This is a genomic window from Hydrogenophaga palleronii NBRC 102513 (assembly GCF_001571225.1).
Lineage (GTDB): Bacteria > Pseudomonadota > Gammaproteobacteria > Burkholderiales > Burkholderiaceae_C > Hydrogenophaga > Hydrogenophaga palleronii.
This window is the reverse complement of record NZ_BCTJ01000026.1, coordinates 1-57386: the sequence shown is the minus strand read 5'-3', so window position 1 is coordinate 57386 and position 57386 is coordinate 1. Positions and strand designations below refer to the sequence as shown.

50 protein-coding genes, 1 pseudogene and 1 riboswitch are annotated in these 57386 nt (G+C 68.8%); of the genes and pseudogenes, 32 read left to right on the top strand and 19 right to left on the bottom strand.

Annotation, left to right across the window (positions count from 1 at the left end; all coding sequences use genetic code 11):
• Positions 1–49 precede the first annotated feature (49 nt).
• The 4 genes from HPA01S_RS16735 to HPA01S_RS16720 all read right to left on the bottom strand — a co-directional run bounded on the left by HPA01S_RS16735 (position 50) and on the right by HPA01S_RS16720 (position 4690).
• On the bottom strand, positions 50–970 hold the full coding sequence (locus tag HPA01S_RS16735; RefSeq protein ID WP_066271904.1) for an ABC transporter permease: 921 nt from the start codon (positions 968–970) through the stop codon (positions 50–52).
• A gap of 147 nt (positions 971–1117) precedes the next feature.
• The gene (locus HPA01S_RS16730) at positions 1118–2173 is read right to left on the bottom strand and encodes an ABC transporter permease (protein ID WP_066271903.1); all 1056 of its coding nucleotides are present in this window, start codon (positions 2171–2173) and stop codon (positions 1118–1120) included.
• Entirely contained in the window at positions 2160–3710 is a 1551-nt protein-coding gene (locus HPA01S_RS16725) for an ABC transporter ATP-binding protein (protein ID WP_066271902.1), read from the bottom strand. The genes HPA01S_RS16730 and HPA01S_RS16725 overlap by 14 nt, the downstream gene beginning before the upstream one ends.
• Positions 3711–3754: 44 nt before the next feature.
• Positions 3755–4690, bottom strand: a complete 936-nt coding sequence (locus tag HPA01S_RS16720; protein ID WP_370670998.1) for a LysR family transcriptional regulator — start codon at positions 4688–4690, stop codon at positions 3755–3757.
• Positions 4691–4793: 103 nt separating this feature from the next.
• Here HPA01S_RS16720 and xdhA point away from each other — a divergent pair, with 103 nt between their 5' ends.
• The 9 genes from xdhA (at position 4794) to HPA01S_RS16675 (ending at position 15955) form a co-directional block, all read left to right on the top strand.
• Positions 4794–6290: a xanthine dehydrogenase small subunit gene (xdhA, locus tag HPA01S_RS16715; protein ID WP_066271915.1), complete on the top strand. Its 1497-nt coding sequence runs from the start codon at positions 4794–4796 to the stop codon at positions 6288–6290.
• Positions 6287–8680 carry a xanthine dehydrogenase molybdopterin binding subunit gene (gene xdhB, locus HPA01S_RS16710; RefSeq protein WP_066271900.1) on the top strand — a complete coding sequence of 798 codons (2394 nt, stop codon included), beginning with the start codon at positions 6287–6289 and terminating at the stop codon, positions 8678–8680. Before xdhA ends, xdhB begins: the two co-directional genes overlap by 4 nt.
• A 161-nt stretch (positions 8681–8841) precedes the next feature.
• Positions 8842–9387 carry a sigma-70 family RNA polymerase sigma factor gene (locus tag HPA01S_RS16705; protein ID WP_066271899.1) on the top strand — a complete coding sequence of 182 codons (546 nt, stop codon included), beginning with the start codon at positions 8842–8844 and terminating at the stop codon, positions 9385–9387.
• Positions 9388–9481: 94 nt separating this feature from the next.
• Positions 9482–10543 (top strand): FecR family protein, encoded by a 1062-nt coding sequence (locus tag HPA01S_RS16700; RefSeq protein WP_169801547.1) that lies wholly within the window; start codon positions 9482–9484, stop codon positions 10541–10543.
• 117 nt (positions 10544–10660) lie between these two features.
• Positions 10661–13174: a TonB-dependent siderophore receptor gene (locus HPA01S_RS16695; RefSeq protein WP_066271897.1), complete on the top strand. Its 2514-nt coding sequence runs from the start codon at positions 10661–10663 to the stop codon at positions 13172–13174.
• Between the two features lie 44 nt (positions 13175–13218).
• Positions 13219–14850: a PepSY-associated TM helix domain-containing protein gene (locus HPA01S_RS16690; protein WP_066271896.1), complete on the top strand. Its 1632-nt coding sequence runs from the start codon at positions 13219–13221 to the stop codon at positions 14848–14850.
• A 50-nt stretch (positions 14851–14900) separates the two neighbouring features.
• Complete coding sequence (locus HPA01S_RS16685) at positions 14901–15260, top strand: DUF3649 domain-containing protein (protein ID WP_245638679.1); 360 nt, start codon at positions 14901–14903, stop codon at positions 15258–15260.
• Positions 15257–15601, top strand: coding sequence for a DUF3325 domain-containing protein (locus HPA01S_RS16680; RefSeq protein ID WP_066271895.1), 345 nt, complete (start codon positions 15257–15259; stop codon positions 15599–15601). The genes HPA01S_RS16685 and HPA01S_RS16680 overlap by 4 nt, the downstream gene beginning before the upstream one ends.
• 150 nt (positions 15602–15751) lie before the next feature.
• Positions 15752–15955: a hypothetical protein gene (locus HPA01S_RS16675; RefSeq protein ID WP_066271894.1), complete on the top strand. Its 204-nt coding sequence runs from the start codon at positions 15752–15754 to the stop codon at positions 15953–15955.
• A gap of 22 nt (positions 15956–15977) precedes the next feature.
• Here the strand turns inward: HPA01S_RS16675 and HPA01S_RS16670 are convergent, their stop codons facing one another.
• Positions 15978–17063, bottom strand: coding sequence for a substrate-binding domain-containing protein (locus HPA01S_RS16670; RefSeq protein WP_066271893.1), 1086 nt, complete (start codon positions 17061–17063; stop codon positions 15978–15980).
• 201 nt (positions 17064–17264) lie between these two features.
• On the opposite strand from HPA01S_RS16670, the gene HPA01S_RS16665 reads away from it, so the two are divergent.
• From HPA01S_RS16665 to HPA01S_RS16620, 10 genes are all read left to right on the top strand, one after another.
• Positions 17265–19712 (top strand): FdhF/YdeP family oxidoreductase, encoded by a 2448-nt coding sequence (locus HPA01S_RS16665; RefSeq protein WP_066271913.1) that lies wholly within the window; start codon positions 17265–17267, stop codon positions 19710–19712.
• A 4-nt stretch (positions 19713–19716) separates the two neighbouring features.
• Positions 19717–20010: a hypothetical protein gene (locus HPA01S_RS16660; protein ID WP_066271892.1), complete on the top strand. Its 294-nt coding sequence runs from the start codon at positions 19717–19719 to the stop codon at positions 20008–20010.
• Positions 20007–20864, top strand: a complete 858-nt coding sequence (fdhD, locus tag HPA01S_RS16655; protein ID WP_066271891.1) for a formate dehydrogenase accessory sulfurtransferase FdhD — start codon at positions 20007–20009, stop codon at positions 20862–20864. The genes HPA01S_RS16660 and fdhD overlap by 4 nt, the downstream gene beginning before the upstream one ends.
• 84 nt (positions 20865–20948) lie before the next feature.
• Complete coding sequence (locus tag HPA01S_RS16650) at positions 20949–21674, top strand: sulfite exporter TauE/SafE family protein (protein ID WP_066271890.1); 726 nt, start codon at positions 20949–20951, stop codon at positions 21672–21674.
• 128 nt (positions 21675–21802) lie between these two features.
• Positions 21803–22999: an ROK family protein gene (locus HPA01S_RS16645; RefSeq protein WP_084360756.1), complete on the top strand. Its 1197-nt coding sequence runs from the start codon at positions 21803–21805 to the stop codon at positions 22997–22999.
• A gap of 44 nt (positions 23000–23043) precedes the next feature.
• Positions 23044–24516: a sugar ABC transporter ATP-binding protein gene (locus HPA01S_RS16640; protein WP_066271910.1), complete on the top strand. Its 1473-nt coding sequence runs from the start codon at positions 23044–23046 to the stop codon at positions 24514–24516.
• Positions 24497–25495, top strand: coding sequence for an ABC transporter permease (locus HPA01S_RS16635; RefSeq protein ID WP_084360755.1), 999 nt, complete (start codon positions 24497–24499; stop codon positions 25493–25495). The genes HPA01S_RS16640 and HPA01S_RS16635 overlap by 20 nt, the downstream gene beginning before the upstream one ends.
• Before the next feature lie 67 nt (positions 25496–25562).
• Complete coding sequence (locus HPA01S_RS16630) at positions 25563–26528, top strand: substrate-binding domain-containing protein (RefSeq protein ID WP_066271889.1); 966 nt, start codon at positions 25563–25565, stop codon at positions 26526–26528.
• Positions 26529–26671: 143 nt separating this feature from the next.
• Positions 26672–27739, top strand: coding sequence for a sugar phosphate isomerase/epimerase family protein (locus HPA01S_RS16625; protein WP_066271888.1), 1068 nt, complete (start codon positions 26672–26674; stop codon positions 27737–27739).
• Positions 27736–28884 carry a Gfo/Idh/MocA family protein gene (locus HPA01S_RS16620; protein ID WP_066271887.1) on the top strand — a complete coding sequence of 383 codons (1149 nt, stop codon included), beginning with the start codon at positions 27736–27738 and terminating at the stop codon, positions 28882–28884. The genes HPA01S_RS16625 and HPA01S_RS16620 overlap by 4 nt, the downstream gene beginning before the upstream one ends.
• A gap of 17 nt (positions 28885–28901) precedes the next feature.
• Here the strand turns inward: HPA01S_RS16620 and HPA01S_RS16615 are convergent, their stop codons facing one another.
• Positions 28902–29732, bottom strand: coding sequence for a DUF72 domain-containing protein (locus HPA01S_RS16615; protein WP_066271886.1), 831 nt, complete (start codon positions 29730–29732; stop codon positions 28902–28904).
• Positions 29733–29864: 132 nt separating this feature from the next.
• Here HPA01S_RS16615 and HPA01S_RS16610 point away from each other — a divergent pair, with 132 nt between their 5' ends.
• The gene (locus HPA01S_RS16610; protein ID WP_066271885.1) at positions 29865–30440 is read left to right on the top strand and encodes a mechanosensitive ion channel family protein; all 576 of its coding nucleotides are present in this window, start codon (positions 29865–29867) and stop codon (positions 30438–30440) included.
• An 87-nt stretch (positions 30441–30527) separates the two neighbouring features.
• Positions 30528–30827: a hypothetical protein gene (locus HPA01S_RS16605; protein ID WP_066271884.1), complete on the top strand. Its 300-nt coding sequence runs from the start codon at positions 30528–30530 to the stop codon at positions 30825–30827.
• 39 nt (positions 30828–30866) lie between these two features.
• Here the strand turns inward: HPA01S_RS16605 and HPA01S_RS16600 are convergent, their stop codons facing one another.
• From HPA01S_RS16600 to HPA01S_RS16590, 4 genes are all read right to left on the bottom strand, one after another.
• Positions 30867–31715 carry a methyltransferase domain-containing protein gene (locus HPA01S_RS16600; RefSeq protein WP_066271883.1) on the bottom strand — a complete coding sequence of 283 codons (849 nt, stop codon included), beginning with the start codon at positions 31713–31715 and terminating at the stop codon, positions 30867–30869.
• On the bottom strand, positions 31712–33127 hold the full coding sequence (locus HPA01S_RS16595) for an APC family permease (RefSeq protein WP_084360754.1): 1416 nt from the start codon (positions 33125–33127) through the stop codon (positions 31712–31714). Before HPA01S_RS16595 ends, HPA01S_RS16600 begins: the two co-directional genes overlap by 4 nt.
• Before the next feature lie 120 nt (positions 33128–33247).
• Complete coding sequence (locus tag HPA01S_RS23195) at positions 33248–33394, bottom strand: hypothetical protein (protein WP_157085072.1); 147 nt, start codon at positions 33392–33394, stop codon at positions 33248–33250.
• Between the two features lie 18 nt (positions 33395–33412).
• Positions 33413–33964 carry a glycine zipper 2TM domain-containing protein gene (locus tag HPA01S_RS16590; RefSeq protein WP_066271882.1) on the bottom strand — a complete coding sequence of 184 codons (552 nt, stop codon included), beginning with the start codon at positions 33962–33964 and terminating at the stop codon, positions 33413–33415.
• Between the two features lie 91 nt (positions 33965–34055).
• Positions 34056–34164: riboswitch (TPP riboswitch) on the top strand.
• Positions 34165–34257: 93 nt separating this feature from the next.
• On the opposite strand from HPA01S_RS16590, the gene thiC reads away from it, so the two are divergent.
• The 3 genes and pseudogenes from thiC to HPA01S_RS23190 all read left to right on the top strand — a co-directional run bounded on the left by thiC (position 34258) and on the right by HPA01S_RS23190 (position 36685).
• The gene (gene thiC / locus HPA01S_RS16585; RefSeq protein WP_066271881.1) at positions 34258–36180 is read left to right on the top strand and encodes a phosphomethylpyrimidine synthase ThiC; all 1923 of its coding nucleotides are present in this window, start codon (positions 34258–34260) and stop codon (positions 36178–36180) included.
• 10 nt (positions 36181–36190) lie between these two features.
• Positions 36191–36418 (top strand): annotated as a pseudogene (locus HPA01S_RS23595) (DUF1653 domain-containing protein); the annotation flags it as partial.
• A 51-nt stretch (positions 36419–36469) separates the two neighbouring features.
• Positions 36470–36685, top strand: a complete 216-nt coding sequence (locus tag HPA01S_RS23190; protein WP_306307128.1) for an oxidoreductase-like domain-containing protein — start codon at positions 36470–36472, stop codon at positions 36683–36685.
• On the opposite strand, the gene HPA01S_RS16575 is transcribed toward HPA01S_RS23190, so the two are convergent.
• Both HPA01S_RS16575 and HPA01S_RS16570 read right to left on the bottom strand, forming a co-directional pair.
• Positions 36672–38021 carry a dicarboxylate/amino acid:cation symporter gene (locus HPA01S_RS16575; RefSeq protein WP_066271880.1) on the bottom strand — a complete coding sequence of 450 codons (1350 nt, stop codon included), beginning with the start codon at positions 38019–38021 and terminating at the stop codon, positions 36672–36674. The two genes, HPA01S_RS23190 and HPA01S_RS16575, sit on opposite strands and share 14 nt — an antisense overlap.
• A 189-nt stretch (positions 38022–38210) precedes the next feature.
• Positions 38211–39251: a DctP family TRAP transporter solute-binding subunit gene (locus HPA01S_RS16570; RefSeq protein ID WP_066271879.1), complete on the bottom strand. Its 1041-nt coding sequence runs from the start codon at positions 39249–39251 to the stop codon at positions 38211–38213.
• 26 nt (positions 39252–39277) lie between these two features.
• Between HPA01S_RS16570 and HPA01S_RS16565 the strand changes: the two genes are divergently transcribed.
• On the top strand, positions 39278–41263 hold the full coding sequence (locus HPA01S_RS16565; RefSeq protein ID WP_066271878.1) for a two-component system sensor histidine kinase NtrB: 1986 nt from the start codon (positions 39278–39280) through the stop codon (positions 41261–41263).
• Entirely contained in the window at positions 41242–41886 is a 645-nt protein-coding gene (locus HPA01S_RS23920; RefSeq protein ID WP_245638678.1) for a response regulator transcription factor, read from the top strand. Before HPA01S_RS16565 ends, HPA01S_RS23920 begins: the two co-directional genes overlap by 22 nt.
• 41 nt (positions 41887–41927) lie before the next feature.
• Here the strand turns inward: HPA01S_RS23920 and HPA01S_RS16555 are convergent, their stop codons facing one another.
• The gene (locus HPA01S_RS16555; protein WP_066271877.1) at positions 41928–43022 is read right to left on the bottom strand and encodes a PA0069 family radical SAM protein; all 1095 of its coding nucleotides are present in this window, start codon (positions 43020–43022) and stop codon (positions 41928–41930) included.
• Positions 43023–43076: 54 nt separating this feature from the next.
• On the opposite strand from HPA01S_RS16555, the gene HPA01S_RS16550 reads away from it, so the two are divergent.
• From HPA01S_RS16550 to HPA01S_RS16525, 6 genes are all read left to right on the top strand, one after another.
• Positions 43077–44045, top strand: coding sequence for an ABC transporter ATP-binding protein (locus tag HPA01S_RS16550; RefSeq protein ID WP_066271876.1), 969 nt, complete (start codon positions 43077–43079; stop codon positions 44043–44045).
• Between the two features lie 2 nt (positions 44046–44047).
• A complete protein-coding gene (locus HPA01S_RS16545) occupies positions 44048–44809 on the top strand; it encodes an ABC transporter permease (protein ID WP_066271908.1) in 762 nt (253 codons plus the stop codon).
• A gap of 74 nt (positions 44810–44883) precedes the next feature.
• Positions 44884–45384, top strand: coding sequence for a sigma-70 family RNA polymerase sigma factor (locus tag HPA01S_RS16540; RefSeq protein ID WP_066271875.1), 501 nt, complete (start codon positions 44884–44886; stop codon positions 45382–45384).
• Complete coding sequence (locus HPA01S_RS16535) at positions 45381–46355, top strand: FecR domain-containing protein (RefSeq protein WP_066271874.1); 975 nt, start codon at positions 45381–45383, stop codon at positions 46353–46355. The genes HPA01S_RS16540 and HPA01S_RS16535 overlap by 4 nt, the downstream gene beginning before the upstream one ends.
• A 115-nt stretch (positions 46356–46470) precedes the next feature.
• Positions 46471–48966, top strand: a complete 2496-nt coding sequence (locus HPA01S_RS16530; protein WP_066271873.1) for a TonB-dependent siderophore receptor — start codon at positions 46471–46473, stop codon at positions 48964–48966.
• 41 nt (positions 48967–49007) lie between these two features.
• Positions 49008–50150, top strand: a complete 1143-nt coding sequence (locus HPA01S_RS16525; RefSeq protein WP_066271872.1) for a YncE family protein — start codon at positions 49008–49010, stop codon at positions 50148–50150.
• A gap of 226 nt (positions 50151–50376) precedes the next feature.
• Here the strand turns inward: HPA01S_RS16525 and rbp are convergent, their stop codons facing one another.
• From rbp to HPA01S_RS16495, 6 genes are all read right to left on the bottom strand, one after another.
• Positions 50377–50733, bottom strand: a complete 357-nt coding sequence (gene rbp, locus HPA01S_RS16520; protein ID WP_066271871.1) for an RNA-binding regulator — start codon at positions 50731–50733, stop codon at positions 50377–50379.
• A gap of 282 nt (positions 50734–51015) precedes the next feature.
• The gene (locus HPA01S_RS16515; RefSeq protein WP_066271870.1) at positions 51016–51561 is read right to left on the bottom strand and encodes a DUF2894 domain-containing protein; all 546 of its coding nucleotides are present in this window, start codon (positions 51559–51561) and stop codon (positions 51016–51018) included.
• Entirely contained in the window at positions 51554–52219 is a 666-nt protein-coding gene (locus tag HPA01S_RS16510; RefSeq protein ID WP_066271869.1) for an OmpA family protein, read from the bottom strand. Before HPA01S_RS16510 ends, HPA01S_RS16515 begins: the two co-directional genes overlap by 8 nt.
• Positions 52216–54996: a DUF802 domain-containing protein gene (locus HPA01S_RS16505; RefSeq protein ID WP_157085071.1), complete on the bottom strand. Its 2781-nt coding sequence runs from the start codon at positions 54994–54996 to the stop codon at positions 52216–52218. The genes HPA01S_RS16510 and HPA01S_RS16505 overlap by 4 nt, the downstream gene beginning before the upstream one ends.
• Before the next feature lie 4 nt (positions 54997–55000).
• Positions 55001–55678 (bottom strand): DUF3348 family protein, encoded by a 678-nt coding sequence (locus HPA01S_RS16500; RefSeq protein WP_066271867.1) that lies wholly within the window; start codon positions 55676–55678, stop codon positions 55001–55003.
• 75 nt (positions 55679–55753) lie between these two features.
• The gene (locus tag HPA01S_RS16495; RefSeq protein ID WP_066271866.1) at positions 55754–57085 is read right to left on the bottom strand and encodes a glycerate kinase type-2 family protein; all 1332 of its coding nucleotides are present in this window, start codon (positions 57083–57085) and stop codon (positions 55754–55756) included.
• Positions 57086–57386: the final 301 nt, after the last annotated feature.

Below are 57386 nucleotides of genomic sequence, written 5' to 3'. Positions count from 1 at the left end.
TTGTTGGAAAAGTGGTGATACGGAAACGGAGATCAAAACGGAAAAAAGATTATGCGCCCGGGTAGAAGGGTTTTCCGATGGAGGAAGGCATGTTGATGCGGATCCAGGTCGGGTTGCGCGAGATCAGCACCAGCACGACGATGGTGGCGAGGTAGGGCATCATCGTCAGGAACTGGCTCGGCACGTTGACCCCCATGCCCTGCAGGTGGAACTGCAGCATGGTCACGCCGCCGAACAGGTAAGCCCCAAGCAACACGCGTGCCGGGCGCCAGGTGGCGAAGGTGGTGAGGGCCAGCGCGATCCAGCCCTTGCCGGCGATCATGCCCTCGACCCACAGCGGCGTGTACACGGTGGACACGTAAGCACCGGCCAGGCCGCAGAGCGCGCCGCCGGCCATCACCGCCAGCAGGCGGATGCGGCGCACCGGATAACCCAGCGCGTGCGAAGACTCGGGGCTCTCGCCCACGCTGCGCAGCACCAGGCCGGCGCGCGTGCGGTAGAGGAACCAGATCAGGAACAGCACCAGCCCCACGCAGACGTAGACCATCGGGTGGTGGCGGAACAGCGCGGGCCCGATCAGCGGAATGTCGCCCAGCAGCGGGATCGCGTGGCTCGTCTGCTCGGGCAGTTTCTCCTGCACGTAGCCGGCGCCGGCGAACGCGGAGAAACCGCCGCCAAACAGGCTGAGCGCCAGGCCGGTGGCGTACTGGTTGGTGTTGAGCCAGATCACCAGGCCACCGAAGATGGCGGCCAGCAGCGCGCCGGCGGCCATGCCGGCGGCAAAGCCCAACGTGGTGCTGCCGGTGTGCACCACGGTGGCGAAGCCGGCCAGCGCGGCGCACAGCATCATGCCCTCGGCACCGAGGTTGACGATGCCGGCTTTCTCGTTGATGAGCAGGCCCAGCGAGGCGATGGCGAGCAACGTGCCGGCGTTGAGCGAGGCGGCGATCAGGAGTGCGATGGATTCCATGTCAAAAACTCCATTCAGCAGAGAAAGCGCAACGAACACGGCACCGCGATCCGGAAACGCCGTGGAACCGGCTCTGCCGGGCCACTGGCGTTGCCCCCTTGAGGGGGGATGCGGCGACGCGCAGCGCGCAAGCGACGGGGGTGGTCATCATTTTTTCCAGACGAGGCGGTAGGCGATCAGCGTGTCGCAGGCCAGCAGCGCAAACAGCAGCAGGCCCTGGAACACGCCGGTGATCGATTTGGGCAGGCCCAGGCGCGACTGCGCCAGTTCACCACCGATGTAGAACATGCTCATCAGCAGGGCCGAGAACACGATGCCCACCGGGTGCAGGCGCCCGACGAAGGCGACGATGATGGCCGCGAAGCCGTAACCCGCCGGCACATGGGGCGTGAGCTGGCCGATCGGGCCCGCCACCTCCAATGCACCGGCCAGGCCGGCCGCACCGCCCGAAGTGAGCAGCGCCACCCACAGCGCCTTGCGCGAGGAGAAGCCGGCATAACGCGCCGCCGCCGGCGCCAGCCCGCCCACCTGCTGCGCATAACCGCCGTAGGTGCGGAACAGATAGACCCACACCGCGCCCACGCCGGCCAGCGCAATCAGCAGGCCGATGTTGACGCGCGAACCCTGCATCAGCCGCGGCATCTGCGTGACGGCCTCGAAGGTCTTGGTCTGCGGGAAGTTGTAGCCCTGCGGGTCTTTCCACGGTCCGTAGACCAGGAAGTTCAACACCTGGATCGCCACATACACCAGCATCAGGCTGACCAGGATTTCGTTGGCGTTGAAGCGGTCGCGCAGCAGCGCAGTGATACCGCCCCACAACATGCCGCCGAGCACCCCGGCGGCGAGCACGGCCGGCACGATCCAGACGCCGGTGTTCTTGTCGGCCATCAGCGCCACGCCGCCCGCGAAGATCGCGCCGATGATGTACTGGCCCTCGGCGCCGATGTTCCACACGTTGGAGCGGAAACACACCGCGAGGCCGAGCGCGATGATGAGCAGCGGCGTGGCCTTCACCATCAGCTCCGACAGCGCATAACTGCTCTTGATCGGCTCCCAGAAAAACACTTGCAGGCCACGCACCGGGTCTTTGCCGAGCACGGCGAACAGGATGACGCCGATCACCACGGTGATCAGCAGCGCCAGCAGCGGCGAGGCCAGGCCCCAGCGCGCCGACGGTTGGGGACGGACTTCAAGCCGCAACATGGGCGGTCTCCTTGTGCTGGTGGTGTTGGCGTTGCGCGGCGTCGTCCCAGAGGCCCGACATCCATTCGCCGATGCGTTCGATGCTGGCCTCGGCGCGGTCCAGGCTGGGCGACAGGCGCCCCTTGGCGATCACGTGCAGGCGGTCGCTGATTTCGAAGAGCTCGTCGAGCTCTTCGCTGACCACCAGCACCGCGCAACCCGCGTCGCGCAGTTTCAATATCTCGCCGCGGATCTGGGCCGCCGCGCCCACGTCCACTCCCCAGGTGGGCTGGCTCACGATCAGCAGCTTGGGCTTGGCCTCGATCTCGCGGCCGACGATGAACTTCTGCAGGTTGCCGCCCGAGAGCGATTTGGCCGCCGCGTCCGGCCCGTTGGCCTTGACCTTGTAGCGCGCAATGATGTCGGCCGCCTGCGCCTTGAGCGCGCCGACGCGGATCCAGCCGCCCGCGCCCAGCGCGTCCTGGCGCGACAGCAACAGGTTGTGCGCCAGCGACAGCGTGGGCACGGCGCCACGGCCCAGGCGTTCTTCGGGCACGAAATGCTGGCCCTGCGCGCGCCGCCGGCCCGGGCCGGCGTGCGACACGTCCTGGCCGCCCAGGTGGATGCTGTTGGCCGGTGCGCGGCGGTCTTCGCCCGAGAGCGCGTAGAGCAGTTCGCTCTGGCCGTTGCCCGACACGCCGGCAATGCCCACCACCTCACCGGCGCGCACGGTGAGCGCCACGTTGTGCAGGTGGGTGCCGAAGGGGTCGTCGCTCTGCAGCGTGAGGCCGTTCACCTCCAGCACCGGCGCGCCGGCGTGCAGTTCACGCACCTCCAGCGCGGGCGGCTCGGCACCGATCATCAGGCGCGAGAGCGAGGCATTGCTTTCCTGGCGCGGGTCGCACACGCCCGTCACCTGGCCGCCGCGCAGCACCGTGCAGGCGGTGCAGAGCTCGCGGATCTCGTGCAGCTTGTGGCTGATGTAGAGGATGCTGCAGCCTTCGGACGCCAGCTTGCGCAGCACCACGAAAAGCTTTTCCACCGCCTGCGGCGTCAGCACCGAGGTGGGCTCGTCGAGGATCAGCAGCTGCGGGTTGGTGAGCAGCGCACGGATGATCTCCACCCGCTGCATCTCGCCCACCGAGAGCGTGTGCACCGGACGCGAGGGGTCGATGTCGAGCCCGTACTCGGTGGCCTTGGCGGTGATGCTCGCGCTCACCTCGGACAGCGTGAGCGACTTGTCCAGCCCGAGCCAGACGTTTTCGCCCACGGTCAGCGTGTCGAACAGGCTGAAATGCTGGAACACCATGCTGATGCCCAGCGCCCGCGCTTCCTGCGGGTTGCGGATGTGCACCGGCTGGCCGTTGAACGTCACCGTGCCTTCGTCGGGCTTGACCGAGCCGTAGATGATTTTCATCAGCGTCGATTTGCCGGCGCCGTTCTCGCCCAGCACGGCATGCACCTCGCCGGGCTGCACGGTGAGCGAGACGCCGCTGTTGGCCACCACCCCCGGATAGCGCTTGGTGATGCCACTGAGTTGCAGTCGTGTCGTGGTCATGGGTCTCCTTGTGGTCCCTGTGGGCCTGGTGGTCGTGTGGGCGCTCAATTTTCGGCGTCGGGCCGCTTCAGCGACGCGGCCACGCTTTTGATCTGCTCGCGCAACCAACGCCCCGCGTTGGACGCGTGGGAACGCTCGTGCCAGAGCTGGTAGTACATCATGCGGGGGAACACCACCGGGGTCGGCAGCACCTTCACCGGCAACACGCCGGTGAAGCGGTCGCAGTACTGGCGCCCGGTGGTCAGCACCAGCAGGCTGCCGGCGACCATGGCCGGAATCAGCCCGAAGTGCGGGCAGCGCGCGGTGATGTTGCGCGTCAGGCCCAGGGAGGCCAGGTGTTCGTCGATGAAGCCGCGCGCGCCGGGGTGGGTGGGTGTCGGCGCGATGTGTTCGGCGCCGAGCCAGGCCTCCGCATCCCAGCCGCGCCGCGCGGCCGGGTGCTGCTCGGAAACCAGGCACACCACCTCGTCGCCAAACAGGCGCCCGAGGTGCAGGTCTTCCGGCGGCTGCAGCCAGTTGCCGATGACCACGTCCACGTCGCCCTGGGCCAGGTGGTTGCGGTAGTCGGAATCGCGCGAGAGCGGGTGGATGTCGATCAGGCAACTGGGCGCCTGGCTCTTGATCTGCGACACCAGCTGCGGCAGGAACAGCGGGTCGAGGTAGTCGCTGGCGGCCAGGCTGAAGCGGTGGGTGGCGGTGGCCGGGTCGAAGGCGCGGGCGTCGGAGAACAGCACCTCGGCGCTGCGCAGGATGTCCGCCGCCGGCTCGATCATGCGCAGGCCCGCCACCGTCGGCACCATACCGGCGCCCGAACGCACCAGCAGCGGGTCGCCGGCCAGATCGCGCAAGCGTTTGAGCGCCGCACTGACCGCCGGCTGGTACATGCCCAGGCGCAGCGCCGCACGCGAAACACTGCGCTCGGTGAGCACGGTGTGAAGCACGCGGATCAGGTGCAGGTCAATCTTGTCGAACATGGACATGTATTTCAAACCCTTGTCATATGCGGGTGAATGGTGTTTTGGGCATTTTGGACATATCGCTGAGCATATGTTGTGCCAGGAGGCTGGCGCTATGCTGGCACGCATGAGCACTGAAATATCCGCAAAAACCCTGACATTCCTGCGCCGCGGCCAGGCCGTGACGCTGCACGACGTCGCCCCCGACCGCACCCTGCTGGAGGTGCTGCGCGAAGACCTGCACTGCACCGGCACCAAGGAAGGCTGCGGCGAAGGCGACTGCGGCGCCTGCACCGTGGTGCTGGGCGAGGCCGTCAACGGCCAGCTGGAGTACAAGGCCATCAACAGCTGCATCCGCCTCGCCCACTCGGTCGACGGGCTGGCGGTCTGGACGGTGGAAGACCTGGCGAACGACAACGGCGAGCTGCACCCCGCACAGGAAGCCATGGTGCAGTGCCACGGCAGCCAGTGCGGCTTCTGCACGCCGGGCTTCGTGATGAGCCTGTTCGGCATGTACCAGAACACGGGTGGCGGCCAGGGCATTGACCGCGCCCAGGCCCAGGCCGACCTCTCCGGCAACCTGTGCCGCTGCACCGGTTACCGCCCCATCCTCGACGCGGCGCAGCAGATGGGCGCTCTGCCCCTGCCCGCCGGCTGCGGCGTGAACGAAGCCGCCACGGTGGCGGCGCTGCAGGCGCTGCCACAGCACCCGGCCGACAGCGCCTACATGCGCCCCACCGCCCTGGCCGAGCTGCTGCAGCAGCGCGCCGCCCACCCGCAGGCCCAGGTGGTGGCCGGCTGCACCGACGTCGGCCTGTGGGTCACCAAGATGCACAAGCGCTTTGACCGCGTGCTGGACGTGACCGCCGTGCACGAGCTGCGCCAGGTCGAGCAGTACCCGCACCACATCGCCATCGGCGCGGCCGTGACGCTGACCGACGCCTACGCCGCCCTGGTGGAAGAGCGCCCCCAGCTCCAGACCTTCGCCCAGCGTTTTGCCGGCCTGCCGGTGCGCAACTCGGGCACGCTGGGTGGCAACGTGGCCAACGGCTCGCCCATTGGCGACTCGATGCCGATGCTGATCGCGCTCGGCGCCAGCGTGGTGCTGATGCGCTGGGACGCGAAGCGCCGCAGCATCGCGCACCGCGAGCTGCGCCTGGAAGACCTCTATACCGGCTACCGCACCAACGTGATGCGGCCCGACGAACTGCTGGCCTGGATCAAGGTGCCGCGCCCCACGGCCGGCGAGAGCTTCAAGGCCTACAAGATCAGCAAACGCTTCGACGACGACATCTCCGCCGTCTGCTTGGCCATCCGCACGACGGTGAAGGACGACGTGGTGCAGGACGTGTCCATCGGAGCCGGCGGCGTGGCCGCCACGCCGGCGCGCGCGCGCCAGACCGAAGCCGCGCTGCGCGGTCAGACCTGGTCAACCGCCACGGTGAAGGCCGGCATCGCCGCGCTGCGCGCCGAATTCCAGCCGATCTCCGACATGCGCGCCAGCGCCGCCTACCGCCAGACCGTGCTGGGCAACCTGCTGCAACGCTACTGGCTGGAGAGCCAGGGCCTGCAGCACATCAACCTGGAAAACCTCAACGCGGCCACGCTGGAGGCATTGGCATGAACGCACGCGATCAGAACCCGACCGACACCCCTGTGGTGATCTCCTCCCGGGCGGACGCCGTGGCCGAACCCGAGGCCAAGGCCAAGGCCCGCGCAGCCACCGCCGCACCCGCGGAAGCCCCTCGCGCCGCCGGCGTCTCGCGCTTCCACGAAAGTGCGCGCGCCCAGGTGGCCGGCGCCGCCACCTACATCGACGACATCCCCGAGGTGCGCGGCACGCTGCAGGCCGCCCCGGTGTGCTCCAACGTGCCGCACGGCAAGCTGCGCGGCATCGACGCGTCCGCTGCACTGGCGGTGCCGGGCGTGCGCGGCGTGTTCGGCGCCAGCGACATCCCGGGCGACCCGACCCTGGCCGCCTTCGCGCACGACGAACCCGTGTTCGCCAGCGAAACCGTGCAGTTCACCGGCCAGGTGATCGCCATCGTGGTGGCCGACGACGTGATGACCGCGCGCCGCGCCGCGCGTCTCGTCAAGCTCGACATCGAGCCCCTGCCCGCCGTGCTCTCGGTGCAGGAAGCCCATGCACAGGCCAGCTACGTGCTGCCGCCGGTGCACGTGAAACGCGGCGACGCGGTCGCGGCACTGGCGCGTGCGCCGCACCAGCTCGAAGGCGGCTTTGAGGTCGGCGGCCAGGAACACTTCTACCTCGAAGGCCAGATCGCCTACGTGCTGCCGCTGGAACAGAACCAGTGGTGGGTCTACTCCAGCACCCAGCACCCGGGCGAGGTGCAGCACTGGGTGTCGCACGCCCTGGGCATTGCCAACCACGCGGTCACGGTGGAATGCCGGCGCATGGGCGGCGGCTTCGGCGGCAAGGAAACGCAAGCCGGCCACCTCGCGGTGTGGGCCGCGGTGGCGGCACGCCGCCTGGGCTGCCCGGTCAAGCTGCGGCTCGACCGCGACGACGACTTCATGATCACCGGCAAGCGCCACCCCTTCGCCTACCGCTACCGCGCCGGCTTCGACGACAGCGGCCTGCTCTGCGGGCTTGATCTGGAAATGCTGGCCAACTGCGGCTTCAGCGCCGACCTCTCCGGCCCGGTGGCCGACCGCGCGATCTTCCACGCCGACAACGCCTACTTCCTGGAAGACGTGACGATCTCCAGCTACCGCTGCAAGACCAACACGCAAAGCCACACCGCCTTCCGCGGCTTCGGTGGCCCGCAGGGCGTGATCGTGATCGAGCGCATCCTGAGCGACATCGCCCAGCAGCTCGGCCTCGACCCGCTCGACGTGCGCCTGCGCAACCTCTACGGCATCGAGAGCCGCAACGTCACGCACTACCAGATGAAGGTGGAGGACAACATCCTCGAACCGCTCATGACCACGCTGGCCGACACCAGCCACTACCGCGAGCGGCGCGAGCAGATCGCGGCCTGGAACGCGCAGAGCCCGGTCATCAAGAAAGGCATTTCGCTCACGCCGGTGAAGTTCGGCATCAGCTTCACCGCCACGCTGTTCAACCAGGCGGGCGCGCTGGTGCACGTGTACACCGACGGCAGCGTGCAGGTGAACCACGGCGGCACCGAGATGGGCCAGGGCCTCAACACCAAGGTGGCCGCCATCGTCGCCGACGAACTCGGCGTGCCGTTCGAGCGCGTGCTCTCCACCGCCTCCGACACCAGCAAGGTGCCCAACGCCAGCGCCACCGCCGCCTCCAGCGGCACCGACCTGAACGGCCGCGCGGCCCAGTTCGCGGCGCGCAACGTGCGCGACAACCTGGCCGCGTTCGTGGCCGGGCTCGACGGTTGCGGCGCGGGCGCGGTGCGCTTCGAAGGTGGCCAGGTGATCACGCCCAAGACCACGCGCAGCTTCGAGGACGTGGTGCACGCGGCCTACGCCAACCGCATCCAGCTCTGGAGCGACGGTTTCTACCGCACGCCCAAGATCCACTACGACAAGACCACCCTCACCGGCCGGCCGTTCTATTACTTCGCGTATGGCGCGGCGGTCACCGAGGTCGCCATCGACACGCTCACCGGCGAGAGCCGCGTGCTCAAGGTGGACGTGTTGCACGACGTCGGCCGCAGCATCAACCCGGCCATCGACATCGGCCAGATCGAAGGCGGCTTCGTGCAGGGCATGGGCTGGCTCACCACCGAGCAGCTGGTGTGGAACGGCAAGGGCACGCTCGCCACGCACGCACCCAGCACCTACAAGATCCCGGCCACCGGCGACATCCCGGCGCACTTCAAGGTGGAACTCTGGCCCGAGGCCAACCGCGAAGACAACGTGCACGGCAGCAAGGCCGTGGGCGAGCCGCCGTTCATGCTGGCCATCAGCGTGTTCGAGGCGCTGCGCGACGCGGTGCGCCAGGCCGGCGGCGAGCCGCTGGTGATGAACGCGCCGGCGACCGCCGAAGAAGTGTTGCGCGCGCTGACCAGCGCCTGATCGCACGCTGACCGGCGCGCCCGCGCCGGCAGCGCGCGGGCCGCGGGCATGGGGCGTCGGGGATAATGGCCCCCTCTCCATGCGCCGCAACCAGGTCAGCCACGTCCGTTGAAGCCAGCCTGTGCATGGGCTCGTCATCGACTACTGGACGTGGTTTACCTTTGTTTGAACGCTACTACCGCGAACTGCTGAATTTCCTCGCGCGCAAGCTGGGCGACCGCGAACTCGCCGCCGACCTGGCACAGGAAAGTTATGCCCGCGTGTACACGGCGCACCGCCCGGGTGAGGTCGCCGAACCGCGGGCTCTGCTCTACACCACCGCACGCAACCTGGTGACCGACCACCACCGCCGCATGGCCGTGCGCGACCAGGTGCTGGTGCCCGAAGCCGACGACACCGGCACCCAAGACAACCGCATCGGCCCCGCCTCGCGCGAGCCCGATGCCCTGCTCGACGGCCGCCAGCGCCTGGCCGCCATCGAGCAGGTGCTGGGCACGCTGCCACCGCGCCCGCGCGAGGCGTTCGTGCTCTACAAGCTCGACGGCCTGAGCCGCGCCGAGGTCGCCGCCGCCATGGGCGTGAGCGTCAAGACGGTCGAGACCCACCTCCAGATCGCCATGCAGGCCTGCCTGCGCCGTCTGCAGGAACTCGACGGCGCGCCACCGGTGGCGCCCGCGCGGGCAGCCAGAAAGCCAAGGTCCGGGTGATGGCTCCGGTCTTTTTTGCACGGCATCGCCCCGCCGCATCCGGCAATCGCAGCGCCGGTGCGTCTACACCTTCGAGCACACCCACCACGCGATGATGTCCACCGCCCCCATTGACGACGGCTCGCGCCAGCGCCAGGAACTGGTCGGCTGGTTCCTGCGCCGCCAGGACAGCCACTGGGACGCACAGGACGAGCAGGCCTTCCAGCACTGGCTGAACCAGCCCGGGCACCGGCAGGCCTACAGCGCGTGGGAGGCCGACTGGCAGCTGATGGACCACCTGCCACCGGCCTCTGCCACGCGCCTGCGCGCGCAGGTTGCCGCCGAACGCGCCCGCCCGACGGTGCACACCCCCGCCCTGTCCCGCCCAGCGCCCGCACGCCGGCGCCTGCTGGCCGGTGGTTTGGCCCTCGCCGGCGCCGCCGCCATGGCCACCACCGGCGGCTGGCTGGCCTGGCAACAACACCTGGCCCAACCGGTCTACGAGCAGGCCTTCAGCACCCACCGGGGGCAACAAATCCAATTGCAGTTGCCCGACGGCTCCACGCTGCGGCTGGACACCGCCACCCGTCTGACGGCGCGCTTCTTCCCGCGCCGTCGCGAGCTGCTGCTGGAGGAAGGACAGGCGATGTTCGCCGTGGCCGCCGATGTGCAACGGCCGTTCGTGGTGACGGCGGGCGGCGTGCGGATCACGGTGGTCGGCACCCGTTTCGCGGTGCGCCTGACACCGGGCATTCCGGGCCGCGAAGGCCCGGAAGTGGCGGTGGAAGAAGGCCGCGTGCGGGTGAGCATGGCGGCTGGCACGCCGGCCGGCACCGTGCAGGCGGCCGACGACATCCTGCTGAGCGGCGGCCAGCGCCTGGTGTTCGGCGCCGACGGCCAGCGGCCGGTGCGGGTGGAGCTGGAGCCCGAGGGCGTGGCCGCCTGGCGCCACATGCCGCTGAGCTTCAGCGACGTGCCCTTGCGCCAGGCCCTGGCCGAAATGGCGCGCTATGGCGACCTGGGCATTTCCCGCATCGACCCCGCGGCGGCCGAGCTGCGCCTGAGCGGCACCATCGACCCGCGCAAGGCCGCGGCGGCGCGCCGGCTGTTGGCTCACGCCCTGCCCATCACCATCGAGCCCGGCCGCGACGGGCTGGAAGTGCACATCGCGCATTGATCGCGCGGCGGGTCTGGCGACCCTGCGCAAAAAAAGTTGCGCAACACATCCGGCAAAGTCCGGGCTGGTGCGTTTACACAAATGAGAACCATTCCCATCTTGTTTGTGAAGCCCTGTATGACCCGTCTGCTGCTGCGGCAAGCGCCGCTCGCCCTTCTCGTCTCCCTCGCCTTCGGTACCAGCCCCATCGGCGCTCAGACCACCCCGCCCAACGACGTTCCCGCTGCCGCTGCCGCGCGCGACATCCGCATTGCCTCGCAGGCCCTGGGGGATGCGCTCAACGCCTGGGCGCGCCAGACCGGCACACAGCTCGCCGTGCAACAAGCCTGGGTGGCCGGCAAAACCGCACCCGCGGTGTCCGGCCTGCTCACGCCTCGCCAGGCGCTCGACCGCCTGCTCGCGGGCAGCGGCCTGGTGGCCGAGGTGCATCAGGGCGAGGTCACCATCCGCCGCCTGCCTGCTGCGGGCGAGAGCGAGTCTTCCCTGGCCGCCGTCACCGTGACCGCCCAGGCCGAACGCAGCGAAGCGACCGAGGGCACAGGCTCCTATACCTCGTCGCAGGTCTCGCTGGGCAAAGGCCAGTCGATCCGCGAAGTGCCGCAGTCGATCAGTGTGGTCACGCGCCAGCGCATCGAAGACCAGAACATGGGCTCGATTGCGTCGGTCATGCAGCACACCACCGGCGTCACCGTGGCCAACGGTGGCAGCGGTGGTGACGCGTCGGGCTTTTACGCGCGCGGCTTTGAAATCAGCAGCATGCAGGTCGACGGCGCGGCGGTTGACTCGTTCAGCCAGAACTTCTTCAACCCCAACCTGGCCAAGTACGACAGTGTGCAGGTGGTGCGTGGCGCCGACGGCCTGTTCGCCGGCACCGGCGAACCCGGCGGCTCGGTCAACCTGGTGCGCAAACGCCCACAAGCCACACCGCAGGTGCAGACCACGTTGGCCGCCGGAAACTGGAACCAGCGCCGCGCCGAACTCGACGCCACCGGCCCGATCGCCTGGGACGGCAAGCTGCGCGGCCGTGCCGTGATCTCGCACCAGGAGCGCGACTTCCACTACGACGCCGCCGACGCGCGCAACAGCCTTGTGTACGGCATTCTGGAAACCGACCTGGGTCCGGACACCCAGCTGAGTTTCGGTGGCAGCTACGAGCGCGTCACCGACCACCCCTGGGCCGGTGGCCTGCCGCGCGCGGCGAACGGGGCCGACCTCGGCCTGCCCCGCAACACCTCGCTGATGGCGGCCTGGAACCGCTACGACATGAGCAGCCGCGAAGTCTTCGCACAACTCGACCAGAAGCTCGCGGGCGACTGGCAACTCAAGGTCCAGGCCAACTACAACCGCCTGAACAGCTACCGCCTCGCCGGCAACGCAGCGGGCGCCATCGACCCGGCAACGGGCAACGGCCTGGTGCTCGACTCGTATGGTTTCACCCATGCGTCGACCAAGAAGGGCCTGGACGTCAACGCCAACGGTTCCTTCGATCTGCTGGGCCGCCAGCACCACCTGCTGGTGGGCGGCGACTGGCAGGACGTGCACCACCAGGAAGCCTTCTCCAACGTCGAGTTTGCGCAGGCCGTGCCGCGTTACAACATCTGGAGTTTTGTGCCGGGCAACGTGCCGGCGCCGATCAACAGCTGGATGTACACCAACTGGCCGGCGTTTGGCTCGACACAGAAAGGCCTGTACTCGCGCGCCAAGCTCAGCCTCACCGACCAGCTCACCGCCGTGGCCGGTGCGCGCTACAGCAGCTTCAAGTACCAGTCGCCCAGCATCCGCTACGACAACACCGGTGCGGTCACCAGCACTGGCATGAGCGGTTACTCGGAGTCAGGCATCCTGATTCCCTACGGCGGTCTGGTCTACGACCTGAACGACCAATGGACCACCTACGCCAGCGTGGCCGAAATCCACAAGTCGCAGGCGAACCGCCTGAAGGCGCCGCTGCCGGGCCAGCCGCTGGACGCGATCACCGGGCGCAACTACGAGATCGGTGCCAAGGGTGAGTTCAACGAAGGCCGGCTCACCACCGCTTTCTCGCTCTACCGTATCGAGCGCAACGGCCAGGCCGTGCGCGACCCGAGCTACCCCAGCACCGCCGTCGGCACGCTCGGCCTGAACTGCTGCTGGCTCGACCAGGGCCAGATCACCAGCCAGGGCCTGGACGCCGAAATCAACGGCGAACTCGCACCCGGCTGGCAGCTCTACGCCGGCTACACCTACAACAGCAACCGCAACAAGGTCACCAACGTCAACTACCACTCGATCACGCCGCGCCACCTGCTGCGCCTGTGGAGCTCTTACCGCCTGCGCGACGAACTGTCGGGCTGGACCGTCGGCGGTGGTGTCAACCTGCAGAGCGCGCACTTCGTCAACGGCACGGCACGCGCCTACAACCCGGTCTCGGGCCAGTTCGACGGTGCCAACGTGCCCTTCAAGTTCACACAGGCCGGTTACGCGGTCTGGGGCGCCAGCGTGCAGTACCGCTTCGACCGCCACTGGACGGCGGCACTGAACCTGAACAACGTGTTCGACAAGGTGTACTACAAGAACGTCGGCAGCAGCAGCGGCGGCAACTGGTACGGCGAGCCGCGCAACGTGATGCTGACCCTGCGCGGGACCTTCTGATGAAACCCACGCCCCACCACCCGGTGATGCCGGAGGCCTGCTGAATGAAAGAAGGTTTTCGCCAGTGCATGGCCTGGCTGCACACCTGGACCGGGCTGACCGTCGGCTGGGTGCTGTACTTCGTGTTCGTGACCGGCACGGCCGGTTACTTCGCCTTCGAGATCGACCGCTGGATGCGGCCCGAGCTGCCGCTGCGATCAACCCAGGCCGTCGACATCACCGACGCCATCGACAAGGCACAGCACCATCTGCAGCAGGTCGGCACGGGGGCGCAGAACTGGACCATCCAGCTGCCCGGCGGGCGCACCCAGCCGCAGCTCGATGTGTCGTGGCAGAAGCCCGGTGGCACGCCAGGGCAACGCGTGCGGGCCGAACGCGCCACGCTCGACCCGCTCAGTGGTTCGGTGGTGCCGAGCGACACGGTGCGCGCCACCGGCGGCGGCCACCTGCTCTACCGCATGCACTACGAGCTGCGCTACATCCCGTACCAGACGGCCATCCGGCTGGTCGGCATCTGCACCATGTTCATGTTCATTGCGATCCTCACGGGCATCGTCACGCACAAGAAAATCTTCACCGACTTCTTCACCTTCCGGCCCGGCAAGGGGCAACGCTCGTGGCTCGACGCGCACAACCTGATCAGCGTCACCTCACTGCCCTTCTTCCTGATGATCACCTACAGCGGCCTGGTGTTCTTCATGTACCAGTACATGCCGGCCGGCGTGCAGGCGGTCTACGGTATGGAACAGGCGGGCCGCCAGCAATTTCAGGCCGAGCTCTCCCCGCTGGAACGCAACAGCAACCGCTCGCGCGCATCGGGACAGGCCGCACCCCTGGTGCCGCTGGCACCGATCGCCAGACAGGCCGAGCAGCAATGGGGCGCGGGCCAGGTGGGCAGCGTCTCGGTGCGCCACCCCGGCGACGCCGCGGCCGTGATCACCGTGCGCTCACGCACCGACCGCAACAACGCGGTGCACGGCGCCACCCTGCGCTTCAACGGCACCACGGGCGAGGCCTTGCCCGAACCCCCAACGCCCAGCGGCGCACAACAGACCTCCAGCACCCTGCTGGCCCTGCATGAAGGCCACTTTGCCGGGCCGCTGCTGCGCTGGCTCTACTTTCTCGCCGGCCTGCTGGGCTGCGCCATGATCGCCACCGGCCTGGTGCTGTGGACCACCAAACGCAAGGTCCAGCAGGACAAGCGGGCCAAGGCCGGGCAAGGCCCGGCGTTCGGCTTTCGCCTGGTGCAGTGCCTCAACATCGGCAGCATCGCGGGCCTGCCGGTGGCCGTGGCGGTGTACTTCTGGGCCAACCGCCTGATCCCCGCCGACTTCGCCGGCCGCCGCGACTGGGAGGTGCACGCCATGTTCATCGCCTGGGGCCTGATGCTGGTCTACCCGGCCGTGCGCCCGGCCCTGCGCGCCTGGGTGGACGAGCTCTGGCTCGCCGCCGCGGCCTTCGCGCTGCTGCCCGTGCTCAACCTGTTCACCACCGAGCGGCACCTGGGCGTGACCGTGCCAGCCGGAGACTGGGTGCTGGCCGGTTTTGACCTGACCGCGCTGGCACTGGGCCTGTGTTTCGCCTGGGCGGCCCTGCGCGTGCGGCGCAAGCTGCAACCCGGCGCTGCGCCGGCCCGTGTGCCGCGCAAGGCCGCCACCGGCATCGAGCCCGCGTGAACGCCTTGCGCACGCTTCGCCATACCCACACCGGTTTTCAGGAATCACCCATGTTCAAGACGACGCTACCCACCGCCGCCGCCAGCGTGGCCATGCTGCGGCGCGTGTGCACACCGGGCGCGGACCTGCGCTACCGCGGCAGCGTGGCCGCCCGCGTGCTGGCCGCCAGCCTCGGGGCCTACGCCCTCACCTCGCTCGCCACCGCCACACTGGCCCTGCTGCTGCCCCGGCTGAGCGTCACCACGCGCGCCGAGGCCGTGCTGGTGGCTTCGCTCTGGAGCTTCGCCATCGGCGCCGTGATCGTGATGTGGGTCTTCACCACACGCAGCGCCCGGCGTGCCTGGCTGGGGCTGGGCATCACCGCGGCCGTGCTCGGCCCGCTGCTGTGGTGGTTGAGGCAGAGCGCATGAACAGCCTGTGCTTGTCCCTGCTGGCGTTCGGCCTGTGTTTCGCCGGCATGGCCGCCTTGAGCCTGGCCATGGACCGCCACCACGAACAGCTCAATGGGCGGGGTGAACCGAGCCGCGCGCAACGCCTCACACGGCGCGGCCTCGGCACGCTGCTCCTGCTGCTGGCCCTGCGGCCCTGCCTGCAAGCCAGCGGCCTGGGCGTGGGCCTGGTTGCCTGGTGCGCCTGGCTCGCCGCGGGCGCCCTGCTCGTCGCCTTGACGCTGCCCTACCGGCCGCGCTGGACCTTGCGCGCGGCGGTCCTGTCCGGCGGCCTCTCGCTGCTCGCCTTGCCGTTCGCCTGAAGCCTTTGCCTGCGGCGTGCAGGCAGCAGCGCGCACACGGATTGACAGAAGATGTTGCCGCAAGCGCGGGCACATCCACCGCCTGCATGGCGCATTTTCCGGGCACGCCATTTGCCGCGCACGGGGCACCCACTCCAGAGGAGGCCCCAGATGTACCCACACCACGCCTTGCCACCCGATCAGGCCCTGGCCGAGCGGCCGGGGGACTATTCGGACCCGGAGCTGAAGGAGTACGCCGACGAACAGGCGCAGGACCTGCTGGAGTCGGTGGTGCACTTCATGCCCCTCGTGCTGCCGGTGATGGCGGCCATCCTGATCTTCATGCTGGCCTTCATCGCCGTGTTCATGGCCTGAGCGGCGCGGCTCGCCGGCAGCGTCAGACGGGGTCGCTGAACAGGCCCGGGTAGGCCTCGTGCAGCGGCATCGCGGTGCCCACCGAGGTCGGGTCGTAACCCAGCAGGGTGGCCAACGTGTCGCGAAAGGCCGGGCTGCGCAACGAGGCCAGCACCTCCTGCAGGGCGGGCGTGGGCACCAGGTCGTCGCGGCAGAGCAGGAAGTAACGTTCGCTGGCGATGGGCACAAAGTCCAGCTTGAAATGGCGCGCCGGGGTCTCCAGGCCAAAGCCCACATCGGCCATGCCGCTGGCCACATAGGCGGCCACGGCCGCGTGCGTGTACTCGCCGTGTTCGAAGCCGGCAATGTCCGTGGGCACGATGCCCTGGGCCTTGAGCAAACCCTCCAGCAGCAGCCGTGTGCCGGAGCCGGACTGGCGGTTGATCAGCCGCACCTGCGGCCGCGTCAGGTCGGCCAGGCTGTACAGCTCCTTCGGGTTGCCCGCGCGCACCATCAGGCCCTGGCGCCGGGTGGCGATGTCGACCAGTGTGAGGCCCAGGCCTTGCAACCACGGGCGGTAGTGCGCCAGCGCCGCGCCCTCCATCGCACCGAGCGGAATGTGCAAACCCGCGATGTCGCACGCGCCTTCGCGCAGCGCGGCGGCAGCGGCGGAGCTGCTGGCATAGGAAAACGCCAGCTTCAGCCCGTCGCGTGTCAGCTGTTCGATCAGGCGCTCGATGGCAAAGCCGTGGCTGGCCTGAATGCGCAGCACCGCCGGGCCTTCGCTGAGCGGGCCGCGCAGCTCTTCGGCGAGTTCGGAGGACAGGCTCTCCAGCGCCGGACGCAGCCGCGCATGGATGCGCTTGTCGGCCCAGACGATGCGCGTGCCCAGTTCGGTGAGCGTTGAACCTTTGCCACGCTCCATCACCATCAACGGTGTCCTGAACAGCTGCTCGCCCTCACGCACCACGTCCCACGCGCGGCGGTACGACATGCCGAGCACACGCGCGGCCTGCAGCAGGCTGCCGGTCTCGACCACCTGCACCAGCAGCTCGATGAGGCGTGCCGGCAAGGCAGGGCCTTCCGGGTCCTGGATGGTCCACACCGGGCGGATGGAAACCTGCTTCATGGAACTCGGTGCGGGTTGCGCATATGCAGCGCGGTGCCATTGCACTGGAAGGTTTTCTTCATATTGCGCAGGGTGTCGGTCGAGGGAATGATTGACGCACGTCATGGCGCCGCCGTGATTCTCGCCCGGAATGCCGGCGCAGCAACCCGTGACATCGGGCCACCCGCCACGCGCACCGTGGACCCGCAGGAATACACCGCCATGAACGAACAGAAGATCGAGTTTTACACCGGCCCGGCCGGCGGCTGGGGCGCCCTGAACAGCGTGAAGAACGCGCTGCTGCGGCAGGACATTCCCATCAAGGGCGCCAAGACGCTGCTGTCGGCCAACCAGCCCGATGGTTTCGACTGCCCCGGCTGTGCCTGGCCCGACCGCAACCACGCCTCGACCTTCGAGTTCTGCGAGAACGGTGTGAAAGCCGTGGCCGCCGAAGCCACGGCGCGGCGCGCCGGCCCCGAGCTGTTCGAGCGCTACACCGTGGCCGAGCTGGCCGAACAGAGCGACTTCTGGCTGGAAGACCAGGGCCGCCTGACGCACCCCATGGTGTACGACGCCCTGACCGACAAGTACCGCCCGATCAGTTGGGACGAAGCCTTCGTGATGGTGGCGCGCCACCTCAATGCCCTGCCCGATCCCAACCAGGCGATGTTCTACACCTCGGGCCGCGCCAGCAACGAGGCGGCCTTCCTGTACCAGCTGTTCGTGCGCGAGTACGGCACCAACAACTTCCCCGACTGCTCCAACATGTGCCACGAGCCCTCGGGCAGCGGCATGCGGCCGCAGATCGGCGTGGCCAAGGGCACGGTGACGCTGGAAGACTTCGAACACGCCGAGGCGATCTTCATCTTCGGCCAGAACCCCGGCACCAACCACCCACGCATGCTGGGCGAGCTGCGTGCGGCGCACAAGCGCGGCGCGCAGATCGTCAGCTTCAACCCGCTGCGCGAGCGTGGCCTGGAACGTTTCCAGGACCCGCAGAGCAAGATGGAAATGGCCACGCTGGGCTCCACGCCCATCAGCACGCACTACTTCCAGCTGCGCGGCGGCGGTGACCTGGCGGCCGTCAAGGGCATGATGAAACGCCTGCTGGAACGGCAGGACGCCGGTGAAGACGTGCTGGACCAGGCCTTCATCGCCGAACACACGACCGGCTTCGACGCGCTCGCGGCCGACCTGCGCGCCGAATCGTGGGAACTCATCACCGAAGAAGCCGGCCTCACGCTGGAGCAGATCCACAGCGCGGCCGACATCTACGCCGCTGCCAAAAGTGCCATCTTCTGCTGGGGCATGGGCATCACCCAGCACCACCAGGCGGTGGCCACCATCCAGATGATGGTCAACATGCTCATGCTGCGTGGCAACCTCGGCCGCGAGGGCGCGGGCGCCTGCCCGGTGCGTGGCCACAGCAACGTTCAGGGCGACCGCACCATGGGCATCTGGGAGAAGCCGCCGGCCGCGCTGCTGGACCGGCTGCAACAGGTGTTCGGCTTCGAGCCGCCGCGCGAACACGGCGTGGACACGGTGGAGGCCATCCAGCACATGCTCGACGGCAAGGGCAAGGTGTTCTTTGCACTCGGTGGCAACTTCGCCGCCGCCACGCCCGACACCTACCAGACCTGGAAGGCCTTGCGCCAGTGCGAGCTGACGGTGCACGTGACCACCAAACTCAACCGCAGCCACATCGTGCACGGCAAGGAAGCGCTGATCCTGCCCTGCCTGGGCCGCACCGAGATCGACATGCAGGCCAGCGGCCCGCAGGGCGTGACGGTGGAAGACTCGATGAGCATGGTGCACATCTCCACCGGCATCAACCCGCCGGCCAGTGAGCTGCTGCTGTCCGAGCCCGCCATCGTCGCGCGCCTGGCCGCGGCCACGCTGGGCAGTGGCGAGCCCCCACGCTCCCCCGCAACGCGAGGTCCGCTGCCCCCCGAGGGGGCTGCCCCCGGCCTTGGGGCGGCCCGGCGGCCAAGGAGCCAGACCCCGTGGCTGTGGCTGATCGAAGACTACGCACGCATCCGCGACCAGATCGAGAAGGTGTTCGACGACTTCAAGGACTTCAACGCCCGCGTCGCCGTGCCCGGCGGCTTCCGCCTGCGCAACACCGCGAGCGAACGGGTCTGGGCCACGCCGGCGAACAAGGCCACCTTCTTCCCGCACCCGGTGCCACGCGACACACCGGTGCACCGCGCGCGCCAGTCGATGAAGGACAAGCAGCGCGACACCATCGTCTTCTCGCTGCTCACCACCCGTTCGCACGACCAGTACAACACCACCATCTACGGCATGGACGACCGCTACCGCGGCGTGTTCGGCCAGCGCCGCGTGGTCTTCATCAACGCCGAAGACATCCGCGCCCTGGGCCTGCGCGACGGCGACTGGGTGGACCTGCACACCGTGTGGAACGACGACCAGCAACGCCGCGCCGACAAGTTCAAGCTGGTCGCGTACGACATCCCGCGTGGTTGCCTGGCGGCCTACTACCCCGAGACCAACCCGCTGGTGCCACTCTCGGCCACCGCCATCGTGGCGGGCACGCCGACCTCCAAGGCGATCCCGGTGCTGCTCAAGCCACACGAACTGAAGCACGACAGCAAGCTGCTGGCGCCCGACGCGGCCGCGTCCGAAGCCACCGCAGCGGCCACGGCCTGAGGCCATGACAGGCTTCGATCCCCTCACCCCCCTCGCGGCGGCCCTGCTGCGCGAACTCGCCGCCGAAACGCGCGCCGGGGACGCCGGCATGTCGCTGCCGCGCCTGGGCAAACGCCTGGGCCAGGGTGTGAGCGTTCTGCTGCGCCAGCTGTCCCTGATGGGCGACGCCGCCATCGGCGGTGTGCGCGGCCCGGGCTGGGTGCAGGTGCACCAGCACGAAGAGCGCTGGATCGCACAGCTCACGCCCGCCGGGCGCGCACGCGCCGAGGCCCTGCCCCCGGCGGTGGACGCCGCATGAAGGCACCGTTGCCGGTCCACACCGATGGCGCGCCGCCCAGCGGCGTGCGCCCGTTCGAGGTCGTGGCCCTTGCCGACGGCAGCGCCACCGCCGCCAGCGACTGGCTGGCCGACGAGGTGCCGGTGGCGCTGATCTTCAACGGCATCTCGCACGCCGTGATGATGGCCACGCCGGCCGACCTGGAAGACTTCGCGCTCGGCTTCTCGCTCACCGAAGGCCTGCTGCGCGACCGTTCGGAACTGCGCGGCATCGACGTGTTGCCCACACCGGCCGGCATCGAGGTGCACCTGGAGGTGTCGAGCGAATGCGAGTGGCGCCTCAAGGAACGCCGGCGCAACCTCACCGGGCGCACCGGCTGCGGCCTGTGCGGCACCGATTCCTTGTCGATGGTGCGCCAGACCCTGCCGGTGTTGCCCGAGGTGATGGTCACGCCCGCTGCCGTTACACACGCGGTGCGCGCCCTGCGTTCACAGCAGCCGCGCCAGCAGATCACCGGCGCCACGCACGCGGCGGCGCTGTGCCGCCTGGACGACGGCGCCATCGTGCTCGCGCGTGAAGACGTGGGCCGGCACAACGCGCTCGACAAACTCATCGGCGCGGCCCTGCGCCAGGGCATCGACAGCCGCCAGCACTTCATCGCCGTCACCAGCCGCGCCAGTTTCGAGATGGTGCAAAAGGCCGCACACGCCGGCGTCTCGGTGCTGGCCGCCGTGTCGGCACCGACCGCGATGGCGGTGGATCTGGCGCTGGAGGCGCGCCTGCTGCTGCTGGGTTTTGTGCGCGAAGAGCGCCTGGTGGCCTACACCTTCGCCGAGCGCATCGTGCCGCAGGCGGCGCTGGCCACGGCCGACTGAGCTTCGGCCCTCCACGACCTGCACGGCCACGCCGCAGCCCGCAGGCAGAATGAGAATGCGCCCGCCTGCCGGGCGCATTCAGACATGACCTCCTATCTCTTCGTGCTCGCAGTCGGGCTGGTGGCGGGCGCCGTGAGCGGCGTGATCGGCACCGGCTCGTCGCTCATGCTGCTGCCGGTGCTGGTGTTCGCCTACGGCCCCAAACAGGCCGTACCCATCATGGCGGTGGCGGCGGTGATGGCCAATGCCGCGCGTGTGCTGGCCTGGTGGCGGCTGGTGGACTGGAAGGCCGTGGCCGCCTACGCATTGCCCGGCGCGCTCGGTGCCGCGCTCGGCGCACGCACCCTGCTGGCCTTGCGGCCGGAAGTGATCGAGGCGGCACTCGGCCTGTTCCTGCTCGCCATGGTGCCCTGGCGGCGCCGGCACACCGGCCGCGGTCGGCGGCTCGGGCTGCACCACATCGCCCTGGCCGGTGCGTTGATCGGTTTCCTCACCGGCCTGGTGCTGTCCACCGGGCCACTCAGCGTGCCGGTGTTCCTGGCCTATGGCCTCAGCGGCGGCGCCTTCCTGTCCACCGAGGCCGCGAGCTCGCTGCTGCTCTATGTGAGCAAGGTGCTCACCTTCCACCAGCTGGGCGCGCTGCCGCCGAGCACGCTGCTGCAGGGCGTGATCGTCGGCAGCTCGCTCATGGCCGGCACCTTTGTCGGCAAGGCCGTGGTGTTGCGCCTGCGGCCCGAGACCTTGTCGCTGCTGCTGGACGCGCTGATGCTGGCCTCGGGCCTGTCCTTGTTGTGGGCGGCGTGGCACTGACATCCTCGGCCGTGATACTTCGCACTTCAACCCGATTTGGGTCTATGTTCGATCTTGTCGGGTCGAGTTCGACCACCTAGCATCCGTCTCCAGTGCCACACCACGATGGCACACAACGGAGACAAGACGTGAACCTCAAAGGGCTGAAGAGCGGTGAGCGGACGGTGCTGGACCACGTGTTCTGGGCCAACGGCATCTCGCGCGACGCGCTGGCGTCGGCTTCCGCTTTTTCCAAGACCCGCGCCAATGCCGCCGTGGCCGAACTGCTGGAGCAGGGCCTGCTGGAGGAAACCGGCGAACAGGTTCCCACCGGCGGGCGCCGCGCCGAAACCCTGCGCCTGAGCCGCCACCTGGGTGTGCTGATCGGCGTGGCGGTCGGCGCCACCGGGCTCGAAGTGGGCGTGCTCAGCCCCGACCTGACCGTGCTGGCCCACCACAGCGAACCGGCCAATGTGGGCGACGGCCCCGGGCCGGTGCTCTCGCGCATCCGCGCCCTCATGCGCGAACTGCTGGCCGGCTGCAGCGTGGCGCCGCGCCAGGTGATCGCCATCGGCATCGGCGTGCCCGGCCCAGTGGATTTCGACAGCGGCCAGCTGGTGAGCCCGCCGCTCATGCCGCAGTGGGACGGCTATTCGATCCGCGACGACATCGCGCAGGACTTCAACGCCCCGGTGTTCGTGGACAACGACGTCAACCTGATGGCGCTGGGCGAACTCTGGCGCCGGCAGCGCAGCCTGCAGAATTTTCTGGTGGTCAAGGTCGGCACCGGCGTTGGTTGCGGCATCGTCTGCCACGGCCAGGTCTACCGCGGTGCCAACGGTTCGGCCGGCGACGTGGGCCACATCTGCGTGGTGCCCGACGGCCCACGCTGCCATTGCGGCAACCTGGGTTGCGTGGAAACCATGGCCGCCGGCCCGGCCATCGCGCGCATGGCAACCGACGCCGCAGAAGCCGGGCAAAGCCCGATGCTGGCGCGCCTGCTGGCCGAACGCGGTGGCTTGCGCCTGCAGGACGTGGCCCAGGCCAGCCGCGCCGGCGACATGGCGGCCAACCAGGTGGTGCAGCGCTCGGGTGCGCTGGTGGGCCAGATGCTGGCCTCGGTGGTGAACTTCTTCAACCCCTCCCACGTGTTCATCGGCGGCGGCATCATGCGCGTCGGCCCCCTCTTTCTGGCAGCGGTGCGCCAGAGCGTGTACCACCGCTCGCTGGCGCTGTCGACGCGCCACCTCGACATCCAGTACACCCCGCTGGGTGACCGCGCCGGCCTCATCGGCGCGGGCGTGCTCGCCATGCAGGAAAGCCTGCGCAACATGGAGGCCGTGTGACCCACTCCAACCCGCCCCCCTCTCCCGCTGCCGTGCAGATCAACATGCGCGGCATCGTCAAACGCTTCGGCCCGGTGCAGGTGCTGCACGGTGTGGACCTGGCGCTGCAGCCCGGCCGCATCTACGGGCTGCTGGGTGAAAACGGCGCCGGCAAATCGACGCTGATGAAGATCCTCTCGGGCTACGAACAAGCGAGCGCAGGCAGCATCGAAGTGAACGGCCGCGTGGTCGCGTTCGACGGCCCGCGCGCGGCCGAAGCCGAAGGCATCGTGCTGATCCACCAGGAGTTCAACCTGGCCGAAGACCTCACGGTGGCGCAGAACATCTTTCTGGGCCATGAGCAGCGGCGCGGCTGGTGGCTGGCCGACGACGACATGCGCGCCATCACGCGCGGTGTGCTCAACGACGTCGGCCTGCCGCAGGTGAGCCCCGACCGACGGGTGCGCGACCTCATCGTGGCCGAGCGCCAGCTGGTGGAGATCGCCAAGGCCCTGTCGCGCCAGGCCCGGGTGCTGGTGATGGACGAACCCACCGCCACGCTCACCCCGGGCGAGACCGGCCGCCTGTTCCAGCTGATGGAGCGCCTGCAGGACGATGGCGTGGCCATCGTGTTCATCTCACACAAGCTGGACGAAGTCGAACGCATCACGGACGAGGTGGTGGTGATGCGCGACGGCCGCCTGGTCGCGCAGCAGCCCACCTCCACGCTGACCCGTTCGCAGATGGCCAACCTCATGGTGGGCCGCGAACTGGCCGACCTGTACCCGCCCCACGCCGAAGTGCCGGGCGGCGCGCCGGTGCTGCTCTCGGTGCGCGGCCTGAGCGTGCCCGGCTGGGCGCAGGACGTGAGCTTCGAGGTGCGCGCGGGCGAGGTGTTCGGCTTTGCCGGCCTGGTGGGCGCGGGCCGCACCGAACTGTTTGAAGGCCTGCTCGGCCTGCGCGACCGTTCGGCCGAGGCGGTGAACATCGCCGGCCACGAGGGCCTGCCGGAATCGCCGCGCGCCGCCGCCAACGCCGGGCTGACCTACCTGAGCGAAGACCGCAAGGGACGCGGCCTGCACGTGCACTTCGGCCTGCGCCAGAACCTCACGCTGATGGCGCTGCAGCGCCACGCCAAGCCCTGGCTGAATCCGGCCAGCGAAGAGGCGGCGCTGAAGCAGGCGGTGAGCGATTTCGGCATCCGCGCCGGCGCCCTGTCGGTGCAGGCCGGCTCGCTCTCGGGCGGCAACCAGCAGAAGCTGGCGCTGGCCAAAGTGCTGCACCCCGGCCCGCGTGTGCTGGTGCTGGACGAACCCACGCGCGGCGTGGACATTGGCGCCAAACGCGAGATCTACGCGCTGATCCGCCGCCTGGCCGACGAAGGCCGCGCGGTGGTGGTGATCTCTTCGGAGCTCATGGAACTCATCGGCCTGTGTCACCGCGTCGCGGTGATGCGCGGCGGCCGCCTTCAGGCCACGCTGTCGGCCAAAGACCTCAACGAACAGGAGATCATCGCCCATGCAACCGGAACCCACTGATTCGGTCCGCCCCCCCGCTGCGCGCCGCGTGCTGCGCCTGCCCGCTGTCGGGCCCCTGCTCGGGCTGGTGCTGCTGTGTGTCATCGGCACACTGCTCAACAGCGAATTCGCCACCGCCGACAACGCGATGAACGTGCTCACGCGAACCGCCTTCATCGGCATCATCGCGGTCGGCATGGCCTTCGTGATCATCTCGGGCGGCATCGACCTCTCGGTCGGCTCCATGGCCGCGCTGATTGCGGGCGTGACCATCCTGCTCATGAACAAGCTGGCCCCGCTCGGCTGGCCGCCGGTGGTGGTGGTGATGGTCGGCATGTCCACGGCGGTGCTGCTGGGCGCGCTGTTCGGGCTGGCGCACGGCCTGCTCATCACGCGCGGGCGCATCGAGCCCTTCATCGTCACGCTGGGCACGCTCGGCATCTACCGCGCCTACCTGACCTACTTCGCCGACGGCGGCGCGCTCGCGCTCGACAACGAACTGGCCGACGTCTACGGCCCGGTCTACTACGGCAGCGTGCTCGGCATTCCGCTGCCGGTCGTGGTGTTCCTGCTGGTGGCGGTGGGCGGCGCCGTGCTGCTCAACCGCACGGCCTTCGGCCGCTACGTGCAGGCCATCGGGTCCAACGAACAGGTGGCGCGTTACGCCGCCGTGGACGTGGACCGCACCAAGGTGCTGACCTACGCCCTGCTCGGCGTCTGCGTGGGCATCGCCACCCTGCTGTACGTGCCGCGCCTGGGCTCGGCCTCGCCCACCACCGGCCTGCTGTGGGAGCTCGAAGCGATTGCGGCGGTGATCGTCGGCGGCACCGCGCTGCGCGGCGGCGCCGGCAGCATCGGCGGCACCGTGGTGGGCGCCATCCTGCTCTCGGTCATCAGCAACATCCTCAACCTCACCAGCATCATCAGCGTGTACCTCAACGCTGCCGTGCAGGGTTTCGTGATCATCGCCGTGGCATTCATGCAGCGGCGGCGTCCCTGAAGGCGCGCCCCACAAGCCTTCTGATTCTCTCTTTCCCTGTCAGCACAAACCATTGGAGACAAGCACCATGAAATACCGTACCCGTCTGCTCGCACTGGCCGCCGTTGCGGCACTCGGCCTGGCCAACCCGCTGCTGGCCCAGGCCCAGAACAAGGTCAACCTCGGTGTCGCCATTCCGGCCGCCACCCACAGCTTCGCCGCCGGCCTGGTGTACTGGGCCAACGAAGCCAAGAAGGAACTGGAGAAGGACCACCCGGGCATCAAGGTCACCGTCAAGACCGCCAGCGGCGCGCCCGAACAGGCCAACCAGCTGCAGGACCTGGTGACCGCAACCAAGATCGACTCGCTGGTGATCCTGCCCTTCGAATCCGCGGCGCTCACACGCCCGGTGGCACAGGCCAAGGCCAAGGGCGTGTACGTGACGGTGGTTGACCGCGGCCTCACCGACACCAGTGCGCAAGACGCCTATGTGTCCGGCGACAACACCGCCTTCGGCAAGATCCCGGCCGAGTACCTCGCCAAGGCCCTCAACGGCAAGGGCAACATCGTGGCGCTGCGCGGCATCCCGACCACGCTCGACAACGAGCGCATGGACGCCTTCAACGCGGTCATGAAGAACCACCCGGGCATCAAGCTGCTCGACGCCAAACACGGCAACTGGAACCGCGACGACGCCTTCAAGGTGATGCAGGACTACCTGACGCGCTTCAAGGAGATCGACGCCGTGTGGGCGGCCGACGACGACATGGCTTTCGGCGTGCTGCGCGCGATCGAACAGGCCAAACGCAAGGACATCAAGATCGTCTTCGGCGGCGCTGGTGCCAAGGCCATGGTGAAGACGCTGATGGACGGCAGCAACCCGCTGATCCAGGCCAACGTGTCCTACTCGCCCAAGTTCCTCTACGACGCCATCAAGCTCACTGCACTGGCGCGCATGAAGGGCGAGAAGCTGCCGGCCAACACCATCGTGCCTTCGGTGCTGATCACCAAAGAGAACGCGAAGGACTTCTACTTCCCCAACTCGCCTTTCTGAGGCCCCCCGCGGCGCTGCGCGCCACCCCCCTGAAGGGGGGCGACACCTTGGACCGGCGGAGCCGGCTCCTCGGTGTCTCTGGTTGAGGCCTCGCGTGCGTTGCGCTGCTGGATGGAAGCACCGGGTTTGTCAGGAGTACCCACATGAAAACAATTCAAGGCCCCGGAATCTTCCTGGCCCAGTTCATCGGCATGGCCGCCCCGTTCAACTCGCTCGACGGCCTGGCCGGCTGGGCCGCATCGCTCGGTTACCAGGGGCTTCAGATTCCCACCTCCGACCCGGCGATCTTCGACCTGGAGCGCGCCGCGAGCAGCGACGCCTATTGCGACGAGGTGAAGGGCAAGCTGGCCGCGCGCGGCCTGCAGATCACCGAACTCTCGACCCACCTGCAAGGCCAGCTGCTCTGCGTGCACCCTGCCTACGACCTGCAGTTCGACGCCTTCGCCGCACCCCAGGTGCGCGGCAACCCGGCCGCCCGCACCGCCTGGGCACACGAGCAACTGCTGCTGGCCGCAAAGGCCTCGAAGCGCCTGGGCCTGAAGGCCCACGCCTCGTTCTCCGGCGCCCTGGCCTGGCCCTACCTCTACCCCTGGCCGCAGCGCCCACCCGGTCTGGTGGAAGCGGCGTTTGCCGAGCTGGCGAAACGCTGGCGCCCGGTGCTCGACGCCTTCGACGACGCGGGCGTGGACGTCTGCTACGAACTGCACCCGGGTGAAGACCTGCACGACGGCGTGACCTTCGAGCGTTTTCTCGACGCCGTTGACCAGCACCCGCGCGCCAACATCCTCTACGACCCCAGCCACTTCGTGCTGCAGCAGCTCGACTACCTGGCCTTCATCGACCACTACCACGAGCGCATCCGCGCCTTCCACGTGAAGGACGCCGAGTTCCGCCCGAACGGCAAACAGGGCGTGTACGGCGGTTTCTCGAACTGGATCGACCGCGCCGGCCGCTTCCGCTCGCTCGGCGACGGCCAGGTGGACTTCAAGGCCATCTTCTCCAGACTCGCACAACACGACTACGCCGGCTGGGCCGTGCTGGAGTGGGAGTGCTGCATCAAACACCCGGAAGACGGTGCGCGCGAAGGCGCGGCCTTCATCCGCGAACACATCATCCGCGTGGCCGACCGGGCCTTTGACGACTTCGCCGCCAGCGCCGCCGACCCCACCACCCTGTCCAGCCTGCTGGGCCTGAACCGAGGTACCGCATGAGAGCCCAACCCGATCCCCAAAGCGCCACACGCCGCATCCGGCTGGGCATGGTCGGCGGTGGCGACGGCAGCTTCATCGGCGCGGCGCACCGCATCGCGGCGCGCATCGACGACCAGTTCGAACTGGTGGCGGGCGCGCTGTCGTCCTCACCCGAACGCGCGCACGCCAGCGCGGTGAAGCTGCACATCAACCCCGAGCGCAGCTACGCCAGCTACGAGGCCATGGCGCAGGCCGAGGCGCAGCGCAACGACGGCATCGACGCGGTCGTGGTCGTCACGCCCAACCACCTGCACGTGCCGGTGGCGCGCGCGTTCGCCGAACGCGGCATCCACGTCATCTGCGACAAGCCGCTGGCCACCTCGCTGGCCGATGCCCAGGCCCTGGCGCAGGTGGTGCAGGCGCACGGCCTGCTGTTCCTGCTCACCCACACCTACGCCGGTTACCCCATGGTGCGCCAGGCGCGTGAACTGGTGCAGGCCGGCGAGCTGGGTGAACTGCGCATCGTGCAGGTGGAATACGCGCAGGACTGGCTGGGCGAGCCGGTGGAGCAACAAGGCAACAAGCAGGCCGAGTGGCGCGCCGACCCGCAACGCGCCGGCCCCGCCGGGGCGCTGGGCGACATCGGCACCCACGCCTACCAGCTGGCGCGCTTCGTGAGCGGCCTGCAGGTGCAGGAGCTCTCGGCCGATCTCAGCACCTTCGTGCCGGGCCGCACGCTGGACGACCACGTGCAGGCCATGCTGCGCTTTGAAGGCGGCGCGCGCGGCATGTTGTGGGCCAGCCAGGTTGCCAGCGGCGCCTGCAACGCGCTGCGGCTGCGGGTGTATGGCACACGCGGTTCGCTGCATTTTGACCAGGAGCAACCGGAACAACTCTGGTTCGCCCCGCAGGGCCAGCCGGCGCGCCTGCTGCGCCGCGGCATGGCGCCTCACTCGGTTTCGCTGGCCAGCGAAAGCCGCATTCCGGCCGGCCACCCCGAGGGTTACTTTGAAGCCTTCGCCACGCTGTACCGCGACTTCGCCCGCGCCTGGCGCGGTGGCGAGAGCGGCCTGATGCCGGGCCTGCGGGACGGGCTGGACGGCATGCGCTTCATCGAAGCCGTGCTCGACAGCCACCGGCAGAACGCGCGCTGGGTGACGCTCTGACGACCTGACGCGCCGACTCAGCCCGGTTGACCGAGCCGCTCCAGCAAGGCCATGGCCGCCGCCGGGGCGCGCTCCTTGGCGCCGCTGATGAAGTACATGAACACGTCGCGCGGCTGCGCGGCGGTCTGGCCGGGGTCTTCAACCCGTGGCACGTCGGCCGGTTCGCCGCCGCCGGCCCAGTTGCGTGCAGCATCGGCCCAGCGGTCCAGCGCCTTCGGTGGGTAACCGGTCTTGAAGCGGGGTTCGGTGCGCATCAGGCGGGCGTAGACGAAGTCGCCCGTGAGGTCGGCGAAGGACGGGTAGCCGTCAGAGTCGGTGAACACCGTCGCACAACGGTAGCGGCGCGCCAGCGCCAGGTAGGCCGGGTCCATGAAGCTCTGATGCCGCACGTCCAGCGCATGGCGCAAAGGCAGGCCATCCACCTCGGCCGGCAGCAATTTCAGAAAGGCCTCGAAGTCGATCGGGTCGAACACCTTGGTGGGCGCGAACTGCCACACCAGCGGCCCGAGCTTGGGGCCGAGCCCACTCAGGCCACTGCCGACAAAACGCTGGACCGAATCACCCGCCTCCGCCAGCACCCGGCGGTTGGTGGTGAAGCGGTTGGCCTTGAGCGAGAACACGAAGCCTTCGGGCGTTTCATCGCGCCACTTCGCAAAGGTGGGTGGCTTGAAGGTGCTGTAGTAGGTGCCGTTGACCTCGATGGCGCTCAGCCGCTCGCTGGCGTAGGCCAGCTCCTTGCTGTGTGCCAGCCCCTTGGGATAGAAGTTGTCGCGCCAGGGCTCGTAGGTCCAGCCGCCGACGCCCGAGCGGATCGCGCCCGCTGAAGCCACTGCCTTGCCCTTGGCCATGTCGGTCTCCTGTGGATAGGGTCTGACACTCTAACGCCGGCTGTCCGGGTGTGGGCCATACAAAGGCTCACATCAGGGCACACACCAGGGCGAATAAGCTACGGCCTTTCCCAACACGCACCCGCCACCGACATGAAAGACTTTCTGCCCATCGAGGCGCATCCGTTTCTTGACGCCATCACCATCGGCCTGCAGATCGCCTTGATCATCTTCATCGCCCTGCTGCTGCGCTCCGTGCTGCACCGCCTCATTGGCCGGATCGGGCAGGAAAAGCAGTTGCCGCTGGAGCTCGTGGTGGGCGGGCGGCGCATCGTCACCTTCCTGCTGCTGGGCTTTGCGCTGCTGCTGGCGCTGGACCGCGTGGGCATTTCGGGCGCAGTCATCTGGACCGGGTTCACCGGCTTCGTCACGGTCGGCGCCATCGCGTTCTTCGCCGCGTGGAGCGTGCTCTCCAACATCTTCTGCGCCGTGCTCATCTTCACCTCGCGCCCGTTCGGCCTGCACGACCGCATCGAGATTCTGGAGAACGGCGACAAGCCCGGCCTGGGTGGCGAGGTGATGGACATCAACCTCATCTACACCACGCTGAAGGAAAACACCGCGGAGGGCGAAGAGCCCTCCTACCTGCGTGTGCCCAACAGCCTGTTCTTCCAGCGCACCACACGCCTGCGCACGCGTGCGTCGGCGGTGCGCTCGCTGCTGGGCTGATTGCCTGGGGCGTTCTGTCCGGCGGACAGTGCAGCAACACCGGCGGTGCCTCAGTACAATCCTCGACCCGCAACCTCATCAAACCCCATGCAGTACTCCCTCTCGCACCACAAGCTCAAACTCATCCTGGCCGCCCAGGGCCTGAAGACCGGCGACGCCGGCGGCATCGACCAGTTGTTCGGTGGCAAGGACGGGTACTACTGGTACGGCACCGTGCGCGACATGTGCCCGGAAGGCAAGACGCTGGCCTGGGAGAACCAGTACGCCATGGTCGCGGCGATCCAGGCGCACGAAAACGCCACCGCCGAAGAAGACGAGATGAAGCCGCAAGTGCCCAGCGCCGCCAACATCGCCGCGCTCTCCAAGCTGCTGGGCGACCCGATCTGATCTTCCGAGCGCAGGCCGCCCGACACGGACGGCGCTGCGTCAGCCCGGTGCCGGCACCGCGCGCCAGGCGCGCGCGCCGCCGTTCACCGTGCCCTGCAACTGGCGCTCGCTCCATTGGCCGGTGTAGCTTTCACCACCGGCGGTGAATCGGATCTGCGTGCCGTGCATGCGCGCCTCGCTGACCGGTAGCAGCTGGCCACCACGGCGCAGCGTGCCCTCCAGCATCTGGAAGCGCTGCTGCAGCGCCAGCTCCGCACCGTCCCCCAGACGCCAGTTCCCTGCCACCTGGGCCGGCACGGTCCATCGGTAGGCTTGGCAGTAGGTGCTGCAGTCGGACGTCACTTCCTCCGTGGCGTCGGGGCTCCATTCGTCCATGTCGAACGAGTTGGACACGATGCGCGTGCCCGGTTTCATGGCCAGCAGGATCGGGCGCAGGCGCAGGTTCAGCTCCGGCAGCAGGAACATGGTGACCACCGTGGCGTTGGAGAAGTCGGACTCGAAGAGGTCGGCCTTTTCAAAGTGCGTGCGCGCCGCCACGCCCTCGGCCGCCGCGGTGCGGATGGACAGCGCCACCAGGTCCGGGTTGTATTCGATGCCGCGCGCGGTGGCGCCGCGTTTGGCGGCGGTGATCACCAGCCGGCCGTCGCCCGAACCCAGGTCCACCAGGTGGTCGTCCGGTTTGAGCTCGGCCATCTCCAGCATGCGGTCCACCAGGCTTTGTGAAGTTGGCAGCCAGATCACGTCCTTGCCGGCCTGGCCGGCCGAGGGCACGTAGCCGGGGTCGTTGGCGGCAGATGCGGCCGCGGCCGGCTGTGCCCGCGCGGGCGCAGCGGCGATGGCCGTGCACAAGGCGAGGGTGGCCACGAGAGCAGTGCGCTTGAGGGTCATGGTGGGTCTCCTGGTGTGTGGGGTGGATGGAAGACGGCCGCATCGGGTGCGGCCAGCGCGTGTGTCGGTGGCTGCGCGGCAGCTTGTCGGGGCTGGCGCCACAGCCAGAGCACCGGCACGCCCGCCAGCAGCACCGCCAGGCCGACCAGCGCGGAGGCGCCGGTGTGCACCACGCTGGCGTACAGCATGTAGAGGCTGGCGAGGCAGAAGGCGGCGGGCGTGAGCGGATACAGCGGCACCTTGAAAGGCAGCTCGCGGCCAGGCAGGCGCCAGCGCAACACGAACAGCGACAGGCTGACCATGAACAGGAACAACCAGAACACCGGCGCGGTGTAGTCCACCATCGCCTTGAAGCCGTCGCGCGTGATCGCCCCCATGCCGATCAGCGCCAGTGCCAGCACGGCCTGCACGATCTGTCCGTTGGCGGGTGTGCGGCCGCGGCCGTTCCAGACCCCGAGCCAGCGCAGCGCGGGCACGTCGCGCCCCAGTGCGTAAAACACGCGCGCCCCGGTGAAGATGCTGGCGTTCAGGGTCGAGATCGCAGCCACCACGATGGCCAGCGTGACGAGGATCTCACCCGAAGGCCCCGCCGCCAGGCGCATCATGTCGGCGGCCACCGCGTCCGATGCGCGCAGGCCGTCGAGCCCGAGAACGGACAACAAGGCCATATTGGCCAGCACGTACAAGGTGACCAGCAGGGCCGTGCCCATGGTCAGCACCTTGGCCATGTTGCGCGGCGCGTCCTTGAGCTCACCACCGAGGTAAGCGGTGTCGTTCCAGCCGCCGTAGGTCAGCAGCACGAAGATCATCGCCACGCCCAGCGCAGCGGCCTGCTCGGAAGGCGGCAGCGGCGGTGCCGCGGCCACGCCCGGCTCGGCCGTGCCCAGAAAGCCGAACACGATGATGGCCAGCATGGCGGCGACCTGGATCAGCGTGACCACGATCTGCAGGTTCTTTCCGGCGGCGGTGCCGGCGATGTTGACCGCCGTGAGCACCAGCACCGCCAGTGCCGCGTACAGCGCCGGTCCGTGCGGGCCGAGCGGCACCACCTGCGCCAGGTAGTCGCCGAGCAGGAACGCCACCAGGGCGATGGAGCCGGTCTGGATCACGGTGCAACGCGCCCAGCCGAACAGCATGGCCAGCGGGCGGCCATAGGCGCGCGAAAGGAAGTGGTACTCGCCGCCCGCGTGCGGGTGCGCAGCACACAGCTCGGCATAACAAAGCGCGCCGATCAGCGTGACCAGGCCACCCAGCACCCAGACCAGGATGAACATCCACTCGGAGTCCACGCCGCTGGCCACGATGGAGGGCGTGCGGAAGATGCCGATGCCCACCACCAGCCCCACCATGATCACGACCGCATCGAAAACCGACAGCTGTGCCTGTGGTTCAGACCGACGCGAATCGGCCATGCCATGTCCTTCGGGGTTGCACCGGCTTGTCTCCTGGGTTGTCGTTCTTGTGCAGAAAAGGCTTCTGCGTATGGAACGCCCAGGTGCAGCAGAGTTCCCCTGGTGTGAGCGCAGGCCGCCTCAGTCCAGCGGCCAGGGCAGTTTCTGGTTGCCCGGCGGCGGCGCTCCGTCCTGCGATGGTGGCGCCGGTTCGGCCGTGCCCGGCACGCGCCACCAGGGCATCACCGGCCGCAGCGCCAGCGGCTCCACCGTTTCACTCTTTTGCAACTGCTTCACCTGCCAGTGTCAGGACTTCGGTTCGGCGGGCGGTGTGGTGTCCACCTTGCCGTCCTTCACCGGCAGCGTGGCGCCGGGTTTGAAGGAGGTGCGCACGGTGCCCTGCTGGCCGTCCAGGCGGTAGGTAACGCTGTAGCCGCTGAGCTTCTGCGACTTCTCGTTCACGGTCTTGCAACGGCGCTCGGTGGTGGTGGTCACATCCTTGCGCTGCATGTTCTTCTGCACCTGGTTGCCGGCATACCCCCCGGCGGCTGCGCCGGCCACGGTGGCCAGGGTCTTGCCGCTGCCACCACCCACGGCGCTGCCCAGCAGGCCACCGGCCACACCGCCGATCACCGTGCCGGCGATGCGGTTCTGGTCCTTCACCGGCGCCTGGTGTTGCACGGCCACGTTCTCGCATTGTTCGCGCGGCGTCACCACGGTCTCCATGACCTCTTTCACCGCCACGACGTCGGCCACCTGGGGCTTCATCAAGGTGTTGTAGCCCGTCACGCTGGCGGCGCTGATCACCACCATGGCAAGACCGCCGACCGCCACGCCCTTCATCATTGACTTGTCCATCTGTGTTTCCTTTCTTTGCACAACATCACGCCCTGCAATCTAGGCCTGTGGCGGCGGATGCTTGTGACAAAGCGTGTGTCGGCCTACACTCCACAGCGCTCCGGGGTGCACGTAAGGCGTGCTGAGATGGCGGACTTGACCGCCGGAACCGCGAACTTGATCTGGTTAGTACCAGCGTAAGAAGAGCTGCAGTGCCTGTGTTGGCCGGCGTGCGCCCCGTGGTGGGGTGCGTGCCTGCGTCCATATCGGTGCGATGCGGAGCAATCCATCCTCAACCCCAGGAGATTGCCCGCATGAACGCCCCCGACCCCCACGCCCCGCTGGCCCACGCACTGCTCGCGCAGAGCCGCGAACCCTTCCCCGCTTCCCGCAAGATCCACGTGCCCGGCCAGACGCCCGGTGTGCAGGTGCCGATGCGCGAGATCGCGCTCACCAACGGCGAGCGTGTCGTGGTCTACGACACCTCGGGCCCCTACTCGGAGCCAACGGCGGCCATCGACGTCACCCGCGGCCTGCCCGGTGTGCGCAGTGCGTGGATCGAAGCGCGTGGCGACAGCGAAACCTATGCCGGCCGCGCCCGCCAGGCGCTGGACGACGGTGTGAAGAACGAGGCGCGCCAGAACGAGACCACCATCGAACGCATCGAGGCGCTGCGCGCCCAGGCCGCCGGCCTGCAGCGCACACCGCGGCGCGCGAAGGCGGGCATGAACGTCACGCAGATGCACTACGCGCGGCACGGCATCGTCACGCCCGAGATGGAGTACGTGGCGATCCGCGAGAACGGCAAGCGCGAATGGATGGCCGAGTACCTGGGTGACGCCGCGCGCGAAACCCGCCTGCGTGGCAACGGCATGGGCGCGCACCTGCCGGAACGCATCACGCCCGAGTTCGTGCGCGACGAGGTGGCGCGTGGGCGCGCCATCATTCCCGCCAACATCAACCACCCCGAGGTCGAGCCGATGGCCATCGGGCGCAATTTCCTGGTGAAGGTCAACGCCAACATCGGCAACTCGGCCGTCACCTCCAGCATCGAGGAAGAGGTGGACAAGCTGGTGTGGGCGATCCGCTGGGGTGCCGACAACGTGATGGACCTCTCCACCGGCCGCAACATCCACACCACGCGCGACTGGATCGTGCGCAACTCGCCGGTGCCCATCGGCACGGTGCCGATCTACCAGGCGCTGGAGAAGGTGGGCGGCGTGGCCGAAGACCTGACGTGGGCGATCTACCGCGACACGCTGATCGAACAGGCCGAGCAAGGCGTGGACTACTTCACCATCCACGCCGGCGTGCGCCTGCCCTTCATCCACCTCACGGCCAACCGGCGCACCGGCATCGTCTCGCGCGGCGGCTCCATCATGGCCAAGTGGTGCATCACGCACCACCAAGAGAGTTTTCTCTACACGCACTTCGACGAGATCTGCGAAATCATGAAGGCCTACGACGTGAGCTTCTCGCTCGGCGACGGCCTGCGCCCGGGCAGCGCGTCCGACGCCAACGACGAAGCCCAGTTCGCCGAACTCAAGACCCTGGGCGAGCTGACGCAGATCGCCTGGAAGCACGACGTGCAGACCATGATCGAAGGCCCGGGCCATGTGCCCATGCACATGATCCAGGCCAACATGGACGAGCAGATCAAGCACTGCCACGAAGCGCCGTTCTACACCCTGGGCCCGCTCACCATCGACATCGCACCGGGCTACGACCACATTGCCTCGGCCATCGGCGCGGCCATGATCGGCTGGATGGGCACGGCCATGCTGTGTTACGTGACGCCGAAGGAACACCTGGGCCTGCCCGACCGCGACGACGTGAAGCAGGGCCTGATCGCCTACAAGATCGCGGCCCACGCGGCCAACATCGCCAAGGGCCACCCGGGTGCCCGCGCGCGCGACGACGCCATGAGCAAGGCGCGCTTCGAGTTCCGCTGGCACGACCAGTTCAACCTCGGCCTGGACCCGGACACCGCGCGCGATTTCCACGACGAAACCCTGCCCAAGGACAGCAGCAAGGAAGCGCACTTCTGCAGCATGTGCGGCCCCAAGTTCTGCTCCATGAAGATCACGCAGGACGTGCGCGACTACGCGGCGCAGCAGGGCCTGAGCGAGCAGGAGGCGCTGGCGCAGGGCATGGCCGGCAAGTCGGCCGAGTTCAAGGCCGCGGGGGGTGAGTTCTACGTGCCGGTGTCATCGATTCCGCTCAAGGCCAGCACCTAAACTCGCCACCATGACCGACAACGACCTGCCTCCCCTGAACCCCACCCCACCCGGCCTGTACCGCCACTACAAGGGCGGCTGGTACGAGGTGCTGGACACCGTGCGCTGCAGCGAGACCCTGCAGGGCATGACGCTGTACCGTGCGCTGTACGGCGGCTGGGGCTTGTGGGTGCGGCCGGCGTTGATGTTCGCCGAGGTGGGTGAGTTCGAAGGCCGCTCGCAGCCGCGCTTCACGCGGCACGAACCGGCGCAGGTACCGCTGGCGGACCTGCCAACCGCGCTGGCGCTGGTGGCGCATCTGCGTGGGCGGGCACAGCGCCAGGGCATCGAGCTGGACAGTGCCCTGCGCCCGCCGCCGCCCGAACCCGCCACCTGCTGCGGGCGCGGCTGCAACGGTTGCGTCTGGGAGGGTTACTACACCGCCCTGCACCACTGGCGCGAGGACGCGCTGGCGCTGCTGCTGCCGTCACCGGCAGCAGCAGCGCCCAGCCTCAGCGAGGGCTGACCTCGGGCACCGCCATGTGGGCCTGCTGCAGGTCGAGGATGGCCTCGGGCTCTTCCTGCTCCTGCACCGTGGGGTTGTTCAGCCCTTCGTGCAGGCGCTGCATGTCGAGGTCACCCGTCCACTTGGCGACCACCAGCGTGGCCACGCCATTGCCGACCAGGTTGGTCAGCGCACGCGCTTCCGACATGAAGCGGTCGATACCCAGAATCAGCGCCAGGCCTGCCACCGGCACATGGCCCACGGCGGACAGCGTGGCCGCCAGCACGATGAAGCCCGAGCCGGTGATGCCCGCCGCGCCCTTGGAGGTGAGCAGCAGCACCAGCAGCAAGGTGATCTGGTGCGTGATGTCCAGCGGCGTGTCGGTGGCCTGGGCGATGAACACGGCAGCCATCGTCAGGTAGATGGAGGTGCCATCCAGGTTGAAGGAGTAACCGGTGGGAATCACCAGGCCCACGACGGACTTGCGCGCGCCGAGGTTTTCCAGCTTCTCCATCATGCGCGGCAGCACCGATTCGCTCGACGAGGTGCCCAACACGATCAGCAGTTCTTCCTTGATGTAGCGGATGAACTTGACGATGCTGAAACCATGCAGCCGCGCGATGGTGCCCAGCACCAGGAACACGAACAGCAGGCAGGTCAGGTAGAAGGTGCCCATCAGCTTGCCGAGCGAGAACAGCGAGTCCACGCCGTACTTGCCGATGGTGAAGGCCATGGCGCCGAAGGCACCGATGGGGGCGACCTTCATGATGAAGCCGACGATGTCGAACAGCACGTGCGAAGACTTCTCGATGAAGTCGAACACCAGCGTGCCGCGGCCGCCGAACTTGTGCAGCGCAAAACCGAACAGCACCGAGAACAGCAGCACCTGCAGGATGTCGCCCTTGGCAAAGGCGTCCACCACCGAGGTCGGGATCACGCCCAGCAGGAAGTCCACCGTGCCCTGCATCTTGCCGGGTTCGGTGTAGGTGGCGATGCTCTTGGTGTCCAGCGTGGCGGGGTCGATGTGCATGCCGACGCCGGGCTTGACCACGTTGACGATGATCAGGCCGATGATCAGCGCCAGCGAAGACACGATCTCGAAGTAGAGCAAGGCCAGGCCACCGGTCTTGCCGACCTTCTTCATGTCTTCCATGCCGGCGATGCCCACCACCACGGTGCAGAAGATGATGGGCGCGATGACCATCTTGATCAGCTTGATGAAACCATCACCCAGCGGTTTCATCTTGGCCCCCAGCTCGGGGTAGAAGTGGCCCAGCAGCACGCCGATGACGACGGCAAAAAGGACCTGGACGTAGAGCGACTTGTAAAACGGCTTGCGCGCAATCGGCGTTGACATGGTGTTGTCTCCGGGCCTTGGTGGCCTTGTTCGATGTGGGAATGGCCACCCACCGCCAGAGGCTGAGAGGCCGCGCGTCCCCTTGGCGGGACAGCCGGCACGATACGCAGCGCGCTCGCCCGCGCCAACTGTGGCGTTCAACAGGCGTACTACTACGTACAGGGGGCGCCGGCCCGGTTCAGGCCAGGCTCAGGCCGTCTTCAATGCGCGGCGCACCGCATCCAGCAGGCCGGTGCCGAGCCGGCGCTGCAGGCCGGCATGCACCGGCTGCGCCGCCACGCGCAAGGCCTCGCGCGTGGCCTCGGGCACGACGTGCAGCTGCACGCCCGGCATCTGCCGCAGGTGATGCAGGGCCTGCGAGTCCAGCTCGGCAGACAGCCGGTTGCCGCTCTCCAGCGCCTCGGCCAGCGCCTCGCCGAGCAGCGTCCGGTCTGCCCGCGCCAGGCTGCTCCAGAAACGCGGGTTGGCCACCACCGCATACCCCAGGTAACCGTGGCCGGTCAGGCTCACGTGCGGTTGCCAGGGCGCCAGCCCCTGGGTGAGGAAGTTGGACAGCGGGTTCTCGGCCGCGTCCACCACACCCCCCGCCAGGGCGCGCTGGGTTTCGGCAAAGGGCAGCACCACGGCGCGCGCGCCCCAGGCCTGCATCTGCGCCTGCAGCACGCCGGGCGCCTGCACGCGCACCCGCAGGTGCTGGAAGTCGGCCGGTTGCAGCAGCGGGCGCAGGGCGCTCATCTGCTTGAAGCCGTTGTCCAGGTAACCCAGGCCCAGCATTTGCTGGCGCGCCAGCCGCTGCAGCAGCTCGCGCCCCACCGCACCCTGCGTGACGCGGCGCACCTGCACCAGGTCATTGAACAGGTAGGGCAGATCAAACACGTCGAACTCCGGCACACCCGCCATGCCGAACTTGGAGAGGGACGGCGCCAGCATCTCCACCGCGCCCAGGCGCAGCGCCTCCATCTCGTCGTCGTCGCCGTACAGGCTGGAGTCCGGGTGCACCTGCACGCGGATGCGTTCGCCCGCGCGCTGGTGCACCAGGTCCTGGAAGCGCTGCGCCATGCGGCCCTTGGGCGTGTCCGGCGCCACCACGTGCGAGAAGCGCAGCCGCAGCGGCTGGCGCCGCGCCGCCAGCGCGGGTGCGGCCAGCGTGGCGACCGCGGCCAGACCGGCGCCCAGCCAGGCGCGGCGGCACAGCTGATCGAAGCGGGGTGGTGTGGCCGGCGGGAACATGCTCGCTATGCTAGGGCCTCTTCACCATGCCACCCGCCGCCGCCCCACCCGCTCCACTGCCCGACGTCGACACGCTGGACCTGGACACGCGCCACGCGTCGGCCCTGACGCGGCGCGCCCTGGGCTGGCTGGTCGCCCTGCTGCTGCTGGTTGCCACCTCCGCGGTGCTGATGGTGCTGTACCTGCGCGCCGAAGAACTGCAAGAGGCCGACCGGCAACGCACGGCCGACGCGCAGTGGCTGGACCAGACCCTGCGTTTTCACCTGCGCCGGCTCGAAGCCGACCTCGGTGTGCTCGCGCTGCGGGCGCAGGGCGCCGACGGGCCCGCACGCACCAGCGGGCTGGGCGGCCCATGGTGGCAACGGCCCGGGCAGGTGGCTTTCCATGGCTGGGTGCCGGCGGGCCGTGCACCGGCCGCCGTGCTGCCGGCACACACGCTGGCACCGGGCGCGGCCGAGGCTCTGGCCACCATGCTGGACACCACACGCGGCCTGCAGCGCGCGGCCTACGCCGGGCCGCTGGCCACGGCCACGCAGGCAGAGAGCCCATGGCTCTGGCTGGCGGTGCCCGGCTTCGAGCAGGGCCGCTTCGTCGGCGACTATGTGGCAGCCGTGGCGCTGGACCGGCTGCTGGCCGACACCCTGCCCGACTGGTTCCTGCAGGACCACCGGGTGGCCCTGGCCGACGACGACGCACCGCCCGGGCTGGACAGCTTCATCGCCCCCATCAACCTGCCGGGCGCGCGGCTGGCGCTGCAGGTGCAGGCCCTGGGCGACCAGGCGCCGCTGGCACCGCGCGCGTTCTTCGCCATGGCCCTGGTCTGCCTGGCCGGCATGCTGCTGGCGCTGGCGCGCCTGTGGCGCGACAACCGGCGCCGCCAGCGCACCGAGGCGCGGCTGCAGACCCAGCTGGCCTTGCGCAGCGCCATGGAGCGCTCGGTGCCGCTCGGCCTGTGCGCCTGGGACCGCGATGGCCGGCTGATCCACGTCAACCAGGCCTTCGGTCGCCTGGTCGGCTGGTCTCCGCAAGAGCTGCTGCGGCTGGCCGCGGATGCCGGCACACCACTGCCCTGCTGGCCACCCGAACAGGGCAATCCGTTTGAACGCCTGCGCGAAGCCGCCAGCGACCCCGACAGCCAGCAACTGGGGCACGCCTGGCAGCTGCAGCACCGCGACGGGCAACGCATCGAGGTGCTGGCCCACGGTGCACCCCTCTTGCTGGCCAGCGGCGAGGTGGCCGGCTGGATCGGCTCGGTGCTCGACATCACCGAACGCCAGCGCATCGAGCGGCTGGCCGCGCAGCAGCAGGCGCAACTGGAAGCCTCGGGCCGCCTGGTGGCGGTGGGCGAGGTGGCCTCGACGCTGGCGCACGAACTCAACCAGCCGCTGGGCGCACTCAGCAGCTTTGCCACCGGCCTGCTCAACCGCATGCGCGAGCAGCGCATCGGCTACGACGAGATCGTTCCGGTGGTCGAGCGCATCGAACACATGGCGGAGAAAACCGGCCGCGTGATCCAGCGCGTCAACGCCTTCGCGCGCCGCCAGGAAATGACGCGCCAGCCCCTGGCGCTCGCGCCCTTCGTGGCGCGGGTGGCAGCGGGCGCAGACCTGCCCGAGGGCGTGCAACGGGTGCTCGACCTGCCCGGCGGCGACGGCCCGGTGGTGCCCGCCGACGCCATGCTGCTGGAGCACGCCTTGCGCAACCTGGTCGTCAACGCCGGCCAGTGGGCACCACTCGGAGAGCACGCCACACCCTGCGTGCGGGTGGAACTGGTGATGCCGCCCGGCAGCGGCCAGGTTGGCGTGCGGGTGTCTGACAACGGGCCGGGCGTGCCACCCGATCAGGCCACCAAGGTGTTCGACGCCTTCAGCAGCCACCGCCCCGGCGGCATGGGCATGGGGCTGGCGATCAGCCGCTCCATCGCCGAGGCGCACCACGGCCGTATCGAACTCGCCAGGAGCCCGGACCTGCTGGGGGCACAATTCACGCTGTGGCTGCCCCTGAACCCCTGAACCCTCCCGTGCACGTGGTCGATGACGACGCGGATTTCCGCGACGGCATGGTGTGGCTGCTCGAATCGCGCGGCCTCGTGGCACACCCCTGGAACGGCGGCGAGAGTTTTCTGCAGGCGCTGCGCAGCGGCACGGTGAAGGCCGACTGCTGCGTCCTGCTGCTGGACATCCGCATGGAGCCGCTCTCGGGCCTGGCCACCTTCGAGCGCCTCAAGGCCATGGCCTGGCCCTGGCCGGTGCTGTTCCTGACCGGCCATGGCGACGTCAGCATGGCCGTGGCCGCGGTGAAGAACGGTGCCTGGGATTTTCTGGAGAAGCCTTTCCAGAACAACCTGCTGGTGGACAAGGTGGCGGCCGCGCGGCAGGCGGCCATCGAACAGCAGCACAACGAACAGGAACGCCTGCGCCTGCAACAGGCCGTGGCGGCGCTGAGCGGGCGCGAGCGTGAGGTGCTGCGCGAGGTGCTGCAGGGCCACTACAACAAGAACATTGCCGACCATCTCGGCATCACCCAGCGCACGGTGGAGTTCCACCGCGCCAACATCTTCGGCAAGCTGCAGGTGCAGTCCACCGTGGAGCTGGCGCACCGGCTGGGCCGGCTGGGTTTGAGCGTGGAAGGCTGAGGCCGGGCGGCGCCCAGCGCTCACCGTTCAGCGCCAAGAATTCAGAACAGTTCCTGCTGCGCACGCAGCGCCTGCGGATTGAACAGCGAGGTGTTGAGCGGCTCGCGCTCGGTGTGGTAGCCCAGGCGCGCACAGGTCTTGTGGAAGCGCTGGCGGATCAGGTCGGCCCAGACGCCCTGCCCGCGCATGCGCTGCGAAAAGTCGGCGTCGTAGTCCTTGCCGCCGCGCATCTCCTGCACACGTGCCATGACACGCGCCGCGCGGTCCGGGTAATGCTGCTCCAGCCACTGCCGGAACATCGGGCCAACCTCCCAGGGCAGGCGCAGCACGGTGTAGAAAGCGCGCCGCGCACCGGCCTCCCAGGCCGCTTCGAGCACCTGCTCCATGTCGTCGTTGATGAAGGGAATCTGCGGCGCCACGCTCACCCCCACCGGAATGCCGGCATCGGCCAGGGTGCGCAGCGTGCGCAAGCGCCGGTGGGGCGCGGCCGCGCGTGGCTCCAGGCGGCGCGCCAGCGGGCCGTCCAGCGTGGTGATGGTCATGTAGACCGCGGCCAGGCCCTGCGCCGCCATCGGCGCGAGGATGTCGATGTCGCGCTCCACGCCACTGCCCTTGGTGACGATGGCCAGCGGGTGTTTCGCCTCGGCCAGCACCTCCAGGCAGGCGCGGGTGAGCCTCCATTCGCGCTCGACCGGCTGGTAGGCGTCGGTCACTGTGCCGATGGCCAGCAGGCCCGGCACGTGGCGCGGGCTCGCCAGCTCGCGCCGCAGCACGGCGGCGATGTTGCGCTTGGCGATCAGCCGCGTTTCAAAGTCCAGCCCGGGCGACAGGTTGAGGTAACTGTGGGTCGGCCGCGCGTAGCAATAAATGCAGCCGTGCTCACAACCCCGGTAGGGATTGAGGCCGAGGTTGAAGCCGACGTCGGGCGAATCGTTGTGGCTGATGGCGCTCTTGCAGTCTTCCCAGCGCACCTCGGTCACCGGCGGTGGCGCCTCGCCCCGCGCCAGTGCGGCCTCGTCCAATGCACCCCAGCCATCGTCGAAGGCATCGCGCGCCACCGCCTCTAAGCGGTGCGCCTGCCGGTGGCTGACGCCCCGGCCCTTGATGGCCTGAATGGGAATGTGGACGTTCGGCATGGGAAGACGACTGTACACAAAAACAGTGTAGAGTGCAGCGTCTCAGGAGACCCCATGCCTTCATCTTCACTGGCGGCGCAGCCCGCCGACCCCATCGTGTCCGTGCGTGGCGTGAGCAAGACTTACGCCGGTGGTTTCCAAGCCCTCAAGCGGGTTGACCTCGACATCCGGCGCGGCGAAATCTTCGCCCTGCTCGGCCCCAACGGCGCCGGCAAGACCACGCTGATCAGCATCATCTGCGGCATCGCCCGCGCCAGCGAAGGCGTGGTGCTGGCCGACGGCTTCGACACCGCGCGCGACTACCGCCAGGCGCGCGCCATCGTCGGCCTGGTGCCGCAGGAGTTGCACACCGACGCGTTCGAAACCGTCTGGGCCACGGTGAGTTTCAGCCGCGGCCTGTTCGGCAAGGCACCCGACCCGGCGTACATCGAAAAAGTGCTGCGTGATCTCTCGCTCTGGGACAAGCGCAACAACCGCATCCTGGAGCTTTCGGGCGGCATGAAGCGGCGCGTGCTGATCGCCAAGGCCTTGTCGCACGAGCCCCGCATCCTGTTCCTCGACGAGCCCAGCGCCGGCGTGGACGTGGAGCTGCGGCACGACATGTGGCGCATGGTGCGCGAGCTGCGCGACCGCGGCACCACCATCATCCTCACCACCCACTACATCGAAGAAGCCGAAGACATGGCCGACCGCATCGGCGTGATCAACCACGGCGAACTGATCGTGGTGGAAGACAAGGCGGTGCTGATGCGCAAGCTCGGCAAGAAGCAGCTCACGCTGACGCTGCGCCAGACCATGGAGCACCTGCCCGAAGCGCTGGCACGCTGGCCACTGGAGCTTTCGGCCGACGGCCACACCCTCACCTACAGCTTCGACACCCAGCAGGACGAAACCGGCATCGCCGAACTGTTGCGCACGCTGGGCGCACAGGGCATCGACTTCAAGGACCTGCAGTCCAGCGAGAGCTCGCTCGAAGACATCTTCGTGAGCCTCGTCCACAAGAAACCAGGAGCGCGCGCATGAGTTTGAATTACCACGGCATCAGGGCCATCTACGGCTTCGAGATGGCGCGCACCTTCCGCACGCTCACGCAGAGCATCGTCGCGCCGGTGCTCACCACCTCGCTGTACTTCATCGTCTTCGGCACCGCCATCGGCTCGCGCATGGGCAACATCGACGGTGTGAGCTACGGCGCCTTCATCATCCCGGGGCTGGTCATGCTGTCGCTGCTGAGCGAGAGCATCTCCAACGCCTCGTTCGGCATCTACATGCCCAAGTGGTCGGGCACCATCTACGAGCTGCTGTCCGCGCCGGTGTCGTGGATCGAGGCACTGCTGGGTTATGTGGGCGCGGCGGCCACCAAGTCGGTGATGCTGGGCCTGCTGATCCTGCTCACCGCGCGGGTCTTCGTGCCGTACCACATCGCGCACCCGCTCTGGATGATCGGCTTCCTGCTGCTCACCGCCGTCACCTTCAGCCTGTTCGGTTTCATCATCGGCCTGTGGGCCGACAGTTTCCAGAAGCTGCAGGTCATTCCCCTGCTGGTGGTCACGCCGCTGACCTTCCTGGGTGGCGCGTTCTACTCCATCAACATGCTGCCGCCGGTGTGGCAGACCGTGTCGCTGGTGAACCCGGTGGTCTACCTCATCAGCGGTTTCCGCTGGTCGTTCTACGGCGTGGCCGACGTGCACATCGCGGTGAGCACCGGCATGACGCTGGTCTTCATGGCCCTGTGCCTGGGCTTCATCTGGTGGGTGTTCAAGACCGGCTACAAGCTCCGCCGCTGAACGGCATCGCCTGAGGGCGGTCACACCCGCCTGCGGCGGGGTGTGATAATGCGAATCTTTCGCATCTAACCGCCGTGACGCCGCAACACTCCCTCACCCAGCTCTACCAGCAGCACCATGGCTGGCTGCGGGGCTGGCTGTACCGGCACCTCGGCCATGCCGGTGATGCGGCAGACTTCGCGCAAGACACCTACCTGCGGGTGATCGAGTCGCGCCAGGCGCTGGAGCAGATCCGCGAACCGCGCGCCTTCCTGACCACGGTGGCCCGGCATGTGATGCTGAGTCACCTGCGGCGGCGCGAGGTCGAGCGCGCTTACGTCGACGCGCTGGCGCGCTTGCCCGAGGCGCTGGCGCCCTCGCCGGAAGAGCGCGCCATCGTGCTCGAAACCCTGTGCGAGATCGACCGCATCCTCGACGGCCTGCCGGCCAGGGTGCGACAGGCTTTCCTGTGGGCGCAGCTCGATGGCATGCCCTATGCCGAGATTGCCGAGCGGCTCGGGGTCTCGCTCAGCTCGGTCAAGCAGTACATGGCACGAGCGATCCGGCATTGTTATTTCCCCGAGGCCGCGGCATGACGCAGCCCGCCCCCTTGCCGGCGCCGGTGGTGGACGCCGCCGTCGGCTGGCTGGTGCACCTGTGGTCCGGCGAAGCCACCACCGCCAGCCGCACCCAGTGGCAGCGCTGGCGCGACGCCGACCCGCTGCACGAACAGGCCTGGCGCCACGTGGAGGCCACCGACGCGCGCTGGCGCGTGCAGGCCCCCGGCCTGGCACCGGCCCTGGTGGATGTGCGCGGCCGGGTGCAACGCCGGCGTGTGCTGGGCGGCATGGCCTCGCTGGCCGTGGCGGGCCTGGCTGTCCACCTCGGCCACGAACACCTGGCCGCCCAGGGTTGGCTGGCCGAGTTGCGCACCGCCAAGGGTGAACAACGCCGGCTGCAACTGCCCGATGGCACCGAGTTGCTGCTGAACACCGCCACCGCGCTGGATGTCGATTTCAGCAGCACGCTGCGCCGGCTGCGGCTGCATGCCGGCGAACTGCTGGTGCGCACCGCGGCAGACACCTTGCCCCTCGACCGCCCCTTCGTGGTGGACACCCCGGCCGGACGGGCCCAGGCCCTGGGCACACGCTTCACGGTGCGCCACGACCGCGACGGCCCTCAGGCGCATGCGACCCGCGTCGAGGTGTTTGAAGGCGCGGTGGACCTGCAGGCCACGGGCGGCACGGCGCTGCACATGCACGCCGGCCAGACCGCACGGCTGCGCACCGGCGACAGCGCAGCCGAGGCCTTGCCCCCGGCTCCGGCGCCGGCCTGGGTGGAGGGCCTGCTGATCGCCTCCGACATGCGGCTCGACGCCTTCATCGCCGAACTGCGCCGTTACCGCCCCGGCCTGCTCCAGGTCGCGCCCGAGGTGGCCGGCATGCGGCTCTCGGGCGTGTTCCCGCTGGCCGACACCGACCGCATCCTGCTGGCGCTGGTGCAGGCGCTGCCGGTGCGGGTGCAGGTGCCGGTGAAGTACTGGGTGCGCATCGGGCCGGTTGGCTGACGAGAGAGCGCTTCCAGAAAAAAACGCGCGGCGACGTGCTGCCGGTCTGTACCTTTTGGCCGCTCGTGCGTCAAGGAAGGGAGAGCCTCTTTCCCCTTCCTCCTTTCCAAGACACATGCCCAGCCACCTGCACTCCCCATCCGCCCTGCCCCAGCCACGCCGCCGCGCCTTCCCCGCCAACACCCTGGCCGCCGCGCTGGCCGCCGCCTTCACGCTGACCGGTCTGCTGGCTGCGCCCGCCGCGCGGGCCCAGACCGCCTCCGCCACGGCCGTGGCCTACGCCATTCCCGCCGGCCCGCTGGACGGCGCGCTGACGGCTTTCGCGCGCGCCTCCGGCGTGTTGCTGGTCTACCAGCCCGAACTGGTGCGCGGCCAGAGCAGCCCCGGCGTGCAGGGCCCGCACGCCCCCGCGCAGGCGCTGGCAACGCTGCTGTCCGGCTCCGGGCTGCAGGCCGTGGTGGCCGAGAACGGCACCTGGACGCTGCGCCGCGCGGCAGCCGCCGCACCGGTGGCAGCGGCTCCCGCCGCCGCGGCCACCCAGGATGGCGCGTCCCTGGCCGAGGTGCGCGTGACGGCCAGGGCCGAGAGCAACGGCCGCACCGAAGGCATCGACAGCTACACCGCCGCCGGCCCCAGCGGCGCCGCCACCGGCCTGGCGCTGACGCTGCGCGAGACGCCGCAGTCCGTCACCATCATGACGCGCCAGCGCATGGAAGACTTCCAGCTGGAAACGCTGGCAGAAGTGCTGGAGCAGACGCCGGGCGTGGCGGTCAGCCGCCAGAGCGACATGACCACCTTCAACATGCGCGGCTCCACGGCCAACCTCAAGGTCGATGGCAACCGCCTGCTGTCCACGGGCTGGGGCTGGAACAGCCACACCCTCTACACGCTGGATGACATGGTCGAGATCGACCGCATCGAAGTGCTCAAAGGATCCTCGGGCCTGGTCAATGGCGATGGCAACTACGGCGGCACCGTCAACCTGGTGCGCAAGCGGCCCACGCAGGAGTTCCAGGCCAACGTGAAGGCGGGTGCGGGCAGTTGGGGCAGCCGTCGCGTCGAAGGCGACGTCAGCGGCCCGCTCAACGCGGCCGGCACGCTGCGCGGCCGCCTCGTTGCCGCGCACCGCGAAGCCGACAGTTTCCGCGACAACCAGCACAGCCAGGCCCGCACGCTCTACGGCACGCTGGAGGCCGACCTGGCCCCCGACACCGTGCTCAGCGGCGGCCTGATCTACAAGGAACGCGAGCTGCGCGGCAGCTCGGGCACCACCCCCATCCAGGCCTATTCGGGCACCGGCGTGGCCGTGCCGCTGATGCCGCGCTCGTACACCAACGGCGCCTCCTGGGGCGGCTATGAGCAGACATCGCTGGGCCTGTTCGCGCGGCTGGAGCACCGCTTCGGCAACGGCTGGACGGGCAAGCTGCAACTCGCGCGCGACACGGTGGACACCCCCGAGTTGAAGATCGGCTACCTGCAGTACGCACTGCCCGGCGCGGTGCAGTACGGCCGCTACGCCGACATCGACGACCGCAACGACAGCGTCAGCGTGGACGTGCAGGGCCCGTTCGAACTGCTCGGCCGCCGGCACGAATTGCTGCTCGGCGCCGGCATCACGCGCGCGCGCACCACACTGCAGCGCGGCAGCGCGCCGGGCTCGTCGCTGACCGCGGCCGGCCTCACCTACGAAGGTGGCGGCGGCGCCATCGTCGAACCCGGCTGGGGCGGCCTGGCCTATTCCAACGACCTGTTCAGCCGCAAGAACCGCTACGTCTACGCCACCAGCCGCATCAACCTCGCCGACCCGGTGAAGCTCATCGTGGGCGCGCGCGTGAGCGACTACGACCAGCAAGACGTGACCGACGTCAGTTGGTACAACTACAGCATGCGCGAGCGCGGCGTGGTCACGCCCTACGCCGGCCTGGTGGTGGACGTGTCGCCCAACGTCTCGGTCTACGCCAGCCACGCCAGCATCTTCAAGCCGCAGAGCGCCAAGGACATCAACGAGCGCACGCTGGACCCGGAAGAAGGCGCGACCACCGAGATCGGTGCCAAGGGCGAGTTCTTCAACAAGCGCCTCAACGCCAGCATCTCGGCGTTCTGGATGCGCACCGAGAACACGGCCGAAACGGTCGGCATCAATGCGAACGGCAACACCATCTCGCGCGCGGTCCAGGGCGCGTCGCGGCGCGGCTACGAGCTGGAGCTGTCGGGTGAAGTGGCGCGCGGCTGGCAGGTGCAGGGCAGCTACGTGCTCCACAGCAGCAACCTGAGCAGCGCGTCCACCACCCCCGAGCACCAGTTCAAGCTCGCCAGCAGCTACCGCATCGACAAGGGCGCCGTGCAAGGCTTGACGCTGGGCGCCGCCGTGCGCTGGCAAAGCCCCATCTCCACCAGCCGCGGTGCGGCCACGCTGCGCCAGGACGCCTACTGGGTCACCGACCTGATGGCCCGCTACCAGGTGAATCGCCAGCTGAGCCTGAGTCTCAACATCGACAACCTGTTCGACAAGAAGTACTTCGCCGGCGTCACCAACTTCACCTCGCAGGGCCTGTTCTACACCTGGGGCGCTCCGCGCAGCGTGAACGTCGCCATGCGCTACGACTTCTGAGGCCCTTCATTTCTTTTTCATCACCCACCAGGACACCATCCATGTCTCTCTCCTTCCCTCGCCACCTCCGCTTCGCCGTGCTCGCGGCCACCCTCGTCGCCGCCGGATGCCAGTCGCTGCCCACCGGAGTTGCGCCCCAGGCCAGCGCGCCGATCCTGCGCCAGGACGCCTTCACTGGCGTCTACGAGGTCGCACCCACCGCCGACGGGCAATCGGTGTTCGTCGCCGACATCACCGGCTTCGATGCGAAGAACGGCGGCTTCGTGCACCGGCTGGACCCGCGCACGCTGCAGATCCAGCAGACCGTGCAACTGCCACGCCGCTCCTTCGCGCTCGGCATGAACCACCGCACCCAGACGCTGTACGCCGGCAACACCATGGAGGGTTCCATCTCGGTGATCGATGCCACCAGCGGCCTGGTGCAGGCCACCATCCAGATGGCCACGCCGCGCAAGAACGACAAGGGCGAAGAAGTCACGCCACACACGCGCAAGGTCATCGTCGACGAGAAGAACGACCGCGTGTTCGTGACCAGCCCGGGCCGCCCGGGCCTGGTCTGGATCGTGGACGGCAAGACGCGCACGCTCACCCACACCATCACCAGCGACGGCATCTGGACGGCCGGCGGCGCCTACGACGCGCAGCGCAACCGCCTCTACGTGGGCCAGGGCGGCGTGGACGAGATCCTGGCCATCGACCCCGATGCGGGCAAGGTGGTCGGCCGCTTCAGCACGGGCGAGACCAAGGACAACAAGGACTCCAAGCACTTCTTCATCAACCTGGCCCTGGACGCACAAGGCCAGCGCCTGTTCGCGGTGGACCCCAACACCAACCGCGTCTACGTGGCCGACATCACCAGCGGCCGCTTCGTGCGCGAAGTGCCGGTGGACGGTGTGGGCCTGCTGGACATCGTCTACAACACCCAGCGCCGTGAGGTCGTGGTCAGCCACCGCGGTGTCAACAACAGCAACCCGCAGGGCTCGGGCGGCGTGACCGTGTTCGACGCAGACAGCTTCGCCGTCAAGCGCCGCCTGGACCTGCCGGTGCACCCGAACAGCCTGGCGCTCTCGCCCGACGGCCAGACGCTGTACGTGACGGTGAAAGCCCCGCACGGCGACAAGCACCCGGCCTACCGCAAGGATGCGCGCGACAGCGTCGTGCGCATCGACCTGCGCGGCGGTTGACGCACGCAGGAGCGGTGCCTTCATCGGGTGGGTCCATCCGATGAACACAAGGCACCGCCACCAGCCCCGGCGTGGGCCGGCCCGGACGCGCTGCGGACCAGGCTGAGAGCCACACGGCGGCAGAAAACAAAGGACAAAACAAAAAAGGCTTCAGAACCGTGGTTCTGAAGCCTTTTGTTTTTGGCTGTGCGGCCCCGGGCTGTGCCGGAGCCGTCAGGTGCAGGGCTTAGTAGCCGCCGCGACCACCACCACCGTAGCCGCCACCGCCGCCGCCGTAGCCGCCGCCACCCGAGCGATCGCCACCGCCGTAGCCGCCGGTGCGGGGGGGACGGGGTTCCATCGGACGGGCTTCGTTCACGGTGATGCTGCGGCCGCCGAGCGACTGGCCGTTCATGCCGGAAATGGCGGCTTGCGCCTCGGCATCGCTGCCCATTTCGACGAAACCAAAGCCCTTGGAGCGGCCGGTTTCGCGTTCCATCATGACCTTGGCGCTGTTGACCGAGCCAAATTCAGAGAAAGACTGTTGCAGGTCTTCGTCGCGCACCGAGTAAGGCAGGTTGCCGACGTAAAGTTTGTTGCCCATGGGGGACTCCTCAAAATACAAAAAACAAAGCGATGGGGTCCCGAAAGCTCAACAAACCCGAAAGTCACGCCGTCGCGCGCGAAACTGACCAATCACCTCACCTGTGCACGCAATTTTTCGCGTTGCACGGGCCGCAGTATGCGTCAGGAGTCCCCTCCCGTCCAACCCGGCCAGCAAGTTGGGTGCTGGTTCGCGCATTTTTGGGGTGAAAACAGACACTTTGTCGCCCTGCCACCCATCCGGCGAGGCCTGTCCCCGGGGAAAACCCGGACAAAACCCGGCTCATTTCTTCTGCCGGGGGGCCCTGGTCTTGGCCGCGGGCTGCTTCAGGCGGGCACTGGTGTGCTCGAGCCACAGCAGCGTGTCGGTCTGCGCCATGAAGCGGCGCAGGTAGTCGGGCGAGCAGTCGCTCAGCAGGCCCAGGGTGCGCAGCACCAGCATGTGGGAGTTCAGCGGCCCGGCGTTCTCGGGCCCGCGCCGCACCGCCTGCACCACCTCGGCCTCGGCACACAGGCGTGCCCAGGTCTCACGAAAGGCTTGCGCACTGCGCAGTTCGCTGCGCGCACCGGCGGGCAGGCCGGTGCGTTCGCTGATGTGGCGGTTGAGTTCGCCCAGCGGGGTCAGCGGTTTGGCCGGCGCGGCGCGCGGCCGGCTGCGGGCAGGTTGCTGCGGTGCCGGTGTGTCCGCCACGGCGGGGCCATCGGCCGGCTGTGCCTCCTGCGCCACACGCGCTTGCAGCAGCGCCCGCACCGCCTCGGGGGCGGTCTGCAGGCGGCGCGCCAGGGCGGCCTGCTGGTGGGCGCGCACCGCGCTGGCGTGCTCACCCATTCGGCGTTGCCGGTTTGGACGGCGCGCTCTTGGGCACCGGGGCCATTTCCACGCGGCGGTTCAGCGCGCGGCCTCTTTCTTCGGCGTTCGACGCCACCGGCTGCTCTGCACCGAAGGCGGCACTGAACACCTGATGCGCCGGCATGCCTTCCTGGATGAGCGCACGCGTGACGGTGAGTGCACGCTGCGCCGACAGCTCCAGGTTGTCGGCAAACCGCTGGTTGCTCGCCTGCACCGGGCGGTCGTCGGTGAAGCCGCTGACCATCAACATTTCTTCGCGCTCGGCCAGGTAGACCTGCAGCGGTGGCACCAGGCTCTGGAGCACCTGGCGGCCTTCGGGCCGCAGCTGGTCGGAGTTGAGCGCGAACAACACGCTGCCGCTGATGCCGATACGGCCGTTGTCCAGCGTCACGCGCCCGTTCTGCAGCGGAATGGCCAGGGCCTTCTCCAGCGCCATGCGGCGTTGTTCTTCCTGCTGGCGCTTCTGCACCTCGGCCTGCAGGCTGGTGACAAGGTCCATCTGCACCACCAGCACACCGACCAGGATGAGCACGAAGGCACCCACCAGGCCAGCCATGAGGTCGCCGAACACGGCCCACACCGGCGCGTTGCGCTCGGTGCCATCGCTGTCGATGTCGGTGTCGTCGAGCGCCGTCATGCGGCCGCCGCCTTCGGTGCCGGGCCGCGCAGGCTGCGCAGGTCTTCCACGATGCCCTGCTGCGCGCTGATGCTGAGGTCGATCACCTCACGCGCCTGCGCCACGTAATAGGCCAGCTGTTCGTCGCTGCGCGCGATCGACTGGCCCACCGCGGCCTCGATGCGCTGCAGGCTCTCGACCAGCTTGTCGTTGCTGCTGCTGAAGAGCTGCACGCCGTGGCCGAAGGCTTCGCCCAGGCTGGCCAGTTCGATCGCGCTGCCGCTGACCTGGGCCGCCACGTCTTCGGCGCGCACCGCCTGCGCACCCACGGTGTCGGCAAACTGCCGCCCGACCTGTTCCAGCACCGCACCGGCCGAACCGACCAGCGACTCGATGGCCGCGCGCTGCTCGCCGGTGGCCTGCTGCACGCTCTGCAGGAGGCCATCGATCTGGCCCATGAGCGATGCCCGCTCCTGCAGCGCGAGGTTGTCGCGTTCGCCGATGCGGGCCATGTCGCCGCGCAGCTGTGCGATCACGTCGGCCGCCGCCTTGGGCGCCTCGGCCGCGCTGTCAATCAGGCGGGTGATGGGCGCTTCCAGCGCGGTGCCCAGGGTCTGCAGATGGTCCGTCACCTGCGCGTTCAGCGAGGCCTGCAGTTCGGCCAGGCGCTGCGCGCTGGCATCGCTGCGCGCGGCTTCGTCGCGGCGCAGGTTGGCGATCTCGTCGCGCCACAGCGTGGCGGTCTGCGCCAGCGTGTCGGCCGATGCCTGCTGCTGCGCCAGGGTCTGCGCGCCGAGCTGCTGCCACTCGGCCTGAAGCGTGGCGGCCATGGCCTGCAAGGCCTGCACCGCCTCTGCCTGCTGCGCCTGAGCGGTGGCGGTTTGTGCCGCCTGAGACTGGCTCGCGCTGTCCTGCACGCCCGCGATGAGTGCGCTGCAGCGCGCCTCGAAGCCGCTGGTGAAAGCGCCCAGCGCCCGGTCCAGTCCCTGCACCTGTTGTTCGCTCAGGCGCGCGTGTTCCTGCAACGCCTGCGTCCAGGCCGTCAGGCGCTGTTGTTCGGCACCGGCCTGCTCGGCCTGCGTTCGGTTCACCGCTTCGTGCACGCTGTCCACCAGGGCGGCGCTGCGGGTTTCGAAGGTGCTGGTGAAGGCGCTCAGCGCCCGGTCCAGGCCCTGCACCTGTTGTTCGCTCAATTGCGCGTGGCTTTGCAACGCCTGCGTCCAGGCCGTCAGGCGCTGTTGTTCGGCACCGGCCTGCTCGGCCTGCGAGCGGTTCACCGCCTCGTGCACGCTGTCCACCAGGGCGGCGCTGCGTGTTTCGAAGGTGCTGGTGAAGGCGTTGAGCGCGCGGTCCAGGCCCTGCACCTGCTGTTCGCTCAATTGCGCGTGGCTTTGCAATGCCTGCGTCCACGCCGTCAGGCGCTGCTGTTCGGCACCGGCCTGCTCGGCCTGCGTTCGGTTCACCGCTTCGTGCACGCTGTCCACCAGGGCAGCGCTGCGGGTTTCGAAGGTGCTGGTGAAGGCGGTGAGTGCGCGGTCCAGGCCCTGCACCTGCTGTCCGCTCAGTTGGGCGTGGCTTTGCAATGCCTGCGTCCAGGCCGTCAGGCGCTGTTGCTCGGCGCCGGCCTGCTCGGCCTGCGTTCGGTTCACCGCCTCGTGCACGCTGCCCACCAGGGCGGCGCTGCGCTCTTCGAAGGTGCTGGTGAAGGCGGCGAGTGCGCGCTCCAGGCCTTGCGCCTGTTGTTCGCTGGCGCGCGTGTGCTGCTGCAGCGCGCCGCTCCAGGTGTCGGCCACGGTCTGGGTGGTGGCGCCGAAGCGTTCGGTCAGGCCGGTCATCTGCGCCTGCACCGCGGCCTGCACACGCTCGTGCAGGCGGTTGGATTCCAGCGCGACGCCTTCCATGGCCTGCTGCACCACCGGCTGCAGGCTCTCGGCGGCCACGCGCGTGCTGGCGCTCAGGCTGTCGGCGAGGGAGCGTTCCACCGACTGCGCCAGGCGGCGGTAGGACTCGCCGGCTTCAACGTGGAACTGCGCCTGGCGCGCCAGCAGCTGGTCGTCCAGCTGCTGGTTGCGGCGTTCGATCTGCCCGATGAGCGCGTGCAGTTGCTCCGCCACCGCCGGCAGGGCACCGGCCTGCTGCTGCAGGGCGTCGAAGGTGGCCTGGCGTTGCTGGGCGAGCGAGAACGGGCGGAACACGGTGGTGGTCAGCGCCTCCAGCTGGCGCGCGACCTCGGTGCGCTCGCGCCGACTGATGGCGGACATGAGGCCCAGCATGGCCGAGGTGGCCACACCCACCACCGAAGTGCCGAAGGCCAGGCCCAGGCCCTTGATGGGCGCGGCCAGCGCGGAGCGGATGGCCTGCAGGTCGGCCGATCCTTCGAGCGTGAACACCACGCCCTTGAAGGTGACCACCATGCCGAGGAAGGTGCCGAGCATGCCGAGCATCACCAGCAGGCCGATCAGGTAGGGCGTGAGCGCCAGGCCGGGCAAGGCGCCACGCTCGCCCTCGATGCGCCGGCGCACCGCGTGCTGCAGCGCGGGTGGCACCTGTTGCAGCCAGTCGCCCAGCTTGTCCAGCGGCTGCGGCACCTGGCCCAGCGCTTCGGACAATGCGGCGGTGGCCTGGCGGTAGCGCCGCAGTTCCTGCGCGCCGATGAGGAAGACGCCGCCGATGAGCAGCGTCATGGCCAGCGCAAAGGCGCTGCTGCCGACAAAACCGGCGCCAACCCAGGCGATGGACAACAGGCCGAGCGCAAAAGCGGTGGCAAAAAACAGGCGGTTCAAGGAGGAGCGGTTCATGGATTCAGTTCGGTTCGGTGCGGCTGGCCTCGGCCAGCGCTTCGATCATGCCCAGCACCGGCTGCAGCCGGTGCTCGAGCTCGGCCAGCAAGGCCTGTTGGAAGTCGTGTTCGAACAGCGCCGGCCAGGTCTCGGGATGGGCCTGGCGCTGTTGCTGGAAACGTTGCTTGAGCAAGGCCGGCAGGCCGGCCAGCAGCCGCTGTTCGCGGCCACCCAGCATCTGGTCGAGCGTGGCGTCGAGCGTGGCCAGTTGCGCCAGCCGGGGCGACGCGGCCGACAAGGTCTGGCGCAGGTGCCCGCGCAAGGCGTCGATGCTCATTTCCATGCGCCGTTGCTGGTCCTGGCAGCGCTTGTGGTACGGGGTGAACAGGGTGTCTTCGGCCTGCACCGCGGGCACCGGCGGGGTGGTGATGGAGCGGCTCAGGGTGTCTCGCACCCGCTGCAGCTCGGCCTCCAGCTCCGCCTGCCGCGCTTCGGGCAGCGCATCCGCGCGGCGCGGTGCGCGGCCCACCGCGGGCAGCGCCTGGTGGACCGCCTTCAGCGCGATGGCATCGGCCACGTTGAGCCATTCACCCAGCCGCTCGGCGATGTCCTGGCGCGGCGCCGTGGCCTCCGCGGACACGGGCAACCAGCCGGCGAGCTGGCGCACGAGGGCGGGACGGTTGAACTGGCTGCTGCGCACGGGAGAAAAATTGGGGCAGGGGCGTCCTTGCGGACGCGCTGATCGATCAGGACAGAAAGCAGATGGGCGGCGGTGTCAGAGCACCAGCACGGCCCGGAAATCGTTCACGTTGGTGTGCGTGGGGCCTGTGATGACCAGATCACCGATGGACTCGAAGAAGCCGTAGGCATCGTTGCGGGCCAGGTGGTCGGTGAGCTTGAGGCCCTTTTCGCCGGCTCTGGCCAGGGTGTCGGGCGTCACCAGCGCACCCGCATTGTCCTCCACGCCGTCGATGCCGTCGGTGTCGGCCGCCAGCGCCCAGACGCCGGCCTGCCCACCCAGGGCCTGCGCGAGGCCGAGGCAGAACTCGCCGGCACGCCCGCCACGGCCCCGGGCCTGGCCTTCGACACGCGGGCGCACCGTCACGGTGGTTTCGCCACCGCTCAGGATCACGCAGGGGGTGGTGAAGCTGCTGCGGCCGAGCGCGGTGGAGCGCGCCAGTGCGCCGTGCACCTTGCCGACCTCGCGCGACTCGCCTTCGATCTCGTCGCTCAGGACCACCACGTTCAGGCCCAACGCACGCGCGGCTTCGGCCGCGGCTTCCAGGCTCTGCTGCGGCGTGGCGATGAGCTCCACCGCATGGCCGTGCAGGCGTTCGTCGCCGGGCTTGGGGGTTTCCAGCGCACCGCTCTCCAGTTGCGCACGCACGGCCGCCGGCACCTCGATGCCGTAGCGGCGCAGGATGTCCAGCGCCTCGGCGCAGGTGGAGGCGTCGGGCACGGTGGGGCCGCTGGCGATCACGCTGACGTCGTCGCCCGGCACGTCGCTGATGGTGAGCGTGACCACCCGCGCCGGCGCGCAGGCCGCCGCCAGCCGCCCGCCCTTGATGGCCGAGAGGTGCTTGCGCACGGTGTTCATCTCGCCGATGTGCGCGCCGCTTTCCAGCAGTTGGCGGTTGATGCGTTGTTTGTCTTCCAGCGTGAGGCCATCGCACGGCAGCGTGAGCAGGGCCGAACCACCGCCGGAGATGAGGCAGAGCACGAGGTCGTCGGCCGTGAGGCCTTCGGTGAGTTGCAGGATGCGCTGCGCGGCTTGGAGGCCGGCGGCATCGGGCACCGGGTGCGAGGCTTCCACCACCTCGATGCGCTGCGCCAGGCCTTCGGGCCGGGGCGGCGTGTGGTGGTAGCGCGTGACCACCAGGCCCGACAGCGGCGCATCGGCCGGCCACAGCGCCTCCACCGCCTGCGCCATCGCACCACCCGCCTTGCCCGCACCCAGCACCACAGTGCGGCCCTTGGGCGGCGCCGGCAGGCTGGCAGCGGTGTTGTGCAGGGGCAGCGCACGTTGCACCGCCACGTCGTACAGGTGGCGCAGCAGGGCACGCGGGTCGCTGAGGCTGGGGGAAGAGGTAGGGGTCGGTTGAGACATGGGGGGAGAGTTTAGTGCGGGGGAAACCACCGCCCCTGCTCACAGCAGGAGGGCGACCCGGGAGGTGCCGGCTGCGGTGGCGGCGACGGCCGTGAGGCCGAGACCCGGTGGGCGGTGAATACGAGGCAGGTCATTTCAAGGAAGAGAGGTCGTCGGTCAAGGTGCCCTCACCCCAACCCTCTCCCAGGGGGAGAGGGAGCGATGCCCGCACGCCGGAGGGGAAGCCCGTTCCCGTTCCCGTTCCCGGCCCCGCTCCCCTGCCGTCAGGCCGGGCTGAGCAGCACAGGGGTGCGGGGAAAAA

Coding starts and splice junctions, on each gene's coding strand:
- HPA01S_RS16590 (WP_066271882.1), bottom strand. CDS start 33,964: ATGGACAAGTCAATGATGAAGGGCGTGGCGGTCGGCGGTCTTGCCATG.
- HPA01S_RS16620 (WP_066271887.1), top strand. CDS start 27,736: ATGAGAGCCCAACCCGATCCCCAAAGCGCCACACGCCGCATCCGGCTG.
- HPA01S_RS16575 (WP_066271880.1), bottom strand. CDS start 38,021: ATGTCAACGCCGATTGCGCGCAAGCCGTTTTACAAGTCGCTCTACGTC.
- HPA01S_RS16550 (WP_066271876.1), top strand. CDS start 43,077: ATGCCTTCATCTTCACTGGCGGCGCAGCCCGCCGACCCCATCGTGTCC.
- HPA01S_RS16555 (WP_066271877.1), bottom strand. CDS start 43,022: ATGCCGAACGTCCACATTCCCATTCAGGCCATCAAGGGCCGGGGCGTC.
- HPA01S_RS16595 (WP_084360754.1), bottom strand. CDS start 33,127: ATGGCCGATTCGCGTCGGTCTGAACCACAGGCACAGCTGTCGGTTTTC.
- rbp (WP_066271871.1), bottom strand. CDS start 50,733: ATGGGCAACAAACTTTACGTCGGCAACCTGCCTTACTCGGTGCGCGAC.
- HPA01S_RS16695 (WP_066271897.1), top strand. CDS start 10,661: ATGACCCGTCTGCTGCTGCGGCAAGCGCCGCTCGCCCTTCTCGTCTCC.
- HPA01S_RS16700 (WP_169801547.1), top strand. CDS start 9,482: ATGTCCACCGCCCCCATTGACGACGGCTCGCGCCAGCGCCAGGAACTG.
- HPA01S_RS16570 (WP_066271879.1), bottom strand. CDS start 39,251: ATGTTCCCGCCGGCCACACCACCCCGCTTCGATCAGCTGTGCCGCCGC.
- HPA01S_RS16615 (WP_066271886.1), bottom strand. CDS start 29,732: ATGGCCAAGGGCAAGGCAGTGGCTTCAGCGGGCGCGATCCGCTCGGGC.
- HPA01S_RS16610 (WP_066271885.1), top strand. CDS start 29,865: ATGAAAGACTTTCTGCCCATCGAGGCGCATCCGTTTCTTGACGCCATC.
- HPA01S_RS16535 (WP_066271874.1), top strand. CDS start 45,381: ATGACGCAGCCCGCCCCCTTGCCGGCGCCGGTGGTGGACGCCGCCGTC.
- HPA01S_RS16630 (WP_066271889.1), top strand. CDS start 25,563: ATGAAATACCGTACCCGTCTGCTCGCACTGGCCGCCGTTGCGGCACTC.
- HPA01S_RS16665 (WP_066271913.1), top strand. CDS start 17,265: ATGAACGAACAGAAGATCGAGTTTTACACCGGCCCGGCCGGCGGCTGG.
- HPA01S_RS16685 (WP_245638679.1), top strand. CDS start 14,901: ATGTTCAAGACGACGCTACCCACCGCCGCCGCCAGCGTGGCCATGCTG.
- HPA01S_RS16530 (WP_066271873.1), top strand. CDS start 46,471: ATGCCCAGCCACCTGCACTCCCCATCCGCCCTGCCCCAGCCACGCCGC.
- HPA01S_RS16660 (WP_066271892.1), top strand. CDS start 19,717: ATGACAGGCTTCGATCCCCTCACCCCCCTCGCGGCGGCCCTGCTGCGC.
- HPA01S_RS16725 (WP_066271902.1), bottom strand. CDS start 3,710: ATGACCACGACACGACTGCAACTCAGTGGCATCACCAAGCGCTATCCG.
- HPA01S_RS16525 (WP_066271872.1), top strand. CDS start 49,008: ATGTCTCTCTCCTTCCCTCGCCACCTCCGCTTCGCCGTGCTCGCGGCC.
- HPA01S_RS16670 (WP_066271893.1), bottom strand. CDS start 17,063: ATGAAGCAGGTTTCCATCCGCCCGGTGTGGACCATCCAGGACCCGGAA.
- HPA01S_RS16505 (WP_157085071.1), bottom strand. CDS start 54,996: ATGAACCGCTCCTCCTTGAACCGCCTGTTTTTTGCCACCGCTTTTGCG.
- xdhA (WP_066271915.1), top strand. CDS start 4,794: ATGAGCACTGAAATATCCGCAAAAACCCTGACATTCCTGCGCCGCGGC.
- HPA01S_RS16625 (WP_066271888.1), top strand. CDS start 26,672: ATGAAAACAATTCAAGGCCCCGGAATCTTCCTGGCCCAGTTCATCGGC.
- xdhB (WP_066271900.1), top strand. CDS start 6,287: ATGAACGCACGCGATCAGAACCCGACCGACACCCCTGTGGTGATCTCC.
- HPA01S_RS16720 (WP_370670998.1), bottom strand. CDS start 4,690: ATGTCCATGTTCGACAAGATTGACCTGCACCTGATCCGCGTGCTTCAC.
- fdhD (WP_066271891.1), top strand. CDS start 20,007: ATGAAGGCACCGTTGCCGGTCCACACCGATGGCGCGCCGCCCAGCGGC.
- HPA01S_RS16635 (WP_084360755.1), top strand. CDS start 24,497: ATGCAACCGGAACCCACTGATTCGGTCCGCCCCCCCGCTGCGCGCCGC.
- HPA01S_RS16565 (WP_066271878.1), top strand. CDS start 39,278: ATGCCACCCGCCGCCGCCCCACCCGCTCCACTGCCCGACGTCGACACG.
- HPA01S_RS16675 (WP_066271894.1), top strand. CDS start 15,752: ATGTACCCACACCACGCCTTGCCACCCGATCAGGCCCTGGCCGAGCGG.
- HPA01S_RS16510 (WP_066271869.1), bottom strand. CDS start 52,219: ATGACGGCGCTCGACGACACCGACATCGACAGCGATGGCACCGAGCGC.
- HPA01S_RS16495 (WP_066271866.1), bottom strand. CDS start 57,085: ATGTCTCAACCGACCCCTACCTCTTCCCCCAGCCTCAGCGACCCGCGT.
- HPA01S_RS16640 (WP_066271910.1), top strand. CDS start 23,044: ATGCGCGGCATCGTCAAACGCTTCGGCCCGGTGCAGGTGCTGCACGGT.
- HPA01S_RS16650 (WP_066271890.1), top strand. CDS start 20,949: ATGACCTCCTATCTCTTCGTGCTCGCAGTCGGGCTGGTGGCGGGCGCC.
- HPA01S_RS16515 (WP_066271870.1), bottom strand. CDS start 51,561: ATGGGTGAGCACGCCAGCGCGGTGCGCGCCCACCAGCAGGCCGCCCTG.
- thiC (WP_066271881.1), top strand. CDS start 34,258: ATGAACGCCCCCGACCCCCACGCCCCGCTGGCCCACGCACTGCTCGCG.
- HPA01S_RS16735 (WP_066271904.1), bottom strand. CDS start 970: ATGGAATCCATCGCACTCCTGATCGCCGCCTCGCTCAACGCCGGCACG.
- HPA01S_RS16605 (WP_066271884.1), top strand. CDS start 30,528: ATGCAGTACTCCCTCTCGCACCACAAGCTCAAACTCATCCTGGCCGCC.
- HPA01S_RS16690 (WP_066271896.1), top strand. CDS start 13,219: ATGAAAGAAGGTTTTCGCCAGTGCATGGCCTGGCTGCACACCTGGACC.
- HPA01S_RS16680 (WP_066271895.1), top strand. CDS start 15,257: ATGAACAGCCTGTGCTTGTCCCTGCTGGCGTTCGGCCTGTGTTTCGCC.
- HPA01S_RS16600 (WP_066271883.1), bottom strand. CDS start 31,715: ATGACCCTCAAGCGCACTGCTCTCGTGGCCACCCTCGCCTTGTGCACG.
- HPA01S_RS16730 (WP_066271903.1), bottom strand. CDS start 2,173: ATGTTGCGGCTTGAAGTCCGTCCCCAACCGTCGGCGCGCTGGGGCCTG.